The 55,963-nt window shown below is 67.0% G+C and carries 57 protein-coding genes and 1 tRNA gene (2 of these 58 cut by a window edge); 35 read left to right on the top strand and 23 right to left on the bottom strand.

Features of this window, described 5'->3' with window-relative positions; genetic code table 11:
• Window positions 1-99 carry the beginning of an FAD/NAD(P)-binding protein gene (locus tag KZX42_RS07035; RefSeq protein WP_248118380.1) on the bottom strand. The gene continues 1,233 nt to the left of window position 1, outside the view, so only the first 99 of its 1,332 coding nucleotides appear in the window; the start codon lies at window positions 97-99; its stop codon lies off the left edge, out of view.
• 99 nt (window positions 100-198) lie between these two features.
• On the bottom strand, window positions 199-1,041 hold the full coding sequence (locus tag KZX42_RS07030; protein ID WP_248118378.1) for a WecB/TagA/CpsF family glycosyltransferase: 843 nt from the start codon (window positions 1,039-1,041) through the stop codon (window positions 199-201).
• Between the two features lie 212 nt (window positions 1,042-1,253).
• On the opposite strand from KZX42_RS07030, the gene KZX42_RS07025 reads away from it, so the two are divergent.
• From KZX42_RS07025 to KZX42_RS06990, 8 genes are all read left to right on the top strand, one after another.
• Window positions 1,254-1,340 (top strand) — tRNA-Leu (locus KZX42_RS07025).
• Between the two features lie 201 nt (window positions 1,341-1,541).
• Entirely contained in the window at window positions 1,542-2,156 is a 615-nt protein-coding gene (locus KZX42_RS07020) for a ribonuclease D (RefSeq protein ID WP_248118376.1), read from the top strand.
• A gap of 7 nt (window positions 2,157-2,163) precedes the next feature.
• Window positions 2,164-2,823 (top strand): LPS export ABC transporter periplasmic protein LptC, encoded by a 660-nt coding sequence (gene lptC / locus KZX42_RS07015; RefSeq protein WP_248118374.1) that lies wholly within the window; start codon window positions 2,164-2,166, stop codon window positions 2,821-2,823.
• Between the two features lie 5 nt (window positions 2,824-2,828).
• Entirely contained in the window at window positions 2,829-3,332 is a 504-nt protein-coding gene (locus KZX42_RS07010) for an LptA/OstA family protein (protein WP_248118372.1), read from the top strand.
• Window positions 3,333-3,358: 26 nt separating this feature from the next.
• The gene (lptB, locus tag KZX42_RS07005) at window positions 3,359-4,153 is read left to right on the top strand and encodes an LPS export ABC transporter ATP-binding protein (protein WP_248118370.1); all 795 of its coding nucleotides are present in this window, start codon (window positions 3,359-3,361) and stop codon (window positions 4,151-4,153) included.
• Window positions 4,154-4,275: 122 nt separating this feature from the next.
• A complete protein-coding gene (gene rpoN / locus KZX42_RS07000; RefSeq protein ID WP_248118368.1) occupies window positions 4,276-5,772 on the top strand; it encodes an RNA polymerase factor sigma-54 in 1,497 nt (498 codons plus the stop codon).
• Between the two features lie 64 nt (window positions 5,773-5,836).
• Complete coding sequence (raiA, locus tag KZX42_RS06995) at window positions 5,837-6,538, top strand: ribosome-associated translation inhibitor RaiA (protein ID WP_248118366.1); 702 nt, start codon at window positions 5,837-5,839, stop codon at window positions 6,536-6,538.
• 78 nt (window positions 6,539-6,616) lie between these two features.
• Window positions 6,617-7,081, top strand: a complete 465-nt coding sequence (locus tag KZX42_RS06990) for a PTS sugar transporter subunit IIA (protein WP_248118364.1) — start codon at window positions 6,617-6,619, stop codon at window positions 7,079-7,081.
• 18 nt (window positions 7,082-7,099) lie between these two features.
• Here KZX42_RS06990 and KZX42_RS06985 read toward each other — a convergent pair whose 3' ends face one another.
• Both KZX42_RS06985 and KZX42_RS06980 read right to left on the bottom strand, forming a co-directional pair.
• Window positions 7,100-7,351, bottom strand: a complete 252-nt coding sequence (locus KZX42_RS06985; RefSeq protein WP_248118361.1) for a DUF1150 domain-containing protein — start codon at window positions 7,349-7,351, stop codon at window positions 7,100-7,102.
• Between the two features lie 63 nt (window positions 7,352-7,414).
• Window positions 7,415-7,837: an Hsp20 family protein gene (locus tag KZX42_RS06980; protein WP_248118359.1), complete on the bottom strand. Its 423-nt coding sequence runs from the start codon at window positions 7,835-7,837 to the stop codon at window positions 7,415-7,417.
• 246 nt (window positions 7,838-8,083) lie between these two features.
• Between KZX42_RS06980 and hmgA the strand changes: the two genes are divergently transcribed.
• Entirely contained in the window at window positions 8,084-9,379 is a 1,296-nt protein-coding gene (gene hmgA, locus KZX42_RS06975) for a homogentisate 1,2-dioxygenase (RefSeq protein ID WP_248118357.1), read from the top strand.
• Window positions 9,376-9,738, top strand: a complete 363-nt coding sequence (locus tag KZX42_RS06970) for a hypothetical protein (RefSeq protein WP_248118355.1) — start codon at window positions 9,376-9,378, stop codon at window positions 9,736-9,738. Before hmgA ends, KZX42_RS06970 begins: the two co-directional genes overlap by 4 nt.
• Window positions 9,739-9,828: 90 nt before the next feature.
• Here KZX42_RS06970 and KZX42_RS06965 read toward each other — a convergent pair whose 3' ends face one another.
• The 13 genes from KZX42_RS06965 to KZX42_RS06905 all read right to left on the bottom strand — a co-directional run bounded on the left by KZX42_RS06965 (window position 9,829) and on the right by KZX42_RS06905 (window position 22,348).
• Window positions 9,829-10,104 (bottom strand): hypothetical protein, encoded by a 276-nt coding sequence (locus KZX42_RS06965; protein ID WP_248118353.1) that lies wholly within the window; start codon window positions 10,102-10,104, stop codon window positions 9,829-9,831.
• Window positions 10,105-10,187: 83 nt separating this feature from the next.
• On the bottom strand, window positions 10,188-11,225 hold the full coding sequence (gene glk, locus KZX42_RS06960; protein WP_292047367.1) for a glucokinase: 1,038 nt from the start codon (window positions 11,223-11,225) through the stop codon (window positions 10,188-10,190).
• The gene (gene edd / locus KZX42_RS06955; RefSeq protein ID WP_248118349.1) at window positions 11,191-13,080 is read right to left on the bottom strand and encodes a phosphogluconate dehydratase; all 1,890 of its coding nucleotides are present in this window, start codon (window positions 13,078-13,080) and stop codon (window positions 11,191-11,193) included. The genes glk and edd overlap by 35 nt, the downstream gene beginning before the upstream one ends.
• Window positions 13,080-13,796, bottom strand: a complete 717-nt coding sequence (gene pgl, locus KZX42_RS06950) for a 6-phosphogluconolactonase (RefSeq protein WP_248118347.1) — start codon at window positions 13,794-13,796, stop codon at window positions 13,080-13,082. Before pgl ends, edd begins: the two co-directional genes overlap by 1 nt.
• The gene (gene zwf, locus KZX42_RS06945; RefSeq protein WP_248118344.1) at window positions 13,789-15,264 is read right to left on the bottom strand and encodes a glucose-6-phosphate dehydrogenase; all 1,476 of its coding nucleotides are present in this window, start codon (window positions 15,262-15,264) and stop codon (window positions 13,789-13,791) included. The genes pgl and zwf overlap by 8 nt, the downstream gene beginning before the upstream one ends.
• Window positions 15,265-15,306: 42 nt before the next feature.
• Window positions 15,307-15,939 carry a bifunctional phosphoribosyl-AMP cyclohydrolase/phosphoribosyl-ATP diphosphatase HisIE gene (hisIE, locus tag KZX42_RS06940; protein ID WP_248118342.1) on the bottom strand — a complete coding sequence of 211 codons (633 nt, stop codon included), beginning with the start codon at window positions 15,937-15,939 and terminating at the stop codon, window positions 15,307-15,309.
• Window positions 15,936-16,703 carry an imidazole glycerol phosphate synthase subunit HisF gene (hisF, locus tag KZX42_RS06935; protein ID WP_248118340.1) on the bottom strand — a complete coding sequence of 256 codons (768 nt, stop codon included), beginning with the start codon at window positions 16,701-16,703 and terminating at the stop codon, window positions 15,936-15,938. The genes hisIE and hisF overlap by 4 nt, the downstream gene beginning before the upstream one ends.
• Window positions 16,704-16,734: 31 nt before the next feature.
• Window positions 16,735-17,466, bottom strand: a complete 732-nt coding sequence (gene hisA, locus KZX42_RS06930) for a 1-(5-phosphoribosyl)-5-[(5-phosphoribosylamino)methylideneamino]imidazole-4-carboxamide isomerase (RefSeq protein WP_248118338.1) — start codon at window positions 17,464-17,466, stop codon at window positions 16,735-16,737.
• A gap of 145 nt (window positions 17,467-17,611) precedes the next feature.
• Window positions 17,612-18,214: an imidazole glycerol phosphate synthase subunit HisH gene (gene hisH, locus KZX42_RS06925; RefSeq protein WP_248118336.1), complete on the bottom strand. Its 603-nt coding sequence runs from the start codon at window positions 18,212-18,214 to the stop codon at window positions 17,612-17,614.
• On the bottom strand, window positions 18,211-19,635 hold the full coding sequence (gene hisB, locus KZX42_RS06920; RefSeq protein ID WP_248118334.1) for an imidazoleglycerol-phosphate dehydratase HisB: 1,425 nt from the start codon (window positions 19,633-19,635) through the stop codon (window positions 18,211-18,213). The genes hisH and hisB overlap by 4 nt, the downstream gene beginning before the upstream one ends.
• Before the next feature lie 202 nt (window positions 19,636-19,837).
• Window positions 19,838-21,160: a histidinol dehydrogenase gene (gene hisD, locus KZX42_RS06915; protein ID WP_248118332.1), complete on the bottom strand. Its 1,323-nt coding sequence runs from the start codon at window positions 21,158-21,160 to the stop codon at window positions 19,838-19,840.
• A complete protein-coding gene (gene hisG, locus KZX42_RS06910; protein ID WP_248118330.1) occupies window positions 21,160-22,053 on the bottom strand; it encodes an ATP phosphoribosyltransferase in 894 nt (297 codons plus the stop codon). Before hisG ends, hisD begins: the two co-directional genes overlap by 1 nt.
• A 10-nt stretch (window positions 22,054-22,063) precedes the next feature.
• On the bottom strand, window positions 22,064-22,348 hold the full coding sequence (locus tag KZX42_RS06905; protein ID WP_248118327.1) for a YerC/YecD family TrpR-related protein: 285 nt from the start codon (window positions 22,346-22,348) through the stop codon (window positions 22,064-22,066).
• 150 nt (window positions 22,349-22,498) lie between these two features.
• On the opposite strand from KZX42_RS06905, the gene KZX42_RS06900 reads away from it, so the two are divergent.
• The 12 genes from KZX42_RS06900 to KZX42_RS06845 all read left to right on the top strand — a co-directional run bounded on the left by KZX42_RS06900 (window position 22,499) and on the right by KZX42_RS06845 (window position 35,612).
• Entirely contained in the window at window positions 22,499-23,707 is a 1,209-nt protein-coding gene (locus KZX42_RS06900; RefSeq protein WP_248118325.1) for an FAD-dependent oxidoreductase, read from the top strand.
• A 78-nt stretch (window positions 23,708-23,785) separates the two neighbouring features.
• Complete coding sequence (locus KZX42_RS06895; protein ID WP_248118323.1) at window positions 23,786-25,207, top strand: circularly permuted type 2 ATP-grasp protein; 1,422 nt, start codon at window positions 23,786-23,788, stop codon at window positions 25,205-25,207.
• Window positions 25,208-26,146, top strand: coding sequence for an alpha-E domain-containing protein (locus KZX42_RS06890; RefSeq protein WP_248118322.1), 939 nt, complete (start codon window positions 25,208-25,210; stop codon window positions 26,144-26,146).
• A gap of 4 nt (window positions 26,147-26,150) precedes the next feature.
• Window positions 26,151-26,993, top strand: a complete 843-nt coding sequence (locus tag KZX42_RS06885) for a transglutaminase family protein (protein ID WP_248118321.1) — start codon at window positions 26,151-26,153, stop codon at window positions 26,991-26,993.
• Window positions 26,994-27,054: 61 nt separating this feature from the next.
• Window positions 27,055-27,840 carry a peptidase gene (locus KZX42_RS06880; RefSeq protein ID WP_248118320.1) on the top strand — a complete coding sequence of 262 codons (786 nt, stop codon included), beginning with the start codon at window positions 27,055-27,057 and terminating at the stop codon, window positions 27,838-27,840.
• Window positions 27,841-27,935: 95 nt separating this feature from the next.
• Complete coding sequence (locus KZX42_RS06875) at window positions 27,936-30,275, top strand: TonB-dependent receptor (RefSeq protein ID WP_248118319.1); 2,340 nt, start codon at window positions 27,936-27,938, stop codon at window positions 30,273-30,275.
• Window positions 30,276-30,355: 80 nt separating this feature from the next.
• A complete protein-coding gene (locus tag KZX42_RS06870) occupies window positions 30,356-31,042 on the top strand; it encodes a Fe2+-dependent dioxygenase (protein WP_248118318.1) in 687 nt (228 codons plus the stop codon).
• A 67-nt stretch (window positions 31,043-31,109) separates the two neighbouring features.
• Window positions 31,110-31,787 (top strand): PepSY-associated TM helix domain-containing protein, encoded by a 678-nt coding sequence (locus KZX42_RS06865; RefSeq protein WP_248118317.1) that lies wholly within the window; start codon window positions 31,110-31,112, stop codon window positions 31,785-31,787.
• Between the two features lie 11 nt (window positions 31,788-31,798).
• Window positions 31,799-32,311: a DUF2271 domain-containing protein gene (locus KZX42_RS06860; RefSeq protein WP_248118316.1), complete on the top strand. Its 513-nt coding sequence runs from the start codon at window positions 31,799-31,801 to the stop codon at window positions 32,309-32,311.
• Between the two features lie 11 nt (window positions 32,312-32,322).
• Window positions 32,323-33,123 carry a DUF4198 domain-containing protein gene (locus KZX42_RS06855; RefSeq protein WP_248118315.1) on the top strand — a complete coding sequence of 267 codons (801 nt, stop codon included), beginning with the start codon at window positions 32,323-32,325 and terminating at the stop codon, window positions 33,121-33,123.
• A 9-nt stretch (window positions 33,124-33,132) separates the two neighbouring features.
• Window positions 33,133-34,242: an FAD:protein FMN transferase gene (locus KZX42_RS06850; RefSeq protein ID WP_248118313.1), complete on the top strand. Its 1,110-nt coding sequence runs from the start codon at window positions 33,133-33,135 to the stop codon at window positions 34,240-34,242.
• Complete coding sequence (locus KZX42_RS06845) at window positions 34,239-35,612, top strand: sulfite reductase subunit alpha (protein ID WP_248118311.1); 1,374 nt, start codon at window positions 34,239-34,241, stop codon at window positions 35,610-35,612. The genes KZX42_RS06850 and KZX42_RS06845 overlap by 4 nt, the downstream gene beginning before the upstream one ends.
• 127 nt (window positions 35,613-35,739) lie before the next feature.
• Here the strand turns inward: KZX42_RS06845 and KZX42_RS06840 are convergent, their stop codons facing one another.
• Window positions 35,740-37,134, bottom strand: a complete 1,395-nt coding sequence (locus KZX42_RS06840; protein WP_248118309.1) for a Mur ligase family protein — start codon at window positions 37,132-37,134, stop codon at window positions 35,740-35,742.
• Between the two features lie 71 nt (window positions 37,135-37,205).
• Between KZX42_RS06840 and KZX42_RS06835 the strand changes: the two genes are divergently transcribed.
• From KZX42_RS06835 to ligD, 7 genes are all read left to right on the top strand, one after another.
• Entirely contained in the window at window positions 37,206-37,781 is a 576-nt protein-coding gene (locus KZX42_RS06835; protein ID WP_248118306.1) for an isochorismatase family protein, read from the top strand.
• Window positions 37,778-38,611 carry an LD-carboxypeptidase gene (locus tag KZX42_RS06830; protein WP_248118304.1) on the top strand — a complete coding sequence of 278 codons (834 nt, stop codon included), beginning with the start codon at window positions 37,778-37,780 and terminating at the stop codon, window positions 38,609-38,611. The genes KZX42_RS06835 and KZX42_RS06830 overlap by 4 nt, the downstream gene beginning before the upstream one ends.
• 267 nt (window positions 38,612-38,878) lie before the next feature.
• Window positions 38,879-40,738: a DNA primase gene (dnaG, locus tag KZX42_RS06825; protein WP_248118302.1), complete on the top strand. Its 1,860-nt coding sequence runs from the start codon at window positions 38,879-38,881 to the stop codon at window positions 40,736-40,738.
• Between the two features lie 75 nt (window positions 40,739-40,813).
• Window positions 40,814-42,760 (top strand): RNA polymerase sigma factor RpoD, encoded by a 1,947-nt coding sequence (rpoD, locus tag KZX42_RS06820; RefSeq protein WP_248118300.1) that lies wholly within the window; start codon window positions 40,814-40,816, stop codon window positions 42,758-42,760.
• 51 nt (window positions 42,761-42,811) lie between these two features.
• A complete protein-coding gene (locus tag KZX42_RS06815; RefSeq protein WP_248118298.1) occupies window positions 42,812-42,991 on the top strand; it encodes a DUF2256 domain-containing protein in 180 nt (59 codons plus the stop codon).
• 124 nt (window positions 42,992-43,115) lie between these two features.
• Window positions 43,116-43,790, top strand: coding sequence for an extensin family protein (locus tag KZX42_RS06810; RefSeq protein WP_248118296.1), 675 nt, complete (start codon window positions 43,116-43,118; stop codon window positions 43,788-43,790).
• 34 nt (window positions 43,791-43,824) lie between these two features.
• Window positions 43,825-46,401, top strand: coding sequence for a DNA ligase D (ligD, locus tag KZX42_RS06805; RefSeq protein WP_248118294.1), 2,577 nt, complete (start codon window positions 43,825-43,827; stop codon window positions 46,399-46,401).
• Between the two features lie 47 nt (window positions 46,402-46,448).
• Here ligD and KZX42_RS06800 read toward each other — a convergent pair whose 3' ends face one another.
• Entirely contained in the window at window positions 46,449-47,315 is an 867-nt protein-coding gene (locus KZX42_RS06800; RefSeq protein WP_248118291.1) for a Ku protein, read from the bottom strand.
• A 96-nt stretch (window positions 47,316-47,411) separates the two neighbouring features.
• Window positions 47,412-47,621, bottom strand: a complete 210-nt coding sequence (locus KZX42_RS06795; RefSeq protein WP_248118289.1) for a flagellar hook protein FlgE — start codon at window positions 47,619-47,621, stop codon at window positions 47,412-47,414.
• Between the two features lie 205 nt (window positions 47,622-47,826).
• On the opposite strand from KZX42_RS06795, the gene KZX42_RS06790 reads away from it, so the two are divergent.
• The 3 genes from KZX42_RS06790 to KZX42_RS06780 all read left to right on the top strand — a co-directional run bounded on the left by KZX42_RS06790 (window position 47,827) and on the right by KZX42_RS06780 (window position 51,205).
• Window positions 47,827-49,713 (top strand): DEAD/DEAH box helicase, encoded by a 1,887-nt coding sequence (locus KZX42_RS06790; RefSeq protein WP_248118288.1) that lies wholly within the window; start codon window positions 47,827-47,829, stop codon window positions 49,711-49,713.
• Window positions 49,714-49,901: 188 nt separating this feature from the next.
• Window positions 49,902-50,225: an Mpo1-like protein gene (locus KZX42_RS06785; RefSeq protein ID WP_248118285.1), complete on the top strand. Its 324-nt coding sequence runs from the start codon at window positions 49,902-49,904 to the stop codon at window positions 50,223-50,225.
• Window positions 50,226-50,314: 89 nt separating this feature from the next.
• Complete coding sequence (locus KZX42_RS06780; protein ID WP_248118283.1) at window positions 50,315-51,205, top strand: hypothetical protein; 891 nt, start codon at window positions 50,315-50,317, stop codon at window positions 51,203-51,205.
• Window positions 51,206-51,281: 76 nt separating this feature from the next.
• On the opposite strand, the gene KZX42_RS06775 is transcribed toward KZX42_RS06780, so the two are convergent.
• The 3 genes from KZX42_RS06775 to dusA all read right to left on the bottom strand — a co-directional run bounded on the left by KZX42_RS06775 (window position 51,282) and on the right by dusA (window position 53,799).
• Window positions 51,282-51,788 (bottom strand): 3D domain-containing protein, encoded by a 507-nt coding sequence (locus tag KZX42_RS06775; RefSeq protein WP_248118281.1) that lies wholly within the window; start codon window positions 51,786-51,788, stop codon window positions 51,282-51,284.
• 247 nt (window positions 51,789-52,035) lie between these two features.
• Window positions 52,036-52,716: a hypothetical protein gene (locus KZX42_RS06770; RefSeq protein ID WP_248118279.1), complete on the bottom strand. Its 681-nt coding sequence runs from the start codon at window positions 52,714-52,716 to the stop codon at window positions 52,036-52,038.
• 66 nt (window positions 52,717-52,782) lie between these two features.
• Window positions 52,783-53,799 carry a tRNA dihydrouridine(20/20a) synthase DusA gene (gene dusA, locus KZX42_RS06765; RefSeq protein WP_248118277.1) on the bottom strand — a complete coding sequence of 339 codons (1,017 nt, stop codon included), beginning with the start codon at window positions 53,797-53,799 and terminating at the stop codon, window positions 52,783-52,785.
• A 272-nt stretch (window positions 53,800-54,071) separates the two neighbouring features.
• Here dusA and KZX42_RS06760 point away from each other — a divergent pair, with 272 nt between their 5' ends.
• From KZX42_RS06760 to KZX42_RS06750, 3 genes are all read left to right on the top strand, one after another.
• Entirely contained in the window at window positions 54,072-54,410 is a 339-nt protein-coding gene (locus KZX42_RS06760; RefSeq protein ID WP_248118275.1) for a hypothetical protein, read from the top strand.
• Window positions 54,407-54,847 carry a DUF1810 domain-containing protein gene (locus tag KZX42_RS06755; protein ID WP_282438845.1) on the top strand — a complete coding sequence of 147 codons (441 nt, stop codon included), beginning with the start codon at window positions 54,407-54,409 and terminating at the stop codon, window positions 54,845-54,847. The genes KZX42_RS06760 and KZX42_RS06755 overlap by 4 nt, the downstream gene beginning before the upstream one ends.
• 277 nt (window positions 54,848-55,124) lie before the next feature.
• On the top strand, window positions 55,125-55,963 hold the 5' portion of the coding sequence (locus tag KZX42_RS06750; RefSeq protein ID WP_292047323.1) for a glycosyltransferase. Its footprint extends 268 nt past the window's final position; only the first 839 of its 1,107 coding nucleotides appear in the window; its start codon is at window positions 55,125-55,127; the stop codon falls past the right edge of the window.

Genomic DNA, 55,963 nt, shown 5'->3' with positions numbered 1-55,963 from the left:
GCGCACGGCGGGCGAGGCCTGAAGCAGGTTCACGGCGGTCAACAGGCCGCTGAACCCCGCGCCCACGATGGCGATCTGCGGTCCGTGTCGCTGTGGCATGCGCGCTCCGTCCTGGTTTCGACGCCGTGTCGATAGCACACGGCCGGAGGGAGGGATCATGGCGATAAATATCTATCTGACCAGTAGGAATATGGCCGCCTAGCGACGAAGCCGCCCAGCGCGCAGGTCGGCCAGCGCCAGGGGAATCAGGCTCCACGGCTCGACGCAGTAGCGGACGAACAGACGCCGAGGGTCCCGGAACAGGCGATAGGCCCATTCGATCCCGGCCCGGCCCATCCAGCGCGGCGCCGCGCTCTGGACGCCCGCCTCATAGTCGAAGGCGGCGCCGACCGACAGGACGACGCAATCGGGCAGGCGGTCGTAGTTGTCGGCGATCCACAACTCCTGGCGCGGCATTCCCATGCCCACGAACAGGACGTGGGGCTGGAATTGTTCGATCAGGGTCAGGACGGCGGCGTTCTCAGCCGAGCCGGGGCGGGCGTCGAAGAAGCCGTGGTGGACGGCGATCTCGGCGCCGGGCCAGGCGGCGCGCAGGCGGTCGGCCGCCGTCTCGCCCACGCCGGGCGCGCCCCCGACCGACAGGACGCGCCAGCCGTTGCGGGCGGCCACGCTCCAGAAATGGTCGCGCCAGTCCAGATAGGTGCAGCGGTGAAAGCCCCGGCTGTTCAGGCCCGCCAGCCGCGAAAATGCGATCAGGGGGGTGGAATCGACCTCCACCATGTCGGCCCGGTCATAGAAGGCGGCCAGGCCCGGCGTGCGCTGCATCAGATGCAGGCTGTGCAGATTATGGTTGGCGATCAGGCTCTTGCGGCCCTCGGCCACGGCCTGCTGGATGTGGTGCTGGACCTCCTCGGGCCGAACCAGATCGACCCACTGGCCCATCAGCCGCACCCGCTCGCTGGCGCGACGGCGGGTGCGAAAGGGCGCGCGTGGCCGGGCGCGGCGCTCGGTCGTCGGCAGGGGCGGGGACGGCTCCGTCATGGTTTCCTGTTAGATGGCCGACCTCAAGACGCGGTTAGGAAACAGGCTTAGCGGGCGTTAAACGGTGACGGAGAGGTCTGTGCGGCCACGCTTCAAACGCCGTTCGCGGAAGAAATCTCGCAAAGGCGAAAAATCCTTGTTGACCCCGCCCGGAGCCTCCCTTAGAGGTCCGCGCCTTCCCGATGGAAACGCCGCAAGGCGCTGCCGACGGGGCCCAGATGGCGGAATTGGTAGACGCGCTGGCTTCAGGTGCCAGTGGCTTAACGGCCGTGGAGGTTCGAGTCCTCTTCTGGGCACCATCTTTCAGACGGCGCCGCATCGCACGATGCGGCGCCGTTGTTGTTTCCGGCCTATCGACGCTCGCGTGGCGGCATTTTAGCGGCCTATCGCTCCGCGCGCGGCGCTCTGCTGCTTGAGGCCGTTCTGTGAAGGCGAAGCGTGGCGCTCGGCATTGCTGTAGCCCGTTTCGTCCATCGCATTCGCCGTGTAAGAGCCTGGGCATGACCGTTTACCTGCACGAGGGCGACCTGCCCGATGATCTGGACCTGGGGTCCGAGGTCGCCATCGATTCCGAGACGATGGGCCTGCGTTTTCGCCGCGATCCGCTGTGCGTGGTGCAACTTTCGTCGGGCGACGGGAACGCCCATGTCGTGCGGCTGAACCGGCCCGCCTACGACTGTCCGAACCTGAAGCGGGTGCTGACCGATCCGGCGGTGACCAAGATCTTCCACTTCGGCCGGTTCGACATCGGCATGTTCCTGCTGCATCTCGGCGTCGAGACTCGGCCGGTCTATTGCACCAAGATCGCCTCCAAGCTGGCGCGAACCTATACGGACCGGCACGGGCTGAAGGACGTGGTGCGCGAGACGGTGGGCGTGGACCTGTCCAAGGCGCAGCAGTCGTCCGACTGGGGCGCAGAGACCCTGACGCAGGCTCAGCTGGACTATGCGGCGTCGGACGTCCTTTATCTGCATGCGGCCAAGGCCAAGCTGGACCAGATGCTGGCGCGCGAGGGGCGCACCGATCTGGCCGCGAAATGTTTCGACTTCCTGCCGACCCGTTCGGCCCTCGACCTCGCCGGCTGGGACGAAGTCGACATCTTCGCCCACAGCTGAGGCGCGCTTGACCGACCCCGTCGATCCGTCCCGCATCGAGGCCGACGAGGCCCGGGTCGCCTTGGCCGGCGCCCGCTGGCGCGCGCGGTCGCGCCGGGTGAAGCTGTATCGCCGGGTGCTGCCCATCGTCATCCTGGTGCTGGCGGGCGGCGTCCTGACCTGGACGGTGTTCCGCACCGTCATGTCGGGGGTGGAGCGCAAGGCCAGTCAGAGCCAGGAGGTGCGGCTGGACAGCCCGCTGTTCCACGGCCAGGATTCGCAAGGCCGCGCCTTCACCGTGGGCGCCCAAGGGGCGGTGCGCGACCCCAATACCGGCAAGTTCCGCCTGATCGGCCCGGCGCTGAAGCTGAATCTGGGCGGGCGCAAGGTGACGGAGCTGACGGCCGACGGCGGAACCTATGACGAGCAGGGCAAGACGGTGACGATCGGGCCGAACGTGCGGATCTCCGACGGCGGCACGGGCTTCATCCTGACCACGCCCGAGGCGGTGGTGAACACAGACACCGGCGTGGTGACGGGTTCAAAGGGCGTTCAGGGTTCAGGCCCTATTGGAACCATCAACGCATCGTCCTATGCCATCTATGACCAGGGTCAGCGCGTGGTGTTCGATGGCGCAGGCGACAACAAGGTGAAGGGCGTTCTGACGCCCGCGGGTGCAGGCCGATGATGACGATGAAGATTTCCAGGGCCTTGGCGGCCGTTGCGGCGGTCGCGGTCGTCGCCCTGCCTGCGGTGGGGGACGCTCAGAGCCAGGCTGCAGGCCGCGCCCAAGCGTCGAACCAGCCCGTGGCCTATGGTGCCGATTCGGTCGAATACGCGCCCAACCGAGTGATCCTGCGCGGCCGGGCCGAGGCGACCCAGGGCGGCAACCGCTTCCGCGCCGACACCCTGACCCTGGTCAGCAGCGACGGCGGAAGCCTGGAGCGGGCCGAGGCGGCGGGGACCGTCTATTTCGTCACCCCGGACCAGTCGATGCGCGGCGACCGCGCGGTCTATAATCTGGGCAATGGCGAGATCGTGGTGACCGGCAACGTCATCCTGACCCAGGGCCAGAACGTGCTGACCGGATCGCGGCTGGTGTACAACATCAACTCCGAGACCGCCCGCATGGACGGCGCGCCGCGCGGCGCCGCCGGCAGCCGCGTGCAGGGCGTCTTCTATCCCAGCGGGAACTGAGGCCCGTCGGCCTGGGGATCAGTGATTTGGCGCGCAAGGAACTTTCCGCCCTTAACCTGGACGACCGGCCGGCGGCTGTGGCGCCGCCTGTCGTCTCGCCGGCCGAAAAGGGCCTGCGGGTGGTCAATATCGCCCGCGCGTTCGGCGCGCGGCAGGTGGTGCGCGACGTGTCCCTGACGGTGCAGCGGGGCGAGGTCGCGGGGCTGCTTGGGCCGAACGGCGCAGGCAAGACCACCTGCTTCTACATGATCACCGGCCTGATCCCGCCGGACGCGGGTTCGATCTGGCTGGACGGCGAGGACATCACCGGCCAGCCCATGTATCAGCGGGCGCGGATGGGCCTGGGCTATCTGGCGCAGGAAGCCTCGATCTTTCGCGGCATGACGGTCGAGAAGAACGTGCGCGCGGTGGTCGAACTGAACTACCCCGCCGATCAGATCAAGGCCGAGACCGAGCGACTGCTGCACGAACTGCACATCGACCATCTGCGCCATGCGGCGGCGACGGCCCTGTCGGGCGGCGAGCGGCGGCGGGTGGAGATCGCGCGCGCCCTGGCCGGGCGGCCGTCCTTCATGCTGCTGGACGAACCCTTCGCCGGCATCGACCCCCTGGCCATCGCCGACATCCGCACGGTGATCCGCTATCTGGCCAGCCAGGGCATCGGGGTGCTGATCACCGACCACAATGTGCGCGAGACCCTGGACATCACCGACCGGGTGTCGATCATCTCGAACGGCGCGGTGCTGTTCGAAGGCACGTCCGACGAGGCGATCCACGACGCCGAGGTGCGCCGGGTTTATCTGGGCGAAAACTACGTCTGAAGGCCCAAGTCTCCTACCCATCGCCTGGCGAGGATATGTCGTTCGTCTCGCGTTAACCGGTTAGGCGACATTCTGCCCCAGCAAGTTCCGGGCCAGTTCGGCTCTGGCGGCGGGATGCGGACGTGATCGGGCAGAGGTTAGAGGTCAGGCAGGGGCAGGGGCTGGTCATCACGCCCCAGCTGCAGCAGGCGATCAAGCTGCTGCAACTGTCCAACCTGGAACTGGACGATTTCGTCGAGCAGGAGCTGGAGCGCAATCCACTGCTGCAACGCGAGGAGCCGGAAGGCGAGACGCCCGAGGTCGCCGAACGCGCCGAGGCCGGCGACGGCGAAATGACCTTCGGCGACGGGGTGGGCGAGGGATCGGTGGCGGCGATGGACGCCGGATCGGATGATGTCTATGGCGACGCCGCCCCGGGCGAGCGCACCAGCGACCGGATGACCGACGAGGCCCAGCCGGGCCTGTCGGACTGGTCCAGCGCCGGCAAGGGCGGCTCGGTCTTCGAGGGCGAGGGCGAACGGCCCGACACGCACGAGCCGACGTTGTGGGAGCATCTTCAGGCCCAGGCGTCGTCGGCGGGGTTCACGGCGGCGGACCACGGCATCGCCCTGACCCTGATCGACGCTACCGACGAGGGGGGCTATCTGCGCGGCGAACTGGCCGAGTTCGCCGACCGGCTGGGCGTGCCGCTGGCGCGGATCGAGGCGGTGCTGGCGGTCTGCCAGGGGTTCGAGCCGACCGGGATCATGGCGCGGTCGGTGCCGGAGTGCCTGAAGCTGCAACTGATCGAACGCAATCGGTTCGACCCGGCGATGGCGGCCCTGCTGGACAATCTGGACCTGTTGGCGCGGCGCGACCTGACGGCGCTGCGTCGGGCCTGCGACGTGGACGCGGAAGACCTGGCCGAGATGATCGCCGAGCTGAAGGCCTTGACGCCACGGCCTGGCGCGGGCTTCGGCGGCGAACCGGCCCAGACGGTCGTGCCCGACGTCCATGTGCGGCCCGATCCGGCTGGCGGCTGGCGGGTGGAGCTGAACGCCGACACCCTGCCGCGTCTGCTGGTGGACAAGCGCTATCACGGCCTGGTCCAGGCGGGCGCGCGCTCCGACACGGAAAAGACCTTCGTCGCCGACTGCGCGGCCCAGGCCAACTGGCTGGTCAAGTCGCTGGATCAGCGGGCCAAGACCATATTGAAGGTGTCGTCCGAGATCGTGCGCCAACAGGACGCCTTCTTCGCCTTCGGCGTGGAGTTCCTGCGGCCGCTGAATCTGAAGACCGTGGCGGACGCCATCGGCATGCACGAATCGACCGTCAGCCGCGTCACCTCCAACAAATATGTCGCCACGCCAAGGGGGGTGTTCGAGCTGAAATTCTTCTTCACCGCCGCCATCCAGTCGGTTGACGGGGCGTCGTCCCATTCGGCCGAAGCGGTGCGCCATCGGATCAAGACCATGATCGACGGCGAGGGTCTGGAGGGCGACGTTTTGTCCGACGACCGGATTGTCGAAATCCTGAAGGAGACCGGCATCGACATCGCCCGTCGAACGGTGGCCAAGTATCGGGAAGCCTTGAGGATTCCGTCCTCGGTGCAACGTCGGCGGATGCTCAAGACCGCCTGATAAGCTTCACCACAAATTGGTGATCCGGATTGACACCAAATCGGGTCGGGCGCGTTCTATCGGCATGCAAGTCCAAGTCAGCGGCAAGCAAGTGGATGTCGGCGAAGCGTTAGGCTCGCGCATCTCCCAGGAACTCGAAGACGGGGTCGGAAAATACTTCGCCCGAGGCGGTGACGACGCCGAGGTCGTGGTGTCCAAGGACGGCCATGGCTTCAAGGTGGACTGTTGGGTCCGCCTGGCGTCTGGACAGACGCTGGTGACGACCGGATTCGGCGGCGACGCCCATTCGGCCTTCACCGAGGCGCTGGATCGTCTCGAAACGCGGGTCCGTCGTTACAAGCGTCGCCTGAAGGATCACCACATCGGGCCCAAGGGCCTGTCGCCCGAGAAGACCGAGAACGCCGCCCGCGAAGTCGCCCGCAGCATCGTGCTGAGGGATCCCGACAGCGTGGAGGACGATGTCTTCGGCGACGCGAACGACAACGACGGCCCGCCGCCGCTCGGCATGGTGATCGCGGAAACCGAACATGAAATCCGCACCATCACGGTCGGTCGCGCGGTGCTGGAGCTGGACATGACCGGCTATCCGGTCGTGCTGTTCCGCAATGCCGCGCACGGCGGCCTGGCGGTCGTCTATCGTCGGCCGGACGGCAACGTCGGCTGGATCGACCCGGAACGGACCGCTGCGGCCAACGGCAAGACCAATGGCGCGCACGCCAACGGCGGTCAGGCCAACGAGGCCAAGACCGACGCCGCCGTGAACTGAACGGCTTAGTTTGACTTCGGCGCGGGAGGCTCTAAACGGGCGCCCGCGCCGTTCGTATGCGTAATCGAGGGTTGTCTGATGGACATCGGTGATCTGCTCGCGCCCAAGGGCGTCGTGCTGCGCGGGGGGGCGTCGTCGAAGCGTCAGGCCCTGCACGCCCTGTCCGAGGCGGCGTCACACGCCCTGGGCGTCGACGAGGCCAAGGTGTTCGACGCCCTGATGGAGCGCGAGGCCCTGGGTTCGACCGGCCTGGGGTCGGGGGTGGCGGTGCCGCACGCGCGCCTGGCCCAGATCGACAAGGTGACGGCGGTGTTCGTGCGGTTGGATACGCCGGTGGCGTTCGGCGCCGTGGACGATCGGCCGGTCGATCTGATCTTCGGCCTGTTCGCGCCGCCCAAGGCGGGGACCGAGCATCTGCGCGCCCTGGCGGCGGTGTCGCGCGCCCTGCGTTCGCCCGAGCTGCGCGAGCAGCTGCGTCAGGCCCATACGACCGACGCGGTTCGGGCGCTGTTCTTCAAGGACAAGGCGGCGACCGCCGCCTGAGGGCGCCGCCCGCCCCGGTCAGTGGACCGAAACGGGCTCCAGCTCATGCGCCACGGCGGCGGCGAAGGCGGTGTCGCGGTCGATCATGACCGCCAGACGTTCGCCGTCCGCGCTGTGGACGGCGTAGAGCATCTGGCCGGGATCGATCTCCACGTCCTTGATCTGAACCGCTTCGTCCAGCAGGTCGGAGGCCTTGATCTCGCGCACATAGACGAGGTCGGGGGCGCCCAGGCCGGCGAAATCTTCCTTGGTCATAGTCATCGGCGTCATTAGGACCGCCTCCTTCGGTTTGACAACGCCCGGATCGCCGGGCGGTTCGAACAGCCGCACCTTTCAGCCGGCCGTGATGGGAATACGACGCACCTGACGCTCGGCCTCGGGCCGGATCAGATCGACGTGGAGCAGGCCGTGCTCCAGCTTGGCGCCGGACACCTCCAGCCCGTCGGCCAGGACAAAGCTGCGCACGAAGCCGCGCGCGGCGATGCCCCGGTGCAGAAAAGCCTGTTCGCCCCGCCCCGCGTCGTCGCGCTTGCCGGCGAGGGTCAGTTGACGGCCTTCCAGGGTGATGGCCAGCTCCTCGGGCGAAAAGCCGGCGACGGCCAGGCTGATCCGCACGCCCGCATCGCCGATCTGCTCGACATTGTACGGGGGATAACTCTCGGCCGCAGCCTTGGCGGCGCGATCAATCAGGGCGCGTGTATGGTCGAAGCCCAAGAGGAACGGGCTGTCGAACAGGATGGTGCGCGTCGTCGTCATCTGGGGTCCTTGAAGAAAGCGACCGGCGAAGACGTCTCCCGCAATCGGCAAGACGCTCCGTCACAGATGAAGATGGGGGTTGGCGGGGGCGGGATCAACCGGCTCGCGCCGGTCGTCCCCAATCCCGTCATCTTCGGGAGCCGTAGGCGGTTGAGGTGGACCGGCCCCGCATAGGATTGATCACAACGGGCACAGGGTGACGCTGGCGTGCGCGGGGTCTAAAGCGGGGGCCTAGGGAGACACGATATGACGCGATCCAACGCGCCCGCCTACATGACCGGCTTCGGCAATCATTTCGCGACCGAGGCCGCGCCCGGCGCACTGCCGCACGGCCAGAATTCGCCACAGCAGACGCCGATGGGCCTGTACGCCGAACAACTGTCGGGCACGGCCTTCACCGCTCCGCGCGCTGAAAACCGCCGAAGCTGGCTCTACCGCCTGCGGCCTTCGGCCCAGCACGGCCCGTATCGACCGTTCGACCAGGGGCGGGTGCGCTCCGGGCCGTTCGACGAGACGCCGCCCAATCCGAACCGGATGCGCTGGGACCCGCTGCCGATGCCTGAAACCGGCGCCGACTGGGTCGAGGGGCTGACCACCTATGGCGGCAACGGCGAGCCGGACGCCGGGGCGGGGGCGGGCATCCACCTGTATGTCGCCAACCGTTCGATGACGGATCGGGTTTTCTATGACGCCGACGGCGAACTGCTGATCGTGCCGCAGGAAGGCGCGCATCGTTTCGTCACCGAGATGGGGGTGATCGAGGCCCAGCCCGGCCAGATCGTCCTGATCCCGCGGGGCGTGCGTTTCCGCGTCGAGGTCGACGGTCCCGTTCGGGGCTATGTCTGCGAAAACTACGGCAGTCCGTTCCGCCTGCCGGACCTCGGCCCCATCGGCGCGAACGGCCTGGCCAATCCGCGCGATTTCGAGACCCCGGTCGCGGCCTATGAGGACGTGGATCGCCCGACCGAGTGCGTGCAGAAATACGGCGGCCGTCTGTGGGCCACGACCTTCGACCACAGCCCGCTGGACGTCGTGGCGTGGCACGGCAACCTGGCGCCCTGCCGCTATGACACGGCGCGGTTCAACACCATCAACACCGTCAGCTACGACCATCCCGATCCGTCGATCTTCACCGTGCTGACCAGCCCGTCGGAGACGCCGGGCACGGCCAATATCGACTTCGTCATCTTCCCGCCGCGATGGATGGTGGCCGAACACACCTTCCGCCCGCCCTGGTTCCACCGGAACGTGATGAGCGAGTTCATGGGGCTGGTGACCGGCGCCTATGACGCCAAGGCGGGCGGCTTCGCGCCGGGCGGTGCGTCGCTGCACAATCGCATGAGCGGACACGGCCCGGATCAGGCCAGCTACGAGGGCGCGATCAAGGCCGAGCTGAAGCCGCACAAGATCGAAAACACCTTGGCCTTCATGTTCGAAACCCGCGCGCCGATCCGCGTCACGAAATGGGCGTCGGAATCACCTCAGATGCAGCTGGACTACGATGACGTGTGGTCGGGCTTCACCAAGGGACAGATCGCATGATCCGTATTTCGATAATCGCCGCCGCCCTGCTGGCGACCGCTTGCACGCCCCAGACCACCACCAGCGCGGGTTCCGATGCGCCGACGCAGAGCGCGGAGGCCTCGGCCTGCGCCACGCGCGGCGGCGCGATGAAGCAGGTCGGGCGGATGCAGTCCTGGCAATGCGTGATCAGCTACGCCGACGCCGGCAAACGCTGCACCGACGGCGCCCAGTGTCAGGGCGATTGCCGCGTCGAGGGCAATACGGGCGTCGCGGCGGGAACGGCGACCGCCGGCGTGTGCCAGGCGACCAGCGACCGCTTCGGCTGCCACGCCCCGGTCGTGGACGGCAAGGTCGGCCCGACCCTCTGCATCGACTGATCGCCGGACAGGAAAAAGCCCCCGTCGCAAACGACGGGGGCCGATCCATCCGTAAACGGACTTAGTGGGTCGACGGCGTGTTCGACGTGGTCATGCCGCCGTCGGCGTTGCCGCCTTGTTCTCGACGCGGTCGGCCTTGCGGTCGGCGTTCTTCTCGACCTGATCTGCCTGAGCGTTCAGGGCGTCCTTCTGGGCTTCGGTCGGAGCGGTCGCAGCCTGGGCTTCCAGTTGGGCTGCGCGGGCGTCGCCCGTCGCTTCGATGGCGTCAGCTTGCTTTTCAGCGGCCTTGTCGGCGGCGCTCTCGCCGCAGGCGGCGACGCCGGCCAGCATGAAGACCGAGGCGGCGGCGATGGCGAACTTTTTCATTTCAGTTTCCTCTCCTTTGTGGAGACGAGGAAACGTCACGGCGGCGGATCGGTTCACGCCGCCGTGAGATTTGCGTGATCGCCTTAGCCTTCGGCCTCGGCGAAGGCGACGCGGGCGGCCCCCAGCAGGGCGGCGTGTTTGTGCATGATCACCTTGGTCGGAATCTCTGACATATAGTCCTTGAACCGGCCCTTGCGCTCGAACCGCTGGCGGAAGGGGCTGGCCTTGATGAAGGGCAGGATGCGCGGAACGATGCCGCCGGCGATATAGACGCCGCCACGCGCGCCCGTGGTCAGGGCGATGTCGCCGGCCACGGCGCCCAGGATGGCGCAGAAGCGGGCCAGAGTCGCGCCGCACGGGCTGTTGGGGTCTTCCAGCGCCGTCTTGGTGATCTCGGCGGGATCGTCGACATGGGTTTCGCGGCCGTCGATCTCGGCCAGGGCGCGGTGCATGTTCAAAAGACCGGGGCCGCAGATCAGACGTTCGATCGACACCCGATCATAGCGGCGGCGCAGGATGCGCAGGATTTCGTCCTCGACCGGATCGCCGGGGGGGAAGCAGGCATGGCCGCCCTCTGACGGCATGGCCATCTCCTTGCCGTGGGCGTCACGAACCAGGGCCGAGACCCCGAAACCAGTGCCGGGGCCCAGCACGGCCACGGTCGAATGCGGATCGCCGTCGACCGGCCCGCCCAGGCTTTCCAACTGGTCCGCCGGAACGATCGGCGCGCCCCAAGCCAGGGCCTCGAAGTCGTTGATCAGCTTGACCGGTTTCAGGTCCAGGGACTGCAACTCGGCTTCCGACACACGCCAGGGCGAGTTGGTCAGGTCGATCTCGCCATTGGTCACGGCGCCCGCGACGGCGATGACGCCGCCGGTCGGCTTGACATCGCAGCCCTCGATGAAGGCGGCGACGCCTTCAAGGAAGGTGGGGTAGGTTTCCGCCGGGAAGCTTTCGTGGTGGTCCAGCACAGGCGTGCCGTCCACCATACGGGCCACGGCGAAGCGGGCGTTGGTGCCGCCGACGTCGCCGACGAGGAGGGTCTTGTCATTCATTCTAGGCGTTTCCTGCGCTCGGTTCGGTGGATCAGGCGTCCACGGTCCGGTCGACGAAGTTGGGATTGGGCGGCGTGTCGTCGTGGCCGTTGCTGGCGCTGGGCACCGCGAAACAGACGGTGGCGCCCTGCTCGGCGGTCGTGACGACGTGGCGGAAGGCGCCGAACAGTTCGCGGCCATAGCCCCAGGACGAACCCTGGGCGATGGCGGGCGTGCGGCTGGCGGCAGGCCGGGCGGTCAGATCGCTGACGCCGACGGTGGTCAACACCCCGGCCTCGGGGTCGAGGCGGATGACGTCCCCGTCCTGAACATGGGCCAAGGGGCCGCCGGCCAGGGCTTCGGGGCTGACGTGAATGGCGGCGGGCGTCTTGCCGCTGGCGCCCGACATGCGGCCGTCGGTGACGAAGGCGACCTTGAAGCCCTTGTCCTGAATGACCGACAGTGCGGGCGACAGGCTGTGCAGTTCGGGCATGCCGTTGGCCTTGGGGCCCTGGAAGCGCAGGACCACGACCACGTCGCGGAACAGCTTGCCGTCCTTGAAGGCCTGCAGCGCGTCTTCCTGGGTTTCGAAGACGGCGGCGGGCGCCTCGACGATACGGTTCTCGGGCTTCACGGCCGAAATCTTGATGACCGCGCGGCCCAGGTCGCCCTGGACCAGGCGCAGGCCCCCCTCATGGTCGAAGGGGTCGGAGGCGGGGCGCAGGATGTCGCGATCCAGGCTCTCGCTGACCCCGTCGCGCCACACCAGTTCGCCGTCCACCATGGAAGGCTCCTGGAAATAGGCCTCGATCCCTTGGCCCATGATGGTGGTGACATCGGTGTGGATGTTGCCGGCCTGGGCCAGTTCGCGCGCGATGAAGGCCACGCCGCCGGCGGCCTGGAAGGCGTTCACATCGGCCGAGCCGTTGGGATAGACGCGCGCGAGCAGCGGCGTGACCGACGACAGTTCGTCCATGTCGGTCCAGTCGATCAACACCCCCGCCGCCCGCGCCATGGCGACCAGGTGGATGGCGTGGTTGGTGGAGCCCCCGGTGGCCAGAAGGGCCACGATCATGTTGACGATGGACTTCTCGTCGACGACGTCGGCCATGCGGCATTGGCCGCTGCGCGCCAGTTCGACGGCCCGCTTCGCCGCCGCCGCCGTCAGGGCGTCGCGCAGACCGGTGTCGGGATGGACAAAGGCGGTGGAAGGCATGTGCAGCCCGCCCAGCTCCATCATCATCTGGTTGGAGTTGGCGGTGCCGTAGAAGGTGCAGGTGCCGGGCGAGTGATAGCTGCCGATCTCGCTTTCCAGCAGGGTCTGACGATCAACCTTGTTCTGCGCATATTCGGCGCGGACGCGGGCTTTTTCCGCATTCGGAATGCCCGACGGCATGGGGCCGGCCGGGGCGAAGACGACGGGCAGGTGACCGAAGGCCAGGGCGCCCATGAACAGGCCGGGCACGATCTTGTCGCAGACGCCCAGCATCAGGCCCGCGTCGAAGGCGTCATGGGTCAGGGCCACGCCCGCCGACATGGCGATGACGTCGCGGCTGAACAGCGACAGCTCCATGCCTGGGCGGCCTTGGGTCACGCCGTCGCACATGGCGGGCGTGCCGCCGGCGACCTGGGCCGTGGCGCCGACCTCGCGCACCGCCGCGCGCACGACGTCGGGGAAACGCTCGAACGGCTGATGGGCCGACAGCATGTCGTTATAGGCCGTGACGACGCCCAGGTTCGGCTTGGACCCGTCCATCGCCGTCAGCTTGTCGGCGATGGTCTGGCCCGCGAAGGCGTGCGCCCAGTTGGCGCAGGACAGTTTGGCGCGCCCGGTCCCGCTGTCGCGGGCGGCGTCCATGCGACGGATATAGTCGGCGCGGGTCTCGCGGCTTTTTTCGACGATGCGGGCGGTGACCGCGGCGACCGTAGGATGAAGCGCCATCAGCCTTCCTCCGTCCACAAAACTTCAAGGGGAACGCCGGCCGCGATCAGGGCGGCGATGGGCTGGATTCTGGGATCGCCCATGGCCTGTTCTTCGAAGACGCGACGCTTGGCGGCGCCCTTCAGACCCAGGATCACGCGGCTGGCCGATATCAGATAAGGCAGGTTGATCGACAGCCGCTCGATGGTCGGCGCCATGCCGTCGCGGCCGTGGGGCACGCCCAGGACCGTGGGTTTCAGCGTCGGCGTCAGCAGGGTCTTCAGCGTCGGGCTTTCAGGGAACATGGAGCAGATGTGGCCGTCCTCTCCCATGCCGAGCAGGACCGCATCGAACCGCCCGCCGGCGTCCGCCAGAGCCTTGGCGGCGACCAGGGCCGCCCGGTCCACCGTGACCTCGGGCGTATAGAGAGGGATGAAGCGCGCCGCCGCCGCCTTGTCCTGCAACAGGACGTCGCGAATCAGACGGGCGTTGGACTCCGGCGAGGTTTCGGGAACGTAGCGCTCGTCCACCAGGGTCACGGCGACCCTGGACCAGTCCAGATCGGTCGCCGCCAGCCGGCGATAGACGGGCGCGGGCGTCGAACCGCCCGGCCCGGCGAACAGGGCCGCGCCCTTGTCGCGCAGGGCTGTCGAAAGGGTCTCGCTGAGCCGGGCCGCGATGGCCTCGGCCCAGGCGTCGGGGCCGGCGAAGGTTTCGATGGGGTGGGTCTCAGGCATCGGTCGTGTTCCAGTCGCGGCCGGTCCGCATCATCAGCATGTCGGCGCTGTCGGGACCCCAGGTCCCGGCGACATATTCGTCGGGCTTCAGGCCGGATTCGGCCCAGGCCTCGGAAACCTCGTCCACCCATTTCCAGGCCTGTTCCGCCTCGTCGCGACGCACGAACAGGGTGGAATCGCCCGCCATCGCATCCAGCAACAGACGTTCATAGGCGATGCGGCGGCGCGGCGGGGCGTCGCCCTTGCCGTCAACGCCCCACGACAGGCTCATCTTGATCGGCTGAAGCTGCATCCGCCGATCAAGGCCGGGGCGTTTGTTCATGACCGTCAGGGAGATGTCTTCCTCGGGCTGAAGCTCGATGATCATGCGGTTTGCCGTGACCTCTCCGCCATTCTTGTTGGAATTGGCGTCGCGGTCGAAGATCGAGTGGGGCACCGGCTTGAACTGGATGACGATCTCGGTGCGCTTTTCCGGCAGGCGTTTGCCGGTGCGCATGAAGAACGGCACGCCGGCCCAGCGCCAGTTGTCGATGTCGGCTCGGATGGCGACGAAGGTCTCGGTGTCCGAATCCTGGCCCCGCTCCTCGTCATAGCCCTTGACCGGCTTGCCCTCGCTGGTCCCGGCCACGTACTGGCCGCGCACGGTGACCCGCTCGGCCTCGTCGGGGGTGATGGGACGAAGGGAGCGCAGCACCTTGACCTTCTCGTTGCGCACCGAGTCCGGGTCCAGGTCGCTGGGCGGCTCCATCGCCACCAGGCACAGCAGTTGCAGCATATGGTTCTGCAGCATGTCCCGCAGGGCGCCGTATTCGTCGTAATAGGGCCAGCGGTCGCCGACCCCCACCGTCTCGCCGATGGTGATCTGGACGTGGTCGATGGACAGATTGTTCCACAACGGCTCGAAGATCGTGTTGCCGAACCGCAGGGCGATCAGGTTCTGCACCGTCTCCTTGCCCAGATAGTGGTCGATGCGAAACACCTGGCTCTCGCTGAAGGCATGGGCCACGGCGTCGTCGATTTCCAGGAAGGACGTCAGGTCGCGCCCGACCGGCTTCTCCAGAACGATGCGGCAGTTCTTCTCGGCCAGACCGGCGGCCTTCATCGCCGTGACGATGCGGGCGTAGAGCGACGGTGACACGGCCAGGAACGACGTGACCTCGCCGTCGCCCACCTTGTCCTTCAGCGGCTTCAGGCTTTCGGGCGAGGTGGCGTCCACCGCCAGATAATCCAGGCGGGCCTTCATGCGCGACCAGCTGTCCTCGTCCCACGCCTTGTCGGCTTCGGCCTTGGCCTTCACCGCGTCCAGGACCTTGGCGACATAGTCGTCGGCGCTCTCTTCGGAACGCGCGGCGCCGATGATCTTCAGCCCATCGGGCAGCAGGCCGTCATGCTCCAGGAAATACAGGGACGGCAGCAGCATGCGCATCGCCAGATCGCCGCCGCCGCCGAACAGAATGAGAGCCGCCATGGATTATCCCTTCAGCGATCCCGCTTTGTGGGACCGATGCCGTTAAGGTGCAGGTTGGCCTTTGCCCGCTTCGGCGCGTGAGGCCAACACATCCAGCACGTCCTGAAACACCATGTTACGGGCATGGAGAAGAACGAGCAGGTGATAGATTAAATCCGCAGCCTCGCTGGCGAGTTCCTCGTCCGGCCCGGCGACCCCCGCCAGAGCGGTCTCGACGCCCTCCTCGCCGACCTTCTGGGCGATGCGTTTCGGGCCCTGGGCGATCAGTTTGGCGGTCCAGCTCTCGGACGGATCTGCCGCGGCGCGGCGCGCGATGGTCTGTTCCAGTCGGGCGATGCGGCCAACGCCCGGCGCATCGAAGTCGCCGAAACAGCTGGTCCGGTTCAGGTGACAGGCGTTGCCGACCGGCCGGACCGACAGGACCAGGGCGTCGTTGTCGCAGTCGGGCGTGATGCCCACGACATGCAGCCGGTCACCGGACGTCTCGCCCTTTCTCCACCGCGCGCCCCGCGAGCGAGAGAAGAAGGTGGCCTCGCCCGACGTGATCGTCTCATCCAGCGCGGCGCGGTCCATATAGGCCAGGGTCAGGACCTGAAGTGTCGCCGCATCCTGCACTACGACCGGAACCAGCCCGCCGCCTTTTTCGAAGTCGATGGTGGATGGATCGAGGGTCATATCCGCATCTCCAGGCCATCGTCGGCCAGGTATTGTTTCAGGTCCGGTATGGCGATGGCGCCGGTGTGGAAGACGCTGGCGGCCAGGGCGCCGGAGACGTCGGCCTGGTCGAACACGTCCCTGAAATGCACCGGCGCGCCGGCTCCGCCCGAGGCGATCAGCGGAATGGTCAGACGCGCGCGGGCGGCGGACAGCTGTTCGATGTCATAGCCCTGACGCACCCCGTCCTGGTCGATGCAGTTCAGAACGATCTCGCCCGCGCCAAAGCCTTGCGCCTGATCCAGCCAGTCCAGGGTGCGCTTGCCGGCGGGGCGGCGCGCATCGGGATCGCCGGTGTATTTGTGGACCACCCATTCGCCGTCTTCCAGACGGCTGTCGACGCCGACGACGACGCATTGCGATCCCAGGCGTTCGGCCATCTCCGCGATCAGTTCGGGCCGCTCCAGGGCGGGGGAGTTGATCGACACCTTGTCCGCCCCGTGGTCCAGACAGCGGGCCGCCTGGTCCACGCTGCGGATGCCGCCCGCGACGCAGAAGGGAATGTCCAGCAGCCGGGCGATATCCTTGATCCAGCCATAGTCGAGCGTGCGCCCCTCGGGACTGGCGGTGATGTCATAGAAGACCAGTTCGTCCGCGCCAGCGTCGCGATAGCGCGCGGCCAGCTCGGCGGCGTCGCCCATGTCGGTATGGCCGACGAACTTCACGCCCTTGACCACCCGTCCGTCCTTGACGTCCAGGCAGGGGATGATCCGCCGGGCGGTCATTGGACCGCCCTTATGCTTGCGAACGGGGCGGTCATGCCGCCGCCGCTATGGCTTCGGGCAGGGTGAAGCAGCCCTCGTAAAGGGCGCGGCCCACGATGGCGCCGTTGCAACCCAGCGCCTTGACGGCGATGAGATCATCCAGGGACGAGACGCCGCCCGAGGCCTGGAGCACCAGGTCGGGACGCCGCCGGCGGATTTCCGCCAGCAGCTCCAGGTTCGGTCCGGTCAGGGCGCCGTCGCGGCCGACATCCGTCACCAGCAGATGTTTGGCGGTCCCCTTCGGATAGCGGTCCAGCGCCTCCCAAAGGGTGACGCCCGACGACTGGGTCCAGCCCTTCAGCGCCGGCACCGGCACGCCGTCCTCGATCTTGACGTCCAGGGCCAGGGTGATGCGCTCGATCCCGAACCCCTTCAGCCAGGCGGCGACGTCGTTGGGCTGGGTCACGGCCAGGGAGCCGACGACGACGCGCGAGACGCCCGAATCCAACAGCTTGGCCACGTCGTTGGCGCTGCGCACGCCCCCGCCCGACTGGACCTTGACGTCGATGGCCTGGGTCAAATCGCCGATCAAGGCGTGCTGCACGGCCTCGCCCGCCTCGGCGCCGTCCAGATCGACGATGTGGATCCACTGCGCGCCCTCGGCCGCGAAAGCGGTCAGGCGGGCGGCCGGCTGTTCGTCATACTGGGTCACCTGGTCGAACTTGCCGTGCATCAATCGCACGCAGACGCCGGCCTTCAGGTCGATGGCGGGATAGATCAGCATGGGCTCGACTTTCGTTGGTCATCCTGGGGCCTGGCCCGAGGATCGGGCGTGGATCGGTCCGTACGTGCCCCTCGTCGCATCGGCAGGGGACGGTCCGATCCTTGGGTCGAGCCCAAGGATGAATGAGACCTGGCGGCCGCGCGGTTCACGCGGCGATCTCCAGGAAGTTGCGCAAGATCGTCGCCCCGGCTTCGGCGGAGCGTTCGGGGTGGAACTGGCAGCCCCAGCGATTGTCAGAGCGCACCACGGCGGGGACCGGCCCGCCATAGTCGGCGCGCGCCAGGGTCGCCGGCCCGTCGGGACAGACGAAGCCATGGACGAAATAGGCGTAGGCCCCGTCGGCGACGCCTTCCAGCAGCGGATCGTCCCGGTCGCGCGTCAGGCGGCTCCAGCCCATGTGCGGCACGGGCAGGGGCTCGGAGGGCTCCAGGCGTTTCACCACGCCGGGGATGACGCCCAGCAGTTCGACGCCGTCGCCCTCGTCGCTCGATCCAAACAGCAGTTGCTGACCCAGACAGACGCCCATCAGGGGGCGTTCAAAGGCGCGCAAAGGTTCGATCAGCTTCAGCTCCGCCAGCCGCGACATGGCGTAACCCGCCGCGCCGACGCCGGGCAGGATGACCCGCTCGGCCTCTGCGATCTCGACCGGATCGGCGGTCAGGCGGACGGTCGCCCCCAGCCGCTCCAGCGCGAACTGGACCGAAGCGATATTGCCCGCGCCATAGGCGATAACGGCGACTTCCGTCACAACACCCCCTTGGTCGACGGCACCGCGTCGCCTTCGACACGGATGGCCTGACGCAGGGCGCGGCCGAAGGCCTTGTAGACGGCCTCGGTCTTGTGGTGGTCGTCCTGGCCGGTGACCTTGATGTGGACGGCGGCGCCCATGGCCTCGGCCAGGGAGCGGAAGACGTGGGCGGTCAGGTCGGTGCGGTAGTCGCCGATGAAGGGCGTCTCGAACGCGCCTTCGAACAGCGGATAGGGGCGTCCAGAGAGGTCGATGGAGACGGTCGCATTGGCCTCGTCCATCGGCAGAACAAAGCCATACCGGGCGATGCCCTTGCGTTCGCCCAGCGCCTGTTTCAGCGCCTGGCCCAGGGCGATGGCGCTGTCCTCGATGGTGTGGTGCGGGTCGGTGTGCAGGTCGCCTTCGCATTGCAGCCGCAGCGAAAAGCCGCCGTGGGCCGCGATCTGCTCCAGCATGTGGTCGAAGAAGCCGACGCCGGTTGCGATCTTCACCGGACCGGGCGCATCCAGATCGACGGCGCAGACGATGCGGGTCTCCTTGGTGTCGCGAACGGCCTGGCCGACACGCGGTGCGCGGCGTTTGGCGGGCGTCAGACCGAAGGCCGCCAGCAGCCGGTCGTTGACCTCGGGCTTGATCGAGACCGGAAGGCGCAGACGGTCGCCTGACAGATCGGCCTCGACGCCGTAAGCCTTCAGGCCGGCCAGCGCCGCCGTTGGGTCTTCGGGCCGGGTCATGATGATGGGACCGACGCCGGGTTCGACGGGCGTCTGGCGGCCCAGTTCACGGACGACGCGCTCGCGCTCGCGTCGGACGGCGACGAGCCTTTCCGCCGTTTCGATCATGCGCGATGGGTCCAGCGCCTGCTGCGCCAACCGCACCAGCGGCTCGGGCAGGGCGTAGGGTTCCATCACCGACGCCAGCCGGACCAGCGTCCGAGGCTTGGCGATCGCGGCCCCGACCCGCGCGCCGGCCAGACCATAGGCCAGCGACAGGCTGCGCAGGACGACCAGGTTCGGCTGGTCGTCGACGACCGTAATAGCCGATACGCTGTCGGAGAACTCGATCAGGCCTTCGTCCACGACCAGCAGGGCGGGGGCCACGCGGGCGGCCATTTCGGCGACCGCCTCGGGCGAGCCGAGGGCGCGGATGACCACGACGGCCGGCTCGCCCCCTGTCGGATAGATGGCGGCGAGGCTGTCGTAGGGTTCGGCCTTGGGCGCCTCGACCGCACCTCCATCCCGGGCGGCCAGACGATACGCCAGCTCCAGTCCGTGCGTCAGGCCGCGAACCGGCAGCACCTGTTCGGCGGGCACGGCGTAGAGGGCGGCCATGCGTGTCGCCAGCGCCGAGGCGTCGCCGGGATAGCGGTCCAGACCCTCGCCGCCGGAGACCAACGGAGGATAGGGGGCGGGCAGGGTCATTGGAGCGCGCCCCGGACAAAAGGTCGTGTAATCCGTGCAATCGGTCTCAAATCCGCGCTCGAAAAACAGGGTGCAATGTGTGCAGTTCGCCCCGATGCGCCCACGATAAAAGCGGGTGCAATTGGTGCACTTCGTCTCGTCAGCGAAGGACGACGCACAGGAGGTGGGGCGAGAAAGGGGCCTTGTCCAGAGGCGGCGGCGTTCATCCCTCGCTCCTCAGGTCGGCGGCGCGGGCGTGGGCCTCCAGACCCTCCATCCGGGCCAGGCGGGCGGCTATGGGGGCCAGTTGGCGAGCGCCCGAGGCATCGACCAACTGCACCGACATGGTGGTCATGAAGCTGGAGGTGGTCACGCCGCCCAGGGTCTTGGCCCCGCCATCGGTCGGCAGGACGTGGCTGGGGCCGGCGGCGTAGTCGCCCAGGGTCTCGGCGGCGAACCGCCCCACGAAGACAGCGCCGGCCGCGTTGATCGCATCGACCAACGGTTCGGGATCGTCGATCTGAATGGCCAGATGTTCGGGGCCGTACAGGTTGGCCACCTCGGCGGCGGCGTCCAGATCGCGCACCAGAATCGCGCGGGCCTCGTTCAATGAGGCGCGGGCGATGGCTTCGCGCGGCAAGGTGGCGACCTGCACCTCGACCTCTGTCAGGATGTAGTCGATGGTGGCGCGGCTGGTGGAGACCAGCAGAACCTGGGCGTCCGCGTCGTGCTCGGCCTGACTCAGCAGGTCGGCGGCGGCGATCTCGGGGGCTGCGTCGCGATCGACGATGACCATCAGTTCGGACGGGCCCGCGGGCATGTCGACGGCGGGACCGCCCGGCAGGGCGGACGCCTGTTTCTTGGCCTCGGCGACATAGGCGTTGCCGGGTCCGAACAGCTTGGCGCAGGCTGGGATGGCTCCGTCCTCCAACTCGACGCCAAAGGTCAGGGCGGCGATGGCCTGCGCCCCGCCCATCAGCCAGATGGCGTCCAGACCGGCCTCTGCGGCGGCCAGGATCATGGCGGGATGCACGCCGCCGTCCTTGTTCGGCGGAGTGACGGCGACGCGCTGGCCCACGCCCGCGACCCCGGCCGGGATAGCCAGCATCAGAAGCGACGAAAACAGGGGGGCTGTGCCGCCGGGAACATAGAGGCCCGCGGAGGCGATGGGCCGCCACGCCAGTTTCGAGCGCACGCCGGGCGTGGTCTCGACATAAGGGGTGTCTTCGGGCCGCGTCGCCTGATGGAAGACGCGGATGTTGTCGGCGGCCATCCGCAGGGCGCGGACGTCGGCGGGGGGCAGGGCGTTGCGCGCCTCGGCGACAGCGCCCGGCGTGATGGCGATGCGACGGGGCGGGGCCTTGTCCAGCTTCAGGCACCAGTCAGTCACGGCGGCGCCGCCGCGCTCGCGCACGTCGTTCAGGATGGTGCGGACGACTTCGGTCACGTCGCCAGCCGTGCGTTGGGCTGGGCGGGCCAGCGCCGCCTTCTTGCCGGCGGCGTCCAGAGACGACCAGTCGATGCGTTTGAATGGGGTTTCGGTCATCACATCATCTTCTCGATGGGCAGGACCAGAATGGCCGAGGCGCCGGCGGCCTTCAGCTTCTCCAGCGTCTCCCAGAAGACGGCCTCCTGACAGACGGCGTGTACGGCGACCGCATCGTCGCGGCCCATCAGGGGCATGACGGTCGGCGAACCGGCGCCGGGCAGGATGGCGGTGATCTGGTCCAGCGATGCGCGCGGCGCGTTCAGCATGACGTATTTGGCGCCCTGCGAGGACACCACGCCGGCCATCCGTTCGATGATGCTGTCCAGCAGAGGCTTCAGGCCCGGTTCGGGCGCGACGGGGGACTGGATCAGGACCGCCTGGCTTTCCAACACCGTATCCTTGGCGCCCAGGCCGTTGGCCTCCAGCGTCGCGCCGGTCGAGACCAGATCGCAGATGGCGGCGGCCAGTTTCAGACGGGGCGCGACCTCGACGGCGCCGCGCATGACGACGATGTCAGCCTTGACGCTGCGTTCATCCAGATATTTGCGCAGGATCTTGGGATAGGATGTGGCGATGCGCAGCCCGTCCAGCGAGGCAGGGCCTTCATAGGCCAGCGCCGGCGGGGTCGCGATCTTCAGCGTGCAGCGGCCGAAACCCAGCGGCATGACGATGGAGGCGTTCGCTTGTCCCGTGCTTGGGCCGTTCTTGCCTTCTTCCAGCACATTCTCGCCGACGATGCCCAGGTCGCAGACCCCATCCGCCACGAAGGTGGGGATGTCGTCGTCGCGCACGCGCAACAGGTCGATGGGGTAGTTCTCGACCCGGTACAGCAGGTCGTTGTGACCCTTGACCCATTTCAGGCCCGCGTCGCGGATCAGATCAAGGCTGCGGTCGGCCAGACGGCCGGATTTCTGGACGGCGATGCGGAGCCGACCCTGGACAGTGCTCATGTTCGGATACTCAGGCTTTCAGCCGGTCCAGGGCGATGCGGTATCCCTGATGCGGCATGTCTTTCAGATAACGGGCGACGCGGACGACGGTGGTGGGGCTGGCATGGGCCTCTGCCGCGATCTCGCGATAGGATTTGCCGCCCGCATCCAGCAGGCGCGCGACCTGCCAGCGCTCGGCGAAGGCGCGCAGTTCCGCAGGCGTGCAGAGATCGGCCAGAAAGGCGTCGATCTCCTCGCGCGTCTGCATCGACAGCAGCGCGTCATAAAGGGCTGCGCGGGCGGGCGGGATGGTCATGCGCGTTCCACTATGCTGTAACGATGGGACGGTCAAGGGGGCGTGGGTCGTGATCGGTGACCCATGACTGGATGACGCAGGCTTCAATCACGAGTCACGATTCACCAATCACGACTTACGCACACAGGTTCACCGCTCTACATCACCCCTATGACCAAGGTTCTGATCATCGGCGCGGGACACGCGGGCGGCTCCGTCGCGGCCTTTCTGCGGCAGTATGGCCATGAGGGGCCGATCATTCTCGCGGGCGAAGAAGATGCGCCGCCATATCAGCGGCCGCCGCTATCCAAGGCGTGGCTGAAGGGGGAGGCGGATCTGGAGGCGCTGCTCCTGCGCCCGCTCAGCTTCTACTGCGAACAAAACATCGACTTCCGACCCTCGACCGTAGCCGTGGCCATCGACCCGGAGGCGAAGACGGTCGCCTTCCACGATGGATCGTCGGAAACCTATGACTTGCTGGTGCTGGCGACGGGATCGACGGCGAGGAAACTGCCGGTTCCGGGCGGGGACCATCCCGACCTGCTGGAGCTTCGGACGCTGAAGGACGCCGAACGGCTGAAGGCGGTGCTGGGGCCGGGGAGACGTCTGGCGGTGGTCGGCGGCGGCTATGTGGGGCTGGAGGCGGCGGCCTCGGCGCGGGCGCTGGGGGCTCAGGCCATCGTCATCGAACGGGCGCCGCGCGTGCTGGCGCGGGTGGCGTCCGAGGCGCTTTCGGCCTTCTTCACCCAACAGCACCGGGCGCGGGGCGTCGAAATTCTGACGGGGGCCGAGGTGATCGCCGTCGCGCGGGACGGCGTGACATTGGCCGATGGCGCGGTGGTTCCGGCGGACGCCGTGCTCATCGGGGTCGGCGCCCTGGCCTGCGACGGCCTGCCCCGCTCGGCGGGTCTGCGGTGCGACGACGGGGTGGTGGTGGACGACCAGGCGCGCACCAGCGATCCGGCCATCTTCGCCGTCGGCGACATGACGCGCCGCCCGATCCCTGTCCATGGCGGCGTGCATCACCGGCTGGAAAGCGTGCCCAACGCCCTGGAACAGGCCAAACAGGCGGCCGCCGCTATCGCGGGCCGACCCGGGCCGGCGCCTGAGGTCCCGTGGTTCTGGTCGGACCAGTACGAGTACAAGCTGCAGATCGCCGGCCTGCCGTTCGAGGCGGATCGTCAGGTGGTGCGCGGCGATCCGGCTGCTGGAAGTTTCGCCGTGTTCCACCTGGCTGGCGACCGCATGGTCTGCGTCGAGGCCGTCAACGCCCCGCCCGAGTTCATGGCCGGCAAACAGCTGATCGCCAAGGGAACGCCTGTGGATGCGGACAAGCTGGCGGACGTCGTGGTGTCGATGAAGGCGGTGGCCGCGCAATAGGCGTCGCCGCAGTGCAACAAAACTGTTGCGCTTTCCGTTCTGAGGCCCTCACTCTGTGGTTTATTCTCGGCGGGGCGGATGACGAGAGCGTTCGACGAAATGAGCGGCGGCGGATCGGGTGCGATCCGCGACAGCTACAAGACCCTGGCGGCGTGGCTGGAAAACGCGCCGTCCGATCTGCTGCAGGCGCGCTCGCGCCAGGCGGAACTGTTCTTCCGGCGGATGGGGGTGACCTTCGCCGTCTATGGCGACGAGGAATCCAACGAGCGGCTGATCCCGTTCGACGTGGTGCCGCGCATCATCGGCGCCGATGAATGGGGCGGTCTGGAACGCGGGCTGAAGCAGCGGGTCACCGCCATCAACGCCTTCCTGAAGGACATCTACGGTCCACAGGAATGCATCAGGGCCGGGATCGTCCCGGCCGACCTGATCCTGACCAATCCGCACTATCGGCCCGAGATGCAGGGCCGCCGGCCGCCGGGCGACGTCTGGTGCCATATCTCGGGCGTCGATCTGGTCCGCACGGGCGAGGACGGATTCTATGTTCTCGAAGACAACTGCCGCACGCCGTCGGGGGTCTCCTATATGCTGGAGAACCGCGAGATGATGATGCGGCTGTTCCCCGACCTGTTCGCGGAACACGCCGTGCGGCCGGTCGAAATCTATACCGACATGCTGCTGCGCTCGCTGCAGGCGTCCGCGCCGGCGGGCGCGGGGGCGGACCCGACCATCGTGGTTCTGACGCCGGGGCCGTTCAACTCGGCCTACTATGAGCACAGCTTCCTGGCCGACAAGCTGGGGGTCGAACTGGTCCAGGGCACGGACCTGTTCGTCAATGACGACACGGTCTTCATGCGTACGACCGAGGGGCCGAAACGGGTCGACGTCATCTATCGCCGCATCGACGACGACTTCATCGATCCGCTGACCTTCATGCCGAACTCCACCGTGGGGGTGCCGGGGCTGATGTCGGCTTACTTCGCCGGGCGCGTGACGCTGGCCAATGCGGTCGGGACGGGCGTCGCCGACGACAAGGCCGTCTATACCTATATGCCCGAGATCATCCGCTTCTTCACCGGCGAGGACGCCATACTTAAGAACGTCCCGACCTGGCGCTGCCGAGAGCCGGACGCCCTGAAGGCGGTGCTGGACCGGCTGCCGGAACTGGTGGTCAAGGAGGTCGGGGGATCGGGCGGTTACGGAATGCTGGTCGGACCGACCTCGACCAAGGCCGAGATCGAAGACTTCCGCGCCAAGCTGATCGCCGACCCGGACGACTTCATCGCCCAGCCGACGCTGAGCCTGTCGACAGCGCCGACGTTGAACGGCGGCGCCCTGTCGCCCCGGCACGTCGATCTCAGGCCTTTCGTCCTGTCCAGCCCTGCCGGGGTGCGCGTGGCGCCCGGCGGCCTGACGCGGGTGGCGCTAAAGGAGGGGTCGCTGGTGGTGAACTCCAGCCAGGGCGGCGGAACCAAGGACACCTGGGTGCTGGACAACTAAATGCTTTCACGCACTGCAGACAGTCTCTACTGGACCGGCCGCTATATGGAGCGGGCGGACTTCCTGGCGCGCATTCTTGAGGCGGCCATCCGCCTGGCCGCCCTGCCGGCCAAGGACCAGGCTGCGGTCACAGCCTGGGCGGGGGCCATCGCCTCGTCGGGGGTGAAGAGCGCCTTCGACGCATCGGGGCGCACCGCGTCCGAGAAATCGGTCCGCGAATATCTGGCCTTCGGTTCCGACAACCCGACCTCGATCAAGGCCTGCATAACCAAGGCGCGGACCAATGCGCGCTCGGTGCGAACCGCTCTGACCATCGAACTGTGGGAAGCGATCAACGGCGCCTGGAACGGGCTGAACGAACTGGGCGAACCGACAAAACGGGACGACTTCACCAACTTCCTCGACTTCGTGAAATCGACGTCCCTGGCGGTCGAGGGCGCCTCGTCGCGGACCATGCTGAGGAACGACGCCTATTGGTTCCTGCGCCTGGGCATGGCCATCGAGCGGGCCGACAACACCGCCCGGCTGCTGGACGTGAAGTACCACCTGCTGTTGCCGCCCGGCGAACGAGTGGGCGGGCAGTTGGATTATTTCCAGTGGACGACCCTGTTGCGCGAGGTTTCGGCCCTGACCGCCTATCGTTGGGTCTATCGGGAATCGGTGCGGCCCTGGCTGGTGGCGGACCTGCTGGTGTTGAACCGCCAGATGCCGCGTTCGCTGGCCTCGTGCCAGGGGATGATCGTGTCCTATCTTGAGAAGCTGGCCGCCGATTACGGTCGTCGCGGCCCGGCGCAAAGGCTGGCGTCCAACCGCCTGGGTCAGTTCAACGAGGCCAAGATCGAGGACATCTTCCAGTCCGGCCTGCATGAATACATTCAGGGCTTCCTGAACGAGAACAACGCCTTGGCTGCCGCCGTCCACGAACAGTATCTGGTCTGAACCCATGCGGATCCGGATCGACCATTCCACCCGATACGCCTACGCCCGCCCGGCGCGCTTCATCGTGCAGATGCTGCGTCTGACGCCCAAGTCGTGCGAGAGCCAGCAGGTGGGCGACTGGCGCATCGAGACCGACGTCGACGCCCGGCTGCGGCGCAGCGAGGACGCATTCGGCAACATCGTCCACAGCCTCTATACCGAGCGGCCGGCCAACGCCCTGACCATCCGCGTCACCGGCGAGGTGGCGACCGTCAATACGGGCGGCGTGGTGAAGGGGCAGGCCGAGCGGCTGTCGCCCATCGTCTTTCTGCGAGAGACGTCGATGACCAGGCCGGATGCGGCCATCGACGATTTCGCCCGCTCGATCCCCGAAGGCGCGACGCTGGGCCGGATGCATGCCCTGATGAGCGCGCTGAAGCGGGATGTGGCGTTCGAGGTCGGGTCCACCTCGGCCGGCCACACCGCCGCCGAAGCCTTCGCCCAGAAGCGCGGCGTCTGTCAGGATCACGCCCAGATCTTTATCGCCGCCGCCCGCGTCCTGGGCGTGCCGGCCCGATATGTCTCGGGCCATCTCAGCCGCAGGGACGGACAGCACGATCAGGACGCCGCCCACGCCTGGGCCGAGGCCTGGGTCGAGAATCTGGGCTGGGTCGGGTTCGATCCGGCCAACGGCATCTGTCCGACCGAACACTACGTCCGCGTCGCTGTGGGCCTGGACGCGCGCGGCGCCACGCCGATCCGGGGAACCAGCTATGGCGGCGGGCAGGAGACCCTGACGGTCGCCCTGAACGTGCGGCCGGTGCAACAGAGCCAACAACAACTGCAGTCGGGCGGAGAGGCCCGGTAGGCATGACGCGCGAATCTGTTAGCGTCGTGCGGTTCGCAACGCGGGGAGCGGATAGAGCGACGTGACCTATTGCGTGGGTATGCTGGTGGACGAGGGGTTGGCGATGATCGCCGACACCCGCACCAATGCGGGCGTGGACAACATCTCGTCCTATCGCAAGCTGCACATCTATCAGTCGTCGGGCGACCGTATCCTTGCGGTGGCGACGGCGGGCAATCTGTCGGTCACGCAGACGGCCCTGGCCATGACAGCCGCCGGGGTCCGGTTGCCGGACTCCACCACGCCGGAGACGCTTCAAACCGCCCCGACCCTGTTTCGCGCGGCGCAGATTCTGGGCCATGCGATGGCCAGCGTGCGGGCCAGCATCAACACCCCGCCGACGCCGACCGCCGATGCGTTGAACGTCAACGCCTCCATGCTGCTGGGCGGCCAGATCGCGGGCGGCAAGATGGGGCTGTATCTGGTCTATGGTCAGGGCAATTTCATCGAGTGCGGGCCGGATACGCCCTATCTGCAGATCGGGGAGTTGAAATACGGCAAGCCGATCCTGGATCGCGCCCTCCATACGTCCACCCCTCTGTCCGAGGCGGTGAAACTGGGACTGATCTCGTTCGATTCCACCATCCGTTCGAACATCGCCGTCGGTCCGCCGCTGGACCTGATCGTCATGCCTCGCGACCGGCTGAACGGCATGGCCCGCCGCATTGAGGCTGAAGATCCCTATTTCCGCGATCTGGGTCGTCGGTGGTCCGAAGCTCTGGCCGCAGCTCACCGGGCCATGCCTGATCCGACCTGGCTGGATTTGGACGAGACCCCGGCGGCGCGGACGATGAGCGTCGTCGGCTGATTAAGACTGCGATTTGTTCGCAATTTGCTTGTGCGACATTTTGAAGCTGGTTATTGCGACCGTATCGCAAAATCAGACCAAAAGGTCGCAAGACAATGTCCGACTCCCGCGCCGCCTCTCTCCGTGCGCTTCTGTTCGTCTCCAGCGCCGCTGGCATGCTGGTGGCGGCGCCCGCTTTCGCCGAAACCGCTGACGCCGCCGACGGCGTGATCGCCACGGCCGATCAGCAGCAGCCCGCCAATCTGGGGACCATCGACGTCAACGGTCAGGTCAGGAAGCCGGCGCCGGTCAGCCCCGAGTTCGTCGCCCCCCTGGTCGACACGCCGCGCTCGGTCACGATCATTCCGCAAGCCATCATCGAACAGACTGGCGCGGATTCGTTGCAGGATATTCTTCGCAATTCGCCCGGCATCACCTTTGGCGCGGGAGAGGGCGGCCAGCCGCTGGCCGACCGTCCGGTCATTCGAGGGCAGTCGTCGGGCAACAACATCTTCGTGGACGGCGTCCGCGACGCCGGCGGTCAGCAGCGAGAAGTCTTCAACCTGGAGCAGGTGGAGATAATCAAGGGGGCGGACTCGGTCTATTCGGGACGCGGTTCGGGCGGCGGCAGCATCAATCTGGCCTCCAAGTCGCCCAAACTGACCCCTTTCCACAGCGTGTCGGCCGGCGTCGGAACCGACGACTATCTACGCGGGACCATCGATTCCAACATGCCGCTGGGCGACACGGCGGCGCTGCGCATCAACCTGATGGGCGCTCAGGGCGACGTCGCGGGCCGCGACGCCGTGGACTATGACAAATGGGGTGTGGCCGCATCGTTTGCCGTCGGCCTGGGAACCGACAGCACGATCGTCGCCAGCTACTACCACCTCGACAGCAATCAGATGCCCGACTACGGCATCCCGCTGTATACCAAGCTGGGCGGCGCAAACGCACCCCGACCGGACGCATCCGGCGTGCTGAACGTCAGCCGCGACGCCTTCTACGGTCTGAAGGCGCGCGACTATCTGAACAATACGGTGGACACGTTCACCTTCGACTGGACCCATCGGTTCAGCGAGGCCTTGACGGTCCGCAACGTCAGCCGTCTGTCCAGGACGTTGAACGATTACATCGTCACCAACCCCGGGGACGGCGGATCGGCCCAACTGATCGGCGGCGTCTGGTGGATGAAGCGCGGCACCAAGACCCGGTGGAACCCCGCGCAGACGCTGGCCAATGTCACCGACGTGTTCGGCAAGATTTCCACAGGAAGCGTCAAGCACAGCTATGACCTGGGTCTGGAGCTGACGCGTGAGGTCAATCGCAACGCCAGCTATTCGACCTTTACGACCTCGGGATCGGCCTGCCCCGCGCCTCTGACCGGCTTGGACTGCACGCCGGTCTATGATCCGAACCCGAACGATGCCTGGACGGGCGTGGTGAACCGTAGCGCGCCCAGCCGCTCGACAACGGAAACCGTCGGCCTTTACGCCTTCGACAGCATCTCGCTGACCGACCGCGTCCTGCTGAATCTTGGCGTGCGTTGGGACAGCTATCAAACGCAAGGCGTGAACATCAGCTCGACCCAGACCAACGGCGTCTGGACCATCAACCCGTTGATTCCCGCCACGCCGACGGGAACGCCGGGCGTCGTCCAACTGCCCAAGCGGAAATGGGATTTCGTCAACTATCAGGCCGGCCTGGTGTTCAAGCCGACCGAATATTCCAGCCTCTACGTCTCCTACGCCACCGCCTCGACGCCGCCGCTGCTCTCGGGCGGGGACCAGAACGCGGCCGGCACGGGGCAGGGGACGGGCAATCTGGCGAACGATATCCTGGAGCCTGAGGACACCGAAACCTATGAGGTCGGCGCCAAGGCCAATCTGTTCGACGAACGTCTTTCCGTCGGTCTGTCCGCCTATCGTCTCACCAGAAAGAACGCCCAACTGCTGGTCGATTCCGGGCCGCCCGCGACCTACGCCCAGGTCGGCGAGGTCGAGGTCAAGGGTGTCGAGCTTAGCGTATCAGGCAATATAACGCCTGCTTGGCAGGTGTTTGGCGGCTATACCTACATGGACTCCGAACTTGTCCGAGGGGCCGTGAACAACTTGAACGTCGGTGAGTCTCTCGCCAACACGCCAAGGAACTCGGCCAGCCTGTTCACCACCTACCGCGTCCTGCCGCGGCTGACCGTGGGTGGCGGCGTCTACTATGTGTCGCGTTCCAACGGCGGCAATCAAGGCGGCGCTGGTGGCGGGGCCAACCGCATCTATGCGCCGGAATATACGCGGGTGGACGCTTACGCCGCCTATGATTTGACCGATACGGCGTCCCTGCGTCTCAACGTCAAGAACGCAGGCGACGAGCGCTATATCATGCGCACCAACGGCGTTCACCACGCCGATCCTGCGCCGGGTCGTGCGGCCAGTCTGACGTTGAACATGCGCTTCTAAAGACCGCTTCCCCCGGTCTATCCTGGCGGCCCCGTCCTTCCGGCGGGGCCGTCTTCTTTTTTGCGAGAGCGAGGCCGTCCGTGCTGCTCCAGATTCCCGAAGTCTTCTCCAAGGCTGAAGTGAAGGCGCTGCGCGAGCGGCTGGACGCCGGGCCGTGGGCGGATGGCAACATGACCTCGGGCCACCAGTCCGCCACGGCCAAGCGCAACCAGCAACTGCCCGAGGATTCGGATGTGGCGAAAGAGGTGTCGGCCCTGATCGTTCAGGCGCTGAACGCCAATCCGATGTTCGTGGCGGCGGCCCTGCCGCACACGATCTTTCCGCCGCTGTTCAACCGTTACGAGGGCGGGGGCGAGTTCGGCCTGCATGTCGACAACGCCATCCGCCAGGCGCGCGGGGGCGGGGCTTTGCGCATCCGCAGCGACCTGTCGGCGACCCTGTTCCTGTCGGAGCCGGAGGATTACGACGGCGGCGAACTGATCGTTGAGGAGATGTACGGATCGCAGTCGATCAAGCTGCCGGCCGGCGATCTGGTGCTCTATCCGTCCAAGAGCCTTCATCGGGTCATGCCGGTGACGCGGGGCGCGCGGGTGTCGTCTTTCATGTGGATGCAGAGCCTGATCCGCGACGACGGCGACCGCGAGATGCTGTTCCGCCTGGACGTGGCGACCCAGCGCGTCGGGCTGGAGAAGGGGTCCAAGGATCAGGCGGTGATCGAACTGACCGGCGTCTATCACAATCTGCTGCGGCGCTGGGCCGAGGTGTGACGGTCGTTGCGGCGACGGGGTACCGAACGCTATTGCAACCCGTTCGCAACAATGGCACAGCGAGCGCGTGACCGAACTCGCCGCACAGCGTCAGGCCGAACCCGAAGCCAAGGGGCCCAAGCCCAAGGCGGCGCTGAACGGCGCGCGGTCGTTCTGGCTAAAACAACTTCATAGCTGGCACTGGATTTCGGCGGCGGTCAGCCTGGTGGGCATGATCCTGTTCGCGGTCACCGGCATCACCCTGAACCATGCGGCCTCCATCCCCGGAACGCCGGTTACGGTCGAACAAACCGCGACCCTGCCGGCCCCGCTGCTGCAACGCCTGACGACCTTTCCCGAAGAAACGACCCAGCCCGTGCCGGACGCGGTCGCGCGCTGGGCGTCCGAGGCGTTGAAGGTCGAGATCGCCGGCAAGCCGACCGAGACGACGCCGGAAGAGGTCTATGTCGCCCTGGCCATTCCCGGCGGCGACGGATGGGTCACCATCGACCGTTCGACGGGTGAGACGCTGCACGAAAAGACCACGCGCGGCTGGATCGCCTACCTCAACGACCTGCACAAGGGCCGCAACGCCGGCGTGGTCTGGTTCTGGTTCATCGACGTGTTTGCGGCGGCCTGCGTCATCTTCGCGGTCACGGGCCTGGGCCTGATGATCCTGCACGCCAAGGGCCGACCCTCCACCTGGCCGCTGGCGGCGTTGGGCCTGCTGATCCCCGTCGTCATCGCCCTGATCTTCATTCACTGACGAGTATTCCGATGCGCCTTCTCCCCGTCGTCATCACCACCGTCGGCCTGGCCGCAGCGGCCGCGCCCGCCATGGCCGCCGACCTGACCGTCTCGGTCGAAATCCCCCGGCTGAACACCGCCTCCTATCACCGACCCTATGTGGCCGTGTGGATCGAGAAGCCGGATCAGAGCGCCGAACGCACCCTGGCCGTCTGGTATCAGCAGACCCGCAACAACGAGGGCGACGGCAAGGACTGGCTGAAGGACCTGCGCACCTGGTGGCGCAAGGGCGGCCGGGCCATGAGCCTGCCGGCCGACGGCGTGTCGGGCGCCACGCGCGCGCCGGGTCGCCAGACCGTCACCGTGCCGGGCGCGCGCCTGGCCGGCCTGCAGCCGGGCCAATACAACATCGTCGTCGAAGCGGCCCGTGAGCTGGGCGGCCGCGAAGTGGTGCGCGTGCCCTTCCGCTGGGGCGCGGCGAACACCGGCGCCGGAACCGGCTCCACCGAACTGGGCGCCGTGCGCGTCGCCGTCTCTCGCTGAGGATCACGACCATGAAGAAGACGATCGCCCTGCTGACACTCGCCGCCGCCCTGGCGGCCCCGATGACCGCTCAGGCCCACCGCGCCTGGATGGCGCCGACCGCCACCACCCTGTCGGGAACCGACGCCTGGGTCGCCTTCGACGCCGGCATGTCCAACAAGGTGTTCGATCCCGACCACGCCGCCATGCGGATGACGGGCCTGACCATCACGGCGCCGGACGGATCGGCGGTTCAGCCCGAGCACGCCATGCAGGGTCAGTATCGCTCCACCTTCGACGCCCATCTGACGCAAAACGGCACCTATAAGATCGCCAACGTCATGAGCGGCGTCATGGCCAGCTACAAGCTGAACGGCGAGCAGAAGCGCTGGCGCGGGACGGCCGCCGAATACCCCGCCGCCCTGCCGACAGGGGCGACCGACGTCCAGGCGACCCGCACCGCCAGCCGGATCGAGACCTTCGTGACCCTGAACAACCCGACCGACACCGTCTTCAAGACGACCGGCGAAGGGCTGGAGCTGGTTCCCGTCACCCACCCCAACGACCTGGTCGCGGGCGAGCCGGCGACGTTCAAACTGCTGAACAACGGCCAGCCCGCCTCGGGCCTTGAGGTCACCGTGGCGCGCGGGGCGATCCGTTATCGCGACAATCCCGAGGAATCGACGGTGACGACCGGCGCCGACGGCGCCTTCACCATCACCTGGCCGGCGGCTGGCATGTACTGGCTGAACGCCTCAGTCCGCACCGAGGGGCAGGGGGAAACGCTCGGGTCCAGCGCCAGCTATGTGGCGTCGGTGGAAGTCCTGCCCTAAGCGAGCGGGATGTCCGACACGCCCTTCTCGCGCGGCTCGCGCGCCGCTCCCTCCGCCGTCGCCATCGGCGATCCCGGTCCGCTCGCGGACCGGGCCGACAATCGCGTCCTGGTCCCACTGATCAACGGCGCGCCGCCGCGTCCGCCCAGCGATCTGATCCATGCGCTGGACGGCCAGACCATGGGCACGACCTGGAGTGCGCGCGTCATCGCCCCGCGCGGCGTGGGCGAAGCGGCCGTTCGCGAGGCGATCGAGCAAGAGCTGGCGGCCGTCGTCGGCCTGTTCAGCCCGTGGGAGCCGTCCAGCGAGATCAGCCGCTTCAACACCGCGCCGGCCGGCTTCTGGGCGGTGTCGCAGCCGTTCTGGGACCTGCTGGATGCGGCTATGATCTTGGGCGACGAGACGAACGGGGCGGTCGATCCGACCCTGGGCGCCCTGGTCGATCTGTGGGGCTTCGGCCCGCCCGGACCGCGCTCGGCGCTGCTGCCCATTCCGTCCGAGGACGAGATCGCGGCGGCCATGGCCGTGTCCGGCTGGCAAAAGCTGCGGCTGAATCCCGATGCGCGCGGCGTGATGCAGATGGGCGGGATGAAGCTGGACTTCTCCGGCATCGCCAAGGGCCATGCGGTGGATCGGGTGTCGGATCGGCTGACGGCCATGGGCGCGACCTCTCACCTGATCGAGATCGGCGGCGAGTTGAAGGGGCGCGGCGTCAAGCCGGACGCCCAACCCTGGTGGGTCGAGATCGAGCGCGTCAAGGACAGCCCCGCGCCGCGAACGGTGGCGGCCCTGTTCGACCTGGCGGTGGCGACCAGCGGCGATTACCGTCGGGCCTTCGTGCATGACGGGCGGCTTTATCCCCACACTCTGGATGGTTCGACCGGCCGTCCGGTCAACAGCAACCTGACCTCTGTCACCGTGCTGCATTCCTCGGCCATGATGGCGGACGCCTACGCCACGGCGTTAACGGTCATGGGGCCGTTCGACGGCCCGGATTACGCCGAGGCGGCGGGTCTGGCCGCCCACTTCGTCGAGCGCACCGAGCGCGGGCCGGTCGAGCGGATGACGCCGGCCTTCGCCGCCATGATGGACGATCCCGATGGAGACCGGCCGGGGTGACAGCCGATCCGCAGCGCTGGCTGTGGGCGGTCGGGGCGGTTGTGCTTTGGCTGGTCCTGATCGCCGTGACGGTCTGGCGCGAGCGGCGCGCGGCGGCCTTGGCCCGCGCCCGGTCCGACGCCATGGCCTCGGCTGGATCGGGGCAGGGCCAGCCGATCCTGGTCGCCTTCGCCAGCCAGACAGGCTTCGCCGAGGAACTGGCCTGGATGACGGCGCGGGCGCTGGGCGACGGCGGCGTGGGCGCGCGGGTGCGGTCGTTCGCCGATCTGGATATTGAGACGCTGGAGACGGCGGACCGGGCCTTGCTGATCGTCTCCACGACGGGCGAGGGCGATCCGCCCGACGCCGCCGCAAGATTCGTCAGGACGACAATGACGGCCGGCGCCGACCTGGCCTCGCTGCGGTTCGGCCTGCTGGCCCTGGGCGACCGAAGCTATGACCAGTTCTGCGGCTTCGGCCATGCGGTGGACGGCTGGCTGCGGCGCGCGGGCGCCGACCCCCTGTTCGACATGGTCGAGGTCGATGACGGCGAGGCCGGCGCCATCCGTCACTGGCAGCATCAGTTGAACCAGATCACCGGCAGCGTGACGGCGCCCGACTGGACCCCGCCCGCCTACGACCCCTGGCGGTTGGTCGAACGGACGCTGGTCAATCGCGGCAGTCCGGGCGGCGAGGCCTATCACCTGGCGTTCGAGGCTGTGGGCGAGACGCCCGTCTGGTCGGCTGGCGACATCGCCGAGATCGGCCTGCCTGAGCGGGACGGCGCCACGCCCGGCTCGCGCGAATATTCCATCGCCTCTCTGCCATCGGACGGCCGGGTGGAGTTCCTGATCCGCCTGATGCGCCATACCGATGGGACGCCCGGCCTGGCCTCGGGATGGCTGACGCAAGGATTGGCGCTCGGCGGAGAGATCGGGATGCGGCTGCGCCCCAACCGCAGCTTCCACAGCCCGGCGGACGAGACGCCGATGATCCTGATCGGCAACGGCACCGGCATCGCGGGCCTGCGGGCGCATCTGAAGGCGCGGACGGCGACGGGCGGTGGGGCGTGGCTGCTGTTCGGCGAACGGGCCCGGGCGCACGACGCCTTCTTCGACGTCGAGCTTCAGGCCTGGCTGGCGTCGGGCGTGCTGCGCCGGCTGGACCGCGCATTCTCACGCGACCCGGGCGACGGGCGTTATGTGCAGGATTTGGTCGCGGCGGCGGCGGACGAACTGCGCGAGTGGGTCGGGCGCGGGGCGACGATTTATGTGTGCGGCAGTCTGGAAGGCATGTCGCAAGGCGTCCATGCGGCGTTGGAAAAGGCGCTGGGTTTGGACGTGGTGCTGACGATGCTGGAAGACGGCCGATATCGGCGCGACGTTTACTGAACCTGCCAACAGCTCGTCATCCTAGGCCTTGCGCCTAGCATCCATAGGCTCCGTCGATGACGGTGACACACGGCCCCCACCGGGCGTAGGGGGCCTCGCCACAAGGGCGAGGATGACGCGCCAAGGATTAGCCAAGCCGCCCCAACAGTTCCGCCGCGAAGGTGGACAGGGTGTCGTCCCGCGCGCCCATGACGATGATGCGGTCGCCGGGCTTTGCGATGTCCACGATCCGGTCGCCGCAGTCGGCGCGCGTCGCCAGCGCCTCGGCGTTGCGCCCGGCGGCGCGGACGCCAGAGGCGATGTCCTCGGAGCCCACGCTGCGGTCGGTGGTGCCGCCGTAATAGACCGGCTCGGGCATCAGCAGCACATCGTCCTCGCGCATCAGGCCGGCGAAACCGTCTATGAACTCCGGCTTCATCAGCTTCAGCGGGCCGAACCCATGCGGCTGGAACAGGATCAACAGCCGGCCGTCGAAGGCGTGCAGGGTTTTCAGGGTGGCGGCGATCTTGTCCGGGTTATGGGCGAAGTCGTCGATGACGGTGATGCCGTTCGCGGTACCGACCACCTCCATGCGACGGCGGATGCCGACGAAAGTCTCCAACGCCTTGACCGCCTCGCCCACCGGGACACCCAGCGCCTTGACCGCGCCCAGCGCCGCCAGAGCATTGGCGACATTATGGGCGCCGGGCACGTGCAGCACGGCGTCATATTCGCTCCACCCCGCGATCAGACGAAACTTCATTCCGGTCGGCAGGGGCTGCAGGTCGTGGGCGGACAGGTCGGCCTTCTCCTCGCCCAGACCGAAGGTGATGGCCTTGCCGGGCGGCAGGGTCTGGGCCAGGGCCGCCGTCTCGGGGTTGTCCATATTCAGCACCGCCGTGGTCGCCCGGGCGGTGAAGCCGCCGAACAGATGGCGCAGTTCCTCCATCGACTTGTGGTCCAGCGAGATGTTGGAGACCACCGCGACGGTCGGATCGTAGCGGGCGATCGAGCCGTCGCTTTCGTCCACCTCCGACACGAACAGGTCCGGCCCGCCGATCAGGGCGCTGGCGAACGGATGGTCGGCGTCGGCGAAGTTCTTCATCACCGCCCCGTTCATCACGGTCGGCTGGCGGCCTGTCTGATGCAGGATCCAGGCGATCATGCCGGTGATGGTGGACTTGCCGCTGGTGCCGGCCACGCCGACCGAGGTCGGGGCGGCGTTGAACAGTTCGCTGAGCAGTTCGGGGCGGGTCTTGATGGTTGCGCCCGCGCGGCGAGCCGCACCGATGTCCGGCACCGTCTCCTCGATGGCGCCGGTGGCGATTACGGTCTGATCCGCGCGGGTCACGCCCGATCCGTCCTGGGGATGCAGGGTCACGCCATGGGCGCGCAGCCAGTCGAACTTCTCGGGCGTACGACCCTGATCCAGGGCGCGGTCGGAGCCTTCGATGACGTTTCCGCGCGCCTGGACGATCATGGCCAGGGGCAGCATCCCCGATCCGCCGATGCCGCAGAAGAAGTAGGAGGCGCTGTCGGTCATGGTGCGTTAGGAAGACCCGTCGCGCCCGACGGCGGCGCGCAGTGATGCAGATGATTCCGTCAGGAGACGTCGTGGCCCTCGAACTCGATCCCCGCAAGACCGCATTGGTGATGATCGACCTGCAGAAGGGGATTCTGTCGACTCCGCGCCTGCCGCATGACGTCGAGACGGTGGTCGACCGCAATGTGACCCTGGCCAAGGCCGTGAAGGCGGCCGGCGGGCGGGTCGTGGCTGTCCGCGTGGATTTTGGCGCCGGGGGCGAACTGGCGCCCAAGGGGGCGACCGACACGACGCCTATGGGCGACCTGCCCGCCGACTTTGCAGATTTGCGACCCGAGATTCTGGCGCTCGCCCCCGACCTTATCGTCACCAAGCGCCAGTGGGGCGCCTTTTTCGGGACCGACCTGGATCCCTGCCTGCGCCGGTTGGGGGTCGAGACGGTGCTGGTGGCGGGCGTGGCGACCAATATGGGGGTGGAATCCACCGTCCGCGAAGGCTGGTCCCTTGGGTACGGCATGGTGGTGGTCGAGGACGCCTGCAGCAGTTTCGCCGCCGAGGCGCATGATTTCGCGACCACGAAGATTCTGCCTCGCATCGCCCGCGTCCGCTCGACCGCGCAGACGCTGAACGGCCTGGGGGCGGCATGAAAACGGGATTCAAGATCGGCGTCGTCTGCGCCAGTTCCCGCTTCTCGAGCGAGCGGGCCGACGCCGTCAATGCCTGGTTCGCCGAACACCATCCCGACGGTGACGTGGCGGTGGTCTTTCATCCCGCCTGTTTCCTGAAGCACGGCCATTTCGCGGGCGACGACCGGGCGCGGGCCGACGCCTTCGTCGAGTTCGCCAATGACCCGCGCATCGACGCCATCTGGTTCGCACGCGGCGGATACGGGTCTTGCCGCATCGCTGAATCCGTCATTCCCCGGCTGAACGCGGTGGCGCGCAAGAAGCGCTACCTCGGCTATTCCGACGCCGGCAGTCTGCTGGCCGGAATGTACAAGGCCGGGTTCCAGCATCTGGCTCACGGGCCGATGGCGTCGGATTCCGTGCGCCATGACGAGACGGCTGCGGGCGCCGTCGCCTGGCTGAGCGCCGGGCGCAGCGACTGGATCGAGCCGTCGCTGGCCGATGATCCGCGTCCCGCCGTCGCGTTCAACCTGACCATCATCGACCAGCTGCTCGGCACGGTTCTGGAGCCTGATCTGACGGGCCATGTGCTGATGCTGGAGGAGGTGGCCGAGGCGGCCTATCGCGTGGACCGCATGATGTTTCACCTGACGGGCCAGGCCAGCATAAGGCGGGTTGCGGGAATTCGCCTTGGGCGAGTGTCCGAAATCCCGGAGAATGATCCCGATTTTGGTCAAACCCCGGAAGAGATCGTTCGATACTGGTGCCTGAGGTCAGGCATAGCCTACCTGGGATCGGCCGATATCGGGCATGATGGCGCCAACAAGATCGTTCCATTCGGCGCCCGATGAGTCAAACCGTGCGCGGCGTAAAAGACACAGTCTTGCCTTGATCGTTACGGTAAAGCTTGTCGCCCTCTCGACAGCGGCGGGCTCTCAACGTCAGATGCAGGTCCGCGAGGCGTTAGGACTTCGTTAAGCCAAGGCGTTGGGGGACGCTGCGGTTTACGCCTTCTGCGATGCGGCGGTTCGTTCGGTTATCGGGGGATGACTGGACGAACCGCCTGATCGCCCCTTAATCCGTCGACGTGAAAGGGCTGAACGCCTAAGGATCGCCGGGTGCGTTTCGACGAAAGATTCATCGATGAATTGAAGGCTCGCCTTCGGCCGTCCGACGTCATCGGGCGGACGGTGAAGCTGAAACGTCAGGGCCGGGAATACGTGGGCCTGTCGCCCTTCTCCAAGGAGAAGTCGCCGTCTTTCTTCGTCAATGACGACAAGGGGTTCTTCCACGACTTCTCGTCCGGCAAACACGGAGACATCATCAGTTTCCTGCAGGAGACGGAGCGGCTGAGCTTCGTCGAGGCGGTGCAGCGGCTGGCGGGCGAAGCGGGGATGCAGCTTCCCGCCGAAGACCCCAAGGAGGCCGAGCGCGAGCAGAAGCGAGCAGGCCTGTCGGACTGGATGGACCTGGCCCAGAAATGGTTCGCCGCCAACCTGCGCCGTACGCCGGGCAAGGCGGCGCGCGACTATCTGGAAAAGCGCGGCCTGCCGGAAGATCAGTGGGAGCGGTTCGGGCTGGGCTATGCGCCTAACGACCGCGAGGGGCTGAAACAGGCGCTGGTCCAACGCGGCGCGCGGCCGGCCGATCTGGTCGAGGCCGGCCTGCTGATCGCGCCCGAGAGCGGCGGCCAGCCCTATGATCGGTTCCGCGACCGGCTGATGTTTCCGATCCTGGATGCGCGCGGCCGAATCGTCAGCTTCGGCGGTCGGGCCATGAACCCCGACGATCGCGCCAAATACCTGAACGGCCCCGAAAGCCCGCTGTTTCACAAGGGGGCGACCCTCTACGGCTTGCCAGAGGCGCGACGAATCCTTGGGGCGGAATCCAAGAACGACCAGGCCATCATCGTGGTCGAGGGCTATATGGACGTCATCGCCTGCCAGCGCGCGGGCCTGCCGGCCGTCGCGCCCATGGGCACCGCCCTGACCGAAGAACAGATGGAGCGGCTGTGGCGGGTGTCGCATGAGCCTGTGCTGTGCTTCGACGGCGACGCGGCGGGTCTGCGCGCCGCCTATCGCGCCATCGAACGGTCTTTGCCGCTGCTGAAGGCGGGGCGGTCGTTCCGGTTCTCGCTGCTCAGCGGGGGGCAGGACCCGGACGACATCCTGCGTGACAAAGGCGCGCCCGCGTTGCGCCAGGCGCTGGCCGAGACTCACGGCTTCGCCGAGGTGCTGTTCCGCCGCGAACAGGATCTGGAGCCGCTGGACACGCCCGAGCGGAAGGCCGGGTTCAAGGCGCGTCTTCGCAACACCGCCTCGGCCATTCAGGACAAGGATCTGGCCGAACAGTACAGACGCGATCTGTTCGAACGTTTTGACGCCCTGTTCCCCCGCAGTTCACAGCGCGCGCCCTGGGCGCCGGGGCAGGGCAGGCGGGGTTTCGGCCCGCCGCCGAAACTGGGGCAGACGGCGGAAGGGGCGCAGGCGATGCAGTCGCTGTTTCGCGCCATCGAACCCGTGCCGGCCGCCCTGGCCCACGGCGCTATCGAGGATCCCGAGCGGATGGACGACCATCTGGAGGAGATTTCGGCCCATGGTTTCGGCGACAAGGGGTTGGATGGCCTGGCGCAGGAGTTGGTTCGTCTGCGTCTGTCGGGACGATCCCTTGACTCCGCCGCCCTGCGACGCCATCTGGCGCAATCGGGTCATGATGCCTTAGTGCGCGAGGTCGAGAAGGCGGCGGCGAAGTCCGGCGCGCCATTCCTGGCCGCAAATGCGCCCCTCGCCGAGGCAAGGGTCCGATGGTCGCAGGCGTTCGACGCTTCGACGCGGGTCGCCGCGTTGGAGGACGCCTTGTCCCAGGCGCGTGGCGTGCCTGGGCAGGATGAGGCTTTCCGCCGGCTGAAGGCCGAGCGGGATGCGCTTCGCCGTGCGATCAAAGCCGGGACGATTTGGGAAGACAGCGCGGGCGCGTAACCTTACGCCTCGCCAGGCATTGTATTTTTCGCCGGGGCGGATTGATCACCCCCTCCGGCTGGAGACAGACTGACTATGAACGCACAGACCGAGACGCAGGACGCCGAGGTTTCGACCGACGGGCCCCTGCTCGATCTGACCGACGCCGGCGTCAAGAAGTTCATCAAACAGGCCAAGGCGCGCGGCTATGTGACGATGGAGGAGCTGAACAAGGTCCTGCCGTCCGAAGAGGTCACCCCCGACGCCATCGAAGACACCCTGGCGATGCTGTCCGAAATGGGCGTCAATGTCGTCGAGGCGGAAGAGGACGCGCAGGAGCAGCAGTCCACCGACGTCGCCGCCGCCGCCTCCACCGGCGTCGCCGAAACCCCGGCCAAGGCCGCCTATGACCGCACCGACGACCCGGTGCGGATGTATCTGCGCGAAATGGGTTCGGTCGAACTGCTGAGCCGCGAGGGCGAAATCGCCATCGCCAAGCGGATCGAAGCCGGTCGCGACGCGATGATCTCGGGCCTGTGCGAGAGCGCCCTGACGTTCGAAGCCATCATGGTGTGGCGCGACGAGCTTGAGAACAACCGCATCCTGCTGCGCGAGGTCATCGACCTGGACGCCACCTATGGCGTGCTGAATCCATCGTCCCTGCCGGGCGCAGCCCAGCCGGAGGGCGAAGAGGAGGAAGAGGCCGAAAACAAGCCGGTGGCGGAAGAGAAGCCTGAGTCCGACGACGACGATGACGATGATTTCGACGACGGCGGCGGCATGTCCATTTCGGCGCTGGAAGCCGAGCTGCGCGACGGCGTGATGGAGGTTCTGAACCTCATCGCCGCGGACTTCGGCGAGTTCCGCGGTCTGCAGGACAAGCTGGTTCAGACCCGTCTGAAGGGCGAGGTCCTGAGCGCCAAGGACGAAAAAGCCTATCGCACCCTGACGGTGGCGATTTCAGATCGTCTGAAGACGATGAAGCTGAACAACAACCGCATCGAGGCGCTGGTCGAGCAGCTTTACGCCATCAACAAGCGCCTGATCGGTCTGGAAGGCCGCCTTCTGCGTCTGGCCGACAGCTACGGGATTTCGCGTCCTGAGTTCCTGAAGGCCTATTTCGGCGCTGAACTGGACCCGACCTGGACCGACCGGATCAAGGAGCAGGGCGTGCGCTGGACCAAGTTCAGCGAAAACGAAGCCAGCCAGATCGCGACCATCCGTTCCGACGTCGCCGCCGTGGCGCTGGAAGCCGGCCTGCCCATCGACGACTATCGCCGCATCGTTCAGACGGTTCAGAAGGGCGAACGCGAAGCCCGTCAGGCCAAGAAGGAAATGGTCGAGGCCAACCTGCGCCTCGTGATCTCCATCGCCAAGAAATACACCAACCGCGGCCTGCAGTTCCTGGACCTGATCCAGGAAGGCAACATCGGTCTGATGAAGGCGGTCGACAAGTTCGAGTATCGTCGCGGCTACAAGTTCTCGACCTATGCGACCTGGTGGATTCGTCAGGCGATCACCCGCTCCATCGCCGATCAGGCGCGCACCATCCGAATTCCGGTGCATATGATCGAGACGATCAACAAGATCGTCCGCACCAGCCGCCAAATGCTGCACGAAATCGGCCGCGAGCCGACGCCGGAAGAACTGGCCGAAAAGCTGGCCATGCCGCTGGAGAAGGTGCGCAAGGTCCTGAAGATCGCCAAGGAGCCGATCAGCCTCGAAACGCCCATCGGCGACGAGGAAGACAGCCACCTGGGCGACTTCATCGAGGACAAGAACGCCGTCCTGCCGATCGACGCCGCCATCCAGTCGAACCTGCGCGAAACGACGACGCGGGTTCTGGCCTCGCTGACGCCGCGCGAGGAGCGGGTTCTGCGGATGCGTTTCGGCATCGGCATGAATACAGACCACACGCTGGAAGAGGTCGGTCAGCAGTTCTCGGTGACGCGCGAACGCATCCGTCAGATCGAGGCCAAGGCGCTTCGCAAGCTGAAGCACCCGTCGCGGTCGCGCAAACTGCGGTCCTTCCTCGACAGCTGAAGACGATCAAGGGCGGCGCCGAAAGGGCCGCCCTTTTTCTTGGCGGGCGATATGGGTCGAAAGCACGTCAATCTGGGCACGGCGCCGGCCAAGGCCGATCTGCCGACCAAGGTCTGCGCCGCCTGCGGGCTGTCTTTCGCATGGCGCAAGAGGTGGGCGCGGAACTGGGAGCATGTGCGGTTTTGCTCGGATCGCTGCAGGGCCAAGGGGGCTTCCGAAAACCGCCGATAGACGGCTCTCCGCGTCGTGACCACGGGCGAAGAGGGAATCAGATAGCGTCCCGACCATGCTCTTCCCCTCACGCCTGTCGCCCCTTGTGATAGCGCTCGGCGCCGTGCTCGTCCTGAGCGGATGCGTGCGGCGGCCGCCCGAGCCGTTGCGGCCGTCCTCGCCCTATCCGTCGCGGACGGAGGCGCCGCTGGTGGGGGGGCTGGTGGATCGCGCCATCGACGGCGGCACCCAGGCGTTGGTGGTGCGCGAGGGGAGCGATCTGGGCCGGTGTCTGGCCGAGTTGAACGCCGCGCGCGTGCGGTTCAGTCCTGTGCCGGATCGTCAGAACACCGCGACCTGCGGCCTGCATCAAGGCGGGGTGCTGGGCGCCGATCTGGGCACGGTGGCGCGCATGACGCCGGGCGATGTTGAGATGACCTGCCAGACGGCGCTGGCGCTGAGCATCTGGCGGCGTCAGTCGCTGGAGCCGGCGGCGCGCGAGATCCTGGGCTCGGACGTGGTCCAGATCGATCACATGGGCGCCTACGCCTGTCGCAATGTGAACAATGGCGTGGGGTCGAGCCGCATCAGCGCCCATGCCCAGGCGGCGGCGCTGGACTTCGCCGGGGTGCGGCTGAGGGACGGGCGGCGCATCACCGTCACGAAGGACTGGTCAGGCGACACGGCCGAAGCGCGCTTCCTGCGCCGCATCCGCGACGACGCCTGCCGCATCTTCGGCACGACCCTGAGCCCCGACTACAACGCCGTCCACCACGACCACCTGCACCTGGAGGCGACCGACACGCGCTTCTGTCGCTGAGGCAACGCTTTGGCGCGGGGCGGATTACGCCAATATGCGCGGTGAACTGAAGACCTATCAGGCCAAGCGCCGGTTCGGCGAAACGCCGGAGCCGAAGGGCGCCAGGTCTGCGTGGGCCAAGAGCGGATTTCGCTATCTGATCCAGCGCCATGCCGCGACCCGGCTGCATTACGATTTCCGCATTGAGGCGGACGGGGTGCTGAAGTCCTGGGCCGTGACCAAGGCGCCGTCACGCGACACGGCGGTCAAGCGGCTGGCGGTCGAGGTCGAGGATCATCCGCTGGACTATGGATCGTTCGAGGGCACGATCCCCGCCGGCAACTATGGCGCCGGCACGGTGCAGATGTGGGACGTTGGGACCTGGGAGCCGCAGGAGCCGGACCTGGAGGCGGCCTGGACCAAGGGTCAGATCAAGATGATCCTTCACGGCGAGCGGCTGAAGGGCAAATGGGCCCTGATCCGTTTGAAGAGCGATCGAGGCAAGCCGTCCAAGCGCAACAACTGGCTGCTGCTGAAGGAGAAGGACGACTTCGCCGTGGCGGGCGAGGGGGACGCTCTGGCCCAGATCGACGCATCGGTCACGACAGGGCGGTCGCTGGCCGAGATCGCGGACGGGAGCAAGGAATGGACGGCGTCCAAGCCGACGGGGCGTAAAGGTCCAGCCAGGCCCAGGCCGTCGAAGGCGGCCGAGAAGGCGAAGAAGCCGCCGGCCTTCGCGCCGATCCAACTATGCAAGGTCGCCGATCATCCGCCGGGCGGCGCGGGGTGGGCGCACGAGATAAAGTTCGACGGATACCGCATCCAGATCGGCGTCGGCGGCGGTCGTGCGGTGTTGCGGACGCGCAAAGGTCTGGACTGGAGCGACCGTTTCCCAGACCTGGCGGCGGACGCGGCGACCTGGCCCGATGCGGTGATCGACGGGGAGCTGTGCGCTCTGGACGACGATCACATGCCGGACTTCGGGGCGTTGCAGGCCGCGATCTCGGACGAGAAGACGGACGGTCTGGTCTATTTCGCCTTCGACCTGCTGTTCGAAGGCGCGGAGGATTTGCGCAAGCTGCCGCTGTCGCATCGCAAGGCGCGGCTACAGGCCTATGTGGAGCGGATAGGAGCCTCAGGGTCGGGGGCGGGCGCAGGGCGGCTGCGCTACGTCGAACATTTCGCGTCGACCGGGCAGGCGGTGCTGGAGAGCGCCTGTCGGATGGATCTGGAAGGGGTGATCTCCAAGAAGCTGGACGCGCCCTATCACGCGGGGCGGTCGTCGACCTGGCTGAAGTCCAAATGCCGGGGGCGCGACGAGGTGGTGATCGGCGGTTGGTCGTCGGAGGGCGGGACGCGGTTTCGCTCGTTGCTGGTCGGTGTCAGGGATAAGGGCGGCCTGCGCTATCTGGGCCGGGTCGGGACCGGCTATGGCGAGGCGGTGACGAAGACGCTGGTTCCGGCGCTGAAGGCCGTGGCGGGGGAGAAGTCGCCCTTCGCCGGGGCGGGCGCGCCCAAGGCGGCCAGGGACATCCATTGGGTCAGGCCCGTGTTGGTCGCCGAGGTCGAACATGGCGGATACACCGAAGCCGGCTCGCTGCGGCAGGCGGCGTTCAAGGGGTTGCGCGAGGACAAGACGGCCGGCGAAGTCACTGAGGCGCCGCAACCGCCTGCCGACTTGGCCGAACCGAAAAAGGCCGCCACGACGGTGCGGTCGACCGGCAAGCCCGGCAAGGTCGTGGTGGCGGGCGTGACCGTCTCGAGCCCTGACAAGGTGCTGTGGCCCGGCGTCGGCGACCGGCCGGCGGTCACCAAGACGGATCTGGCGCGATACTATGAGGCGACGGCCGAGCGGATTCTGGCCCATGTGGCGGAGCGGCCGACCTCGATTATCCGCGCGCCCGAGGGGATCGGCGGGGAGACCTTTTTCCAGCGGCACGCCATGGCGGGGTCTAACCCTCGGCTGAAGCTGATCGACGTCAAGGCGCGCACCCCTTACGTCGCGGCCGTCGATGTTGGCGGCCTGGTCGCCATCGCTCAGTCGGGCGGGCTGGAACTGCATCCGTGGGGCTGTGCGCCCGGCCAGCCGGAAGTCCCTGAGCAGATCACCTTCGACCTGGACCCCGACGAGGGCTTGGACTTCGCCGACGTGATCGCCGCGTCCAAGGTCGTGAAGGCGAAGATCGAGGCGCTGGGCCTGGCCGCCTTCGTCAAGACGACCGGGGGCAAGGGGCTGCACGTCGTCGTGCCGATCAGGACCGACGCCCGCTCGCGCGTCACCTGGAACCAGAACAAGGCTTTCGCCAAGGCGGTGGCCGAGGCCATTCGCGTCGAGGCGCCGGACCGGTTCACCACGACCCTCGCCAAGAAGGCGCGGGGCGGAAAGGTCTTCATCGACTATCTGCGGAACGGGCGGATGGCGACAGCGGTTGCGCCCTGGTCGCCCCGGGCGAGGCCGGGGGCGGGGATCGCGTTTCCGCTGTCGTGGGGGCAGGTGCGGGCCGGTCTGGACCCGGCGGCGTTCAACCTGTGGACCTATCAGACGCTGCTGAAAAAGCCCGACCCGTGGGCGGATTTCCGGGCCGCAGCGGTCAGTTTGAAACCGGGGCTGAAAAAGATGGGCATGCTCTGACCCCGCACTTCCCGGCGAAAGCGGGGATGAGCGGAAGTGAAAATGCGTCAGGCGGCGGCCTTTTTCTTCGGCGCCGGCTTCTTCTTCGGAGCAGCCTTTTTCGCTGGCGCCTTCTTGCCCGTCGTCTTCGCGCCTGTCGCCGATCCCGTCAGGCTGTTTCGCAGGGCCGCCATTAGGTCGATGACATTGGTGTCGTCCGGTTCGGCGACATCGACCACGCCCTTGCCGCCCTTGGACTTGGCCTTGATCATGGCGCGCAGCGCATCGTCATAGCCATCCTTGAAGTCGGACGGATCGAAGTCAGCTTCCTTCTGGCCGATGATGCGGGCGGCGATCTCGACCATGTCGGGATCGGCTTTTACGGTCGGGATGTCGTCGAAATAGTCGTCGGAATCGCGAACCTCGTCATGGGCGCGCAGGGTGTAGGCGACCAGCCCCTTGTCCCTCACCTCCAGCGCCAGTTGGCGCTCCTTTCCGCGCAGGACCAACTGGCCCAGCGCCACCTTGCCCTGTTTCTTCATGGCGTCGCGGATGACGGCGAAGGCCTCGACGCCCGCGCCTTTCTCCGGGACCACGAAGAAGGGATCGTCCCAATACAGCCGGTCGATGTCCGCCTCATCGACAAATTTGTCGATCGAGATGGTCTTGGTGCTTTCCAGCTTCACCTTGTCGAAGTCGGCGTCGTCGAACAGGACGTATTCGTCCTTGGACACCTCATATCCGCGCACCAGGTCGCTACGCTCGACCGGGCCGGTGTCGGGATCGGTCGGCACCATGCGGATGCGGTTGTTGGTGTCGGGGTTGATCAGATGAAACCGCACGTCATTGGTGCTGGTCGTCGCCGTGTAGAGGGCCACCGGACAGGTGACCAGCGACAGCTTCAGATGTCCTTGCCAGGTGGGACGCGCGGCCATGTCGGTTCTCCTCGATCCATGACAATGCCTCAGGACGATTTGCGTTCGGACAAGACCGCGCGACCTAGGATTGGGCGCTGATCCTGGGCTGACGGGTCACGCCAGGATGTCCAGCAAGGTTCCGGTCATGTCGTCTGCGGTGCGGGCGACGGCGGCGTTGGCGTTGAACGTGGTCTTGGCCTGGAGGCGTTCTGCGATTTCGCCCGCGAAGTCGTCCAGCGGGGCGGCGACGGTTCGGCGCGCGCTGGTGTCGAAACGGGTCTGGGCGTTCGTCATTCCGGCGGCGGCGATGGACAGGATTTGCATGGCGGGGTCCGGGCGAGGGGCGTTCGGTCCCCAAAGTGCGTCTTTCAGGTCAACGCCGCCTGAAGGATCAGGGTGAACGGCGTTTTCCGCCCCGCTTCAGCCTTTATCCGTGTATAGAGCGTCACCATTCGCCCGGCCTGAGGTCTGACCTCGGCCGGGCGCGGTCGTTTCGGCGACCGCCCTTGTCCGTTTGCCCAGGTTTCCCATGCCCTTTCCCGCCGTCCACCCCGCGCTCGACCGCGCCCTGATCAACAAGGGCTATGCCGAACCCACTCCGGTTCAGGCCGCCGTTCTGGAAGGCGAACATGCGGATCGCGACCTGCTGGTCTCGGCCCAGACCGGATCGGGCAAGACGGTGGCCTTCGGTCTGGCCGCTGCGCCGACCCTGCTGGGCGACAAGCCGATCTTCGGCCCGGGCGGCGCGCCGCTGTGCCTGGCCATCGCCCCGACCCGCGAACTGGCCATGCAGGTCGCGTCCGAGCTTCAGTGGCTGTACGCCGATTCCGGCGCCAAGATCGCCACCTGCGTCGGCGGCATGGATGCGCGTCGCGAAGCCCGCGCCCTGGGCTTTGGCGTTCACATCGTCGTCGGCACGCCGGGCCGCCTGAAGGATCACATCGACCGGGGCAACCTGGACCTGTCGGAGCTGAAGGTCGCCGTCCTGGACGAGGCCGACGAGATGCTGGACATGGGCTTCCGCGAAGATCTGGAGTTCATTCTGGATCAGGCGCCGGCCGAACGCCGCACCCTGCTGTTCTCGGCGACCATCGCGCGCGATATCGCCACCCTGGCCAAACGCTATCAGAAGGACGCGGTCCGCATCGACGCGACCGACAAGACGCGCCAGCACGCCGACATCGAATACCGCGCCTATCGCATTGCGCCCAACGAGATCGAGCACGCGGTGGTCAACACCCTGCGCTGGTTCGAGGCGCCGCGCGCCATGGTCTTCTGCTCGACACGCGACAGCGTGCGTCACCTGCAATCCTCGCTGCTGGAGCGCGGCTTCTCGACCGTGTCGCTGTCGGGCGAAATGGGTCAGCGCGAGCGCACCGACGCGCTTCAGTCGCTGCGTGACGGCCGCGCCCGCGTCTGCGTCGCCACCGATGTCGCCGCGCGCGGTCTGGACCTGCCGGACCTGGGTCTGGTCATCCACGCCGAACTCCCGATGAACCGCGCCGGCCTGCTGCACCGTTCGGGCCGGACCGGCCGTGCGGGCAAGAAGGGCGTTTCCGTGATGCTGGTGCCGCATTCGCGTCGTCGCAAGGCCGAGCGGCTGATGGACGAGGCCGGGGTCGACGCCGTCTGGTCGGGCGCTCCGACCTTCGACGAAATCCGCAAGGCCGATGAAGGCCGCCTGCTGTCGCCCGAATTCTTCGAGGCCGAAGTCACCGACGAGGACATGATCGTCGCCAAGCGCATGATCGCCGAGCGCACGCCCGACGAGATCGCCGCCGCCCTTGTGCGTCTGCTGCGCAAGGAGCAGCCGGCGCCGGAAGAACTGTCCGATCCGGGCGCCGATCGCGGCCCCGCCAAGCGCGACCGCATGGTCCGAAACGACGACGGCACGGCGGCTCAGCCCTGGCCCGGCGAGCGCTTGGGCGCTGACGATGTGACCTGGTTCCGCCTGGACGTGGGCCGCAACAAGAACGCCGACCCCAAATGGCTGATCCCGCTGATCTGCCGCATCGGCGGCATCTCGAAACCCCAGATCGGCGCCATTCGCACCTTCCCCGAAGAGACCCGGTTCGAGATCGCCAAGACCCACGAAAAGGCGTTCCGCGAAGCCATCGCCGCGTCCAAGGACGAGGTCCGCATCACCCCTTCGGAGGCCCCGACGCCAGGCGCGATGAAGGCCAGCCGTTTCGCAGGCAAGTCGAACCGCGAAGACGGCGATCGCCCGTTCAAGAAGACCCCCTATAAACGCGCCGAAGGCGAGGGCGACGCTCGCCCGCCCTTCAAGAAGAAACCCTGGGCGCCCAAGGCGGCCGAAGGCGGCAAGCCCGCCGGCGACAAACCCTTCGCCAAGAAGCCGTTCAAGGCCAAGCCGGGCTTCAAGAAGGACGGCTTCAAGGGCAAGCCGAAGGGCTGAATCTGCCGTTCTACGCTCCCCGTCATCCTCGCCCTCGTGGCGAGGATGCATATTCCCGATGGTCGCCGTCATACGCGGTCTTCGAGGCCAAGCTTATGGATCGTGGGCTCGAGCCCCAGGATGACACGGGAGCATTCGGGCGGATCGCGTGACTTGCCACCCGCCAAATCCGGGCGCAGGCTGTGTCCATGAGCACCCCGTCCGCGCCCGAGGGACGATACGCCTCGTTTGAGGCCTTCTATCCCTATTACATCCACGAGCATTCCAACCGCATCTGTCGGCGCATTCACGTCGTGGGCACGGGCTTTGTGATCCTGGCCTTCGCAGCCTTTCTGGCGACGCAGAACGGCTGGTGGCTGCTGGCCATGCCTCTGGTAGGATACGGCTTCGCTTGGGTCGGGCATTTCTTCTTCGAGAAGAACCGTCCGGCGACGTTCAAATATCCGCTGTGGAGCCTGATGGGTGACTTCCGCCTGTTCTTCGAAACCATCTCGGGCCGCCGACGGTTTTGACGACCGGCTTCGATTTCAAGCTGCGCCATTACCTGAAAGCCATTAGGATGCCTGCGTGCGGCGGTCAGCCGTTGCTGGAGGGAGCTTCAATGAAATCCATCGCCTTCGTCGCCGCCGCTTCGGTCCTGCTGGCCCCCGGCGTCAGTTTCGCCCAAAAGGGCGGCGCCAAGCCCGACTTCACCTTGGAGCCCAACTACGGTTCGGTGCGGCTGGAGACCGGGTTCACGCCCGACCCCTGGACCAAGTCGATTCTGGCCGGCGGCTCCATCCCCGCCTCGGCCGCCAAGTCGGGTTGCGAAGGCAAGGTCAGCGCCGCCCCCGACCTGCAACTGAACTACACCGCCGGCGATCTGGACCTAACGATCAGCGCGGCGGCGTCCGAGGACACCACCCTGCTGATCAACACCCCCGGCGGGCGCTGGTACTGCGACGACGACGGCGGCGGCGAGCTGAACCCGCTCGTGACCATTTCGGACCCCGAAAGCGGCCGCTACGACATCTGGCTGGGCACCTATAACGACAGCATGGTTCAATCGACGCTGAAGATCAGCGAACTAGGCGGTTCCGACAGCACGTCCGGCGCCGCGCCGGACATCGACCTGGAGCCCAACTATGGAACGGCCACCCTGCGTGGCGGATTCACGCCCGATCCGTGGACCAAGTCGATCATGGCCGGCGGCTCCGTGCCGGCCTCGGCGGCCAAGGCGGGATGCCAGGGGTCCGTCAGCGCCGCGCCGGACATCCAGATCTTCTTCGAACCGGGCGAGGGGGATCTGACCTTCCGCGTGCGCTCTTCGGAGGACACCACCCTGCTGGTGAACACGCCGAACGGCCGCTTCTATTGTGACGACGACAGCGGCGGCGACCTGGACCCCAAGGTCACCATCACCAATCCCCAGAGCGGTCGCTACGACATCTGGGTCGGCACCTATAACGACAGCATGGTCCAATCCACGCTGGAAGTGTCCGAGTTGGACTGACGCCCGCCAGGCGTCGCAGGCGCGAAAACGCCGGCTGACCTGATCGGTCAGCCGGCGTTTTCCGTTTCAGGCAGGATCAGTTGGAGGCGTTTGTCCAGGCCGGGGGGCAGCCGTCGAAATCGCCGGCGTCCACGATGGTCAGCGTCCGCATATTCAGACGTTGCGCCTGGGTCATCGAGCCGCGGCCGTTGCCGGTGAACAGGTCGACCTTCTGGCCCTTGATCGCGCCGCCCGTGTCGGAAGCATACCAGTAGCCGTCGTGGATGGTGCCATCGGCCAGACGCATGCCTACCGTTTCGCGGATGAACAGCTTGGTGCGGCGCGGAATGACGCGGGGATCGACCGCGACGGTGCGCATGGCGATCGGGCGGCAGCCCAGGGAATCGTTGCCCGTCGCGCCGCCGCCGCCGGCATGATAGAGGCGGGCCGAGGCGCGCCAGTCGGGATCGCTGGCCATCAGTTCGGTCTGTTCGGCGTTCAAGGCCGTTTCGACGGCTTCGGAACTGATCGTTTCGGCAGGGGTTTCAGCCCTGACCTGATCCGCCGCGACTGCGACATTGTAGGGGACAGGCCCGCTCGTCATCGACGATAGGGCGGCCCAAAACATGGCGAGAGCAGCGGACGCGCCGATCATAGGCTTGGCTCAGGAGGCGCCGGCTCCCAACGCCGCCGGCGGGCGTCTTTTCGCGTTAACTTGTGGCGAGAAAGCGGCGAACGCGCCCGATGCGCGGCGCGTTACGATTTGTTTCGTAGTTAACCTTCGAAAAATAAAGAATATTTCAGGCGAGCTGGCGCGTTCGGCATGATCGCCCCAATCCGCTCTCTGACGGCTAGAATCTGAAATTAAGGCCGGCTTGGACGACCGGCAGGACCTTGTATTTGTCGGCCTCGTCCTGAATCTGGCGCTCTTCGTCGTCCAGACGCGCACGGAAGACGAGGTCGTTCGACAGGGTTCCGCCCCGCGCATCCAGATCGACCTTCGGCTTGTCGCCGAACGCCGCGCCGGCCAGAAGGCGAAAGCCCAAGCGGCCGTTCAGGGTGAAGGTGTTGTCGTAGCCGACGCCGATGAAGGGGGCGGTCTTCTCCAGATCGATCCGCCCCGTCAGGGTTCCAACCTGGGCAGGGGTGAAGGTGGCGCCGCCGATGTTCACATTGCCGGTCGGGGTGGCGTCCAGATCGATCTTGCGGCTGCCGAAATAGGCGCCCGCCGACACCAGGAAACCATTCTCGAACGGGTGCAGGTCCACGAAGGCGCCGGGCGACTTGAAGTCGATCTTGGCGTCGTAATCGATGCCCTTGTAGGTCTGGTCGCGATCCCAATCCAGCACGTCATAACCGCCGCGCAGCACCACCCTGGGGCCCAGCGTCCATTGCGCCTGAAGTCCCAGACCGGGCGTCCCGACCTGGGCGCCTACGGCGAACCGGCCCCCCTCGTTGGACTGGGCCTGAACCGCGCACGGGATCAGACAGGCGGCGATGACCAGCGGGGTCAGTCGAAGATGGCGAGACATGACGCGGTTTCCGGGAACTGAAAGAGGGGATTGTCGCCATCCTGCCCGCCGCTCTTGAAGAATGAGTTACGTCGCCTGATCGCGCCGCGCCTCGGCCTCGCGCACCGCTTCGACGGCGCGATCCAACACCTCCAGCCCCGCGCCCGGCCGGATCGCCTCCACCGTCAGGATGCGCCGGAACGCCCGCGCGCCCGGTCGGCCGTGCATCAGCCCCAGCATATGGCGCGTCATCGCCGACAGGGCGACGCCCTCGCCCAAACGCGCGGCCATGTAGGGCCGATAGCGCTCCACCGCCTGGAAGGCGTCGATATCGGCGACGGCCTCTCCGAACAGGCGCCGATCCGCCTGACCCAGGATGGCCGGCTCGTGATAGGCCGCGCGCCCCAGCATGACGCCGTCCAGCCGCACCCCGTCTTCCTCGGCCAGCAACCTCTCGGCGGCGCCCAGCGACGCGATCCCGCCGTTGATCGACACGTTCAGATGCGGCCGCTCGCGCTTCAACCGACGCACCAGCCCATAGTCCAGCGGCGGCACGTCGCGGTTCTCCTTGGGTGACAGACCTTTCAGCCAGGCCTTGCGCGCATGGACGATGAAGACCGCGATCCCGACGGCGGCGCAGGCGTCCACCGTGGCGAACAAGCTGACCTCGGGGTCCTGATCGTCCACCCCGATGCGGCATTTGACGGTGGCGGGCACGGCGACGGCCTCGCGGATCGCGGCCATGCAGTCGGCGACCAGTTCGGGTTCGCGCATCAGACACGCGCCGAACCGACCCGACTGCACCCGGTCGGACGGGCAGCCGACGTTCAGATTGATCTCGTCATAGCCGAACGCCTCGCCGATCCTGGCCGCCTCGGCCAACTGCGCCGGATCGGACCCGCCCAGTTGCAGCGCCACCGGATGCTCGACCACGTCGAACCCCAGCAACCGCTCGCGATCCCCATGCACCACCGCCGGCGCCGTCACCATCTCCGTATAAAGCAACGCCCGCCCCGTCAGCGCCCGATGAAACGCCCGGCAATGCCGGTCGGTCCAGTCCATCATCGGGGCGACGGAGAGTGTGCGTGCCTGGTCTATCGACATTGTTCCGTAGGGTCAGAGGGGATGGCGTCAGGCCACGCCATTACGCGCTTTTCCGAAGATAATCGCCCCTCTGCGACAACTCACTGGGCCCTTCTGCACCCGTAGCATGGCTTCGATCCGCGGCCAAAAGTCTGTCGGTGGCGCGCCCCCGTTTGGTGTAATGGGCATGTTGCGAGCGAGAACTTCCTGCGGTTCGACAATGCCAAGGCATGGGCGGTCACGCTGGCCGCGAGGAGAGCGGCGCCATTGCGCGTTCTGAGCGTTTTGGGGGGATGACACGGTCTTCGTCCTATCCCGCCACCCCGGACGGTCGGTATTTCGTGGTGCGGGGCCGCCTCTGGCGATGCGCCGATCCCGGTCTATCGGCGCGGGAACGAGACCGCCTCGTCCGCGAGTTGATGGCGGCGCGCCGGGCGGTGCGCTCGGCCGGGGTGAGCGGGGACGCGGACGCGCTGGCCACGGCGCGGCGCGCGGTCGACAAGGCCAAGGTCGGTTTAGGCGAACGGGGACCGGTCTGGTGGGCCGACGGCTCGCCCGATTTCAACCGCCACATGGCGCTGAACACCCCCTATGCAGACTGGTTCGAAGATTTGGGCGATACGCGCGAATGACGGCAGGGCTGAACCGCTTCGTCGAGGCGCAAGACCCGGTGTTCGAGCGGGCGATGGCCGAGCTCGCCGCCGGTCGCAAGGCGGGCCATTGGATGTGGTTCATCTTTCCGCAAGCCCGATCTTTAGGGCGGTCTTCGACTGCCGCCTTCTATGGGATCACATCTTTTGCTGAGGCGCAGGCCTATATGGCGGATCCCGTCTTGAGCGAGCGGCTGCGCCGCGCCGCCCAGACAGCGACAACGGCGCCGGCGGCGTCGTTGCGCCAGCTCTTCGGATCGCCGGATGATCTCAAGTTTCGGTCGTCGATGACGCTCTTCGCCGCCGTGGCGATCAACCCGACCGTGTTTGAGGCGGCGCTCACACGCTGGGCTCTGTCGCCTGATCCGCTGACATCGACTCTCGTGGCGGCCGCCCGGATCGGGCCGGATCGCCTTTGAACAGGAGTTGGCGTTCCGGGCGTTTCGTCGTCGTTGCGCAGTTCAGGCGTCGGCGATGACCCTTGCGCCCTCAGGATGCGCTCGATGCTGGATCCTGACGGCCATAGCCGTATTGTGTGGGGGCGGCGCTGGACGGTCGACCGACAACTCCAGCCTCGACGAGGCCGGGAGCGAAACCGCACACAGGAACGAACGGCCCCGCATCGACTTTGAAACCCAGGCGTAACGCCATGGACCGATCCGAGGGGGATCGGGTTGTCGGTCACGGACGGCATTGATGCGCATCGGCGTTATCGCCCATCTCAAATATCCGATCGCCGAGCCGTTTGCGGGCGGCCTTGAAATGCACACCCATCTCCTCTGTCAGCAACTTCGCAAGAAGGGTCATGCGGTCACGCTGTTTGCGGCGACGCATTCCAACCCGGAGCTGGGTCTTGAAGCCGTCTGCGATCAGACGGAAATCTCGAAGGTCGGCACCGCCGAGGCGAGCGATGTCGCCTTCTTCAAGGAGCATCACGCCTATCTCTCCCTGATGGGCCGACTTCGGCGCAGTGCGTTCGACATAATCCATAACAACAGCCTGCATTATCTCCCGGTCTCGATGGCCGAGACCCTGCCGATGCCCATGGTCACCACGCTGCATACGCCCCCCTTTTGCTGGCTGGAGAGCGGTATTCGCGAGGCGCGCGCGCCGATGGCCAGGTTCGTCAGCGTTTCGGAAGCCATGCGTCGGCAATGGAGCCATGTCCGCGCCATCGACCGGGTCATTCCCAATGGGATCGATTTGCAGCGCTTCGCCTGGGGCGACCGCATCGACGACCCGCCCCATCTGATCTGGTTCGGCAGGATCGTCCCGGAAAAAGGGCTTCATCTGGGGCTCGACGCCGCCGCGCGCGCCGGAATTCCCCTCCGGTTCGCAGGGCCCATCCTGGACGAGACCTATTTCGCCACCGAGATTGCGCCGCGGTTGACGTCGAACACCCTCTATCTGGGTCACCTGGACCACGACGCCTTGTCGCAAGAGATCGGAAAGGCCGCCGCCTTCGTCTGCACCCCTCTTTGGGATGAACCCTATGGGCTGGTGGTGGCGGAGGCCTTGGCGTGCGGCACACCCGT

Source organism: Brevundimonas sp. EYE_349 (assembly GCF_023147505.1).
GTDB lineage: Bacteria > Pseudomonadota > Alphaproteobacteria > Caulobacterales > Caulobacteraceae > Brevundimonas.
The sequence above is the reverse complement of the archived record's forward strand: the minus strand, read 5'-3'. Positions and strand labels throughout refer to the sequence as shown.

Bases quoted from the DNA above. Each gene is read 5' to 3' on its own strand.
- KZX42_RS07030 (WP_248118378.1), bottom strand. From the start codon at position 1,041: ATGACGGAGCCGTCCCCGCCCCTGCCGACGACCGAGCGCCGCGCCCGG.
- KZX42_RS07020 (WP_248118376.1), top strand. From the start codon at position 1,542: ATGACCGTTTACCTGCACGAGGGCGACCTGCCCGATGATCTGGACCTG.
- KZX42_RS07010 (WP_248118372.1), top strand. From the start codon at position 2,829: ATGAAGATTTCCAGGGCCTTGGCGGCCGTTGCGGCGGTCGCGGTCGTC.
- raiA (WP_248118366.1), top strand. From the start codon at position 5,837: ATGCAAGTCCAAGTCAGCGGCAAGCAAGTGGATGTCGGCGAAGCGTTA.
- KZX42_RS06990 (WP_248118364.1), top strand. From the start codon at position 6,617: ATGGACATCGGTGATCTGCTCGCGCCCAAGGGCGTCGTGCTGCGCGGG.
- KZX42_RS06985 (WP_248118361.1), bottom strand. From the start codon at position 7,351: ATGACGCCGATGACTATGACCAAGGAAGATTTCGCCGGCCTGGGCGCC.
- KZX42_RS06980 (WP_248118359.1), bottom strand. From the start codon at position 7,837: ATGACGACGACGCGCACCATCCTGTTCGACAGCCCGTTCCTCTTGGGC.
- hmgA (WP_248118357.1), top strand. From the start codon at position 8,084: ATGACGCGATCCAACGCGCCCGCCTACATGACCGGCTTCGGCAATCAT.
- KZX42_RS06970 (WP_248118355.1), top strand. From the start codon at position 9,376: ATGATCCGTATTTCGATAATCGCCGCCGCCCTGCTGGCGACCGCTTGC.
- KZX42_RS06965 (WP_248118353.1), bottom strand. From the start codon at position 10,104: ATGAAAAAGTTCGCCATCGCCGCCGCCTCGGTCTTCATGCTGGCCGGC.
- edd (WP_248118349.1), bottom strand. From the start codon at position 13,080: ATGGCGCTTCATCCTACGGTCGCCGCGGTCACCGCCCGCATCGTCGAA.
- pgl (WP_248118347.1), bottom strand. From the start codon at position 13,796: ATGCCTGAGACCCACCCCATCGAAACCTTCGCCGGCCCCGACGCCTGG.
- zwf (WP_248118344.1), bottom strand. From the start codon at position 15,264: ATGGCGGCTCTCATTCTGTTCGGCGGCGGCGGCGATCTGGCGATGCGC.
- hisIE (WP_248118342.1), bottom strand. From the start codon at position 15,939: ATGACCCTCGATCCATCCACCATCGACTTCGAAAAAGGCGGCGGGCTG.
- hisF (WP_248118340.1), bottom strand. From the start codon at position 16,703: ATGACCGCCCGGCGGATCATCCCCTGCCTGGACGTCAAGGACGGACGG.
- hisA (WP_248118338.1), bottom strand. From the start codon at position 17,466: ATGCTGATCTATCCCGCCATCGACCTGAAGGCCGGCGTCTGCGTGCGA.
- hisB (WP_248118334.1), bottom strand. From the start codon at position 19,635: ATGACCCTGCCCGCCCCCTATCCTCCGTTGGTCTCCGGCGGCGAGGGT.
- hisD (WP_248118332.1), bottom strand. From the start codon at position 21,160: ATGACCGAAACCCCATTCAAACGCATCGACTGGTCGTCTCTGGACGCC.
- hisG (WP_248118330.1), bottom strand. From the start codon at position 22,053: ATGAGCACTGTCCAGGGTCGGCTCCGCATCGCCGTCCAGAAATCCGGC.
- KZX42_RS06905 (WP_248118327.1), bottom strand. From the start codon at position 22,348: ATGACCATCCCGCCCGCCCGCGCAGCCCTTTATGACGCGCTGCTGTCG.
- KZX42_RS06900 (WP_248118325.1), top strand. From the start codon at position 22,499: ATGACCAAGGTTCTGATCATCGGCGCGGGACACGCGGGCGGCTCCGTC.
- KZX42_RS06895 (WP_248118323.1), top strand. From the start codon at position 23,786: ATGACGAGAGCGTTCGACGAAATGAGCGGCGGCGGATCGGGTGCGATC.
- KZX42_RS06890 (WP_248118322.1), top strand. From the start codon at position 25,208: ATGCTTTCACGCACTGCAGACAGTCTCTACTGGACCGGCCGCTATATG.
- KZX42_RS06885 (WP_248118321.1), top strand. From the start codon at position 26,151: ATGCGGATCCGGATCGACCATTCCACCCGATACGCCTACGCCCGCCCG.
- KZX42_RS06875 (WP_248118319.1), top strand. From the start codon at position 27,936: ATGTCCGACTCCCGCGCCGCCTCTCTCCGTGCGCTTCTGTTCGTCTCC.
- KZX42_RS06860 (WP_248118316.1), top strand. From the start codon at position 31,799: ATGCGCCTTCTCCCCGTCGTCATCACCACCGTCGGCCTGGCCGCAGCG.
- KZX42_RS06855 (WP_248118315.1), top strand. From the start codon at position 32,323: ATGAAGAAGACGATCGCCCTGCTGACACTCGCCGCCGCCCTGGCGGCC.
- KZX42_RS06850 (WP_248118313.1), top strand. From the start codon at position 33,133: ATGTCCGACACGCCCTTCTCGCGCGGCTCGCGCGCCGCTCCCTCCGCC.
- KZX42_RS06840 (WP_248118309.1), bottom strand. From the start codon at position 37,134: ATGACCGACAGCGCCTCCTACTTCTTCTGCGGCATCGGCGGATCGGGG.
- KZX42_RS06830 (WP_248118304.1), top strand. From the start codon at position 37,778: ATGAAAACGGGATTCAAGATCGGCGTCGTCTGCGCCAGTTCCCGCTTC.
- rpoD (WP_248118300.1), top strand. From the start codon at position 40,814: ATGAACGCACAGACCGAGACGCAGGACGCCGAGGTTTCGACCGACGGG.
- KZX42_RS06815 (WP_248118298.1), top strand. From the start codon at position 42,812: ATGGGTCGAAAGCACGTCAATCTGGGCACGGCGCCGGCCAAGGCCGAT.
- ligD (WP_248118294.1), top strand. From the start codon at position 43,825: ATGCGCGGTGAACTGAAGACCTATCAGGCCAAGCGCCGGTTCGGCGAA.
- KZX42_RS06800 (WP_248118291.1), bottom strand. From the start codon at position 47,315: ATGGCCGCGCGTCCCACCTGGCAAGGACATCTGAAGCTGTCGCTGGTC.
- KZX42_RS06795 (WP_248118289.1), bottom strand. From the start codon at position 47,621: ATGCAAATCCTGTCCATCGCCGCCGCCGGAATGACGAACGCCCAGACC.
- KZX42_RS06790 (WP_248118288.1), top strand. From the start codon at position 47,827: ATGCCCTTTCCCGCCGTCCACCCCGCGCTCGACCGCGCCCTGATCAAC.
- KZX42_RS06785 (WP_248118285.1), top strand. From the start codon at position 49,902: ATGAGCACCCCGTCCGCGCCCGAGGGACGATACGCCTCGTTTGAGGCC.
- KZX42_RS06780 (WP_248118283.1), top strand. From the start codon at position 50,315: ATGAAATCCATCGCCTTCGTCGCCGCCGCTTCGGTCCTGCTGGCCCCC.
- KZX42_RS06775 (WP_248118281.1), bottom strand. From the start codon at position 51,788: ATGACGAGCGGGCCTGTCCCCTACAATGTCGCAGTCGCGGCGGATCAG.
- KZX42_RS06770 (WP_248118279.1), bottom strand. From the start codon at position 52,716: ATGTCTCGCCATCTTCGACTGACCCCGCTGGTCATCGCCGCCTGTCTG.
- dusA (WP_248118277.1), bottom strand. From the start codon at position 53,799: ATGTCGATAGACCAGGCACGCACACTCTCCGTCGCCCCGATGATGGAC.
- KZX42_RS06760 (WP_248118275.1), top strand. From the start codon at position 54,072: ATGACACGGTCTTCGTCCTATCCCGCCACCCCGGACGGTCGGTATTTC.
- KZX42_RS06755 (WP_282438845.1), top strand. From the start codon at position 54,407: ATGACGGCAGGGCTGAACCGCTTCGTCGAGGCGCAAGACCCGGTGTTC.